Source organism: Chryseobacterium sp. Leaf201 (assembly GCF_001421435.1).
Lineage (GTDB): Bacteria > Bacteroidota > Bacteroidia > Flavobacteriales > Weeksellaceae > Chryseobacterium.
Genome location: NZ_LMKA01000090.1, coordinates 57,672 through 111,296 on the forward strand (window position 1 = coordinate 57,672; position 53,625 = coordinate 111,296).

The 53,625-nt window shown below is 39.8% G+C and carries 52 protein-coding genes and 1 tRNA gene (1 of these 53 cut by a window edge); 29 read left to right on the forward strand and 24 right to left on the reverse strand.

Going from position 1 to position 53,625, the window contains the following annotated elements; translation table 11 throughout:
• Positions 1-949: the 5' portion of a DUF4394 domain-containing protein gene (locus ASE55_RS13790; protein WP_056220684.1), read on the reverse strand. 551 nt of this gene lie to the left of the window's left edge; the window shows 949 of its 1,500 coding nt (coding positions 1-949); the start codon lies at positions 947-949; its stop codon lies beyond the left edge, outside the window.
• A 329-nt stretch (positions 950-1,278) separates the two neighbouring features.
• On the opposite strand from ASE55_RS13790, the gene tuf reads away from it, so the two are divergent.
• The 4 genes from tuf to nusG all read left to right on the forward strand — a co-directional run bounded on the left by tuf (position 1,279) and on the right by nusG (position 3,402).
• A complete protein-coding gene (tuf, locus tag ASE55_RS13795) occupies positions 1,279-2,490 on the forward strand; it encodes an elongation factor Tu (RefSeq protein WP_056220687.1) in 1,212 nt (403 codons plus the stop codon).
• Between the two features lie 59 nt (positions 2,491-2,549).
• Positions 2,550-2,620, forward strand: a tRNA-Trp gene (locus ASE55_RS13800).
• 12 nt (positions 2,621-2,632) lie between these two features.
• On the forward strand, positions 2,633-2,839 hold the full coding sequence (secE, locus tag ASE55_RS13805; RefSeq protein ID WP_056220690.1) for a preprotein translocase subunit SecE: 207 nt from the start codon (positions 2,633-2,635) through the stop codon (positions 2,837-2,839).
• Between the two features lie 20 nt (positions 2,840-2,859).
• Positions 2,860-3,402 (forward strand): transcription termination/antitermination protein NusG, encoded by a 543-nt coding sequence (gene nusG, locus ASE55_RS13810; protein WP_027388021.1) that lies wholly within the window; start codon positions 2,860-2,862, stop codon positions 3,400-3,402.
• A 55-nt stretch (positions 3,403-3,457) separates the two neighbouring features.
• On the opposite strand, the gene ASE55_RS13815 is transcribed toward nusG, so the two are convergent.
• Together ASE55_RS13815 and ASE55_RS13820 are read right to left on the reverse strand one after the other, a co-directional pair.
• Positions 3,458-4,540 (reverse strand): GNAT family N-acetyltransferase, encoded by a 1,083-nt coding sequence (locus ASE55_RS13815; RefSeq protein ID WP_056220693.1) that lies wholly within the window; start codon positions 4,538-4,540, stop codon positions 3,458-3,460.
• Positions 4,537-5,526 (reverse strand): polysaccharide deacetylase family protein, encoded by a 990-nt coding sequence (locus ASE55_RS13820; RefSeq protein WP_056220696.1) that lies wholly within the window; start codon positions 5,524-5,526, stop codon positions 4,537-4,539. The genes ASE55_RS13815 and ASE55_RS13820 overlap by 4 nt, the downstream gene beginning before the upstream one ends.
• Before the next feature lie 67 nt (positions 5,527-5,593).
• Here ASE55_RS13820 and ASE55_RS13825 point away from each other — a divergent pair, with 67 nt between their 5' ends.
• The 9 genes from ASE55_RS13825 (at position 5,594) to ASE55_RS13865 (ending at position 19,598) form a co-directional block, all read left to right on the forward strand.
• Entirely contained in the window at positions 5,594-6,343 is a 750-nt protein-coding gene (locus tag ASE55_RS13825) for a hypothetical protein (protein ID WP_056220699.1), read from the forward strand.
• Positions 6,343-7,962 (forward strand): zinc-dependent metalloprotease, encoded by a 1,620-nt coding sequence (locus tag ASE55_RS13830; protein ID WP_056220700.1) that lies wholly within the window; start codon positions 6,343-6,345, stop codon positions 7,960-7,962. Before ASE55_RS13825 ends, ASE55_RS13830 begins: the two co-directional genes overlap by 1 nt.
• Before the next feature lie 300 nt (positions 7,963-8,262).
• Positions 8,263-8,706, forward strand: coding sequence for a 50S ribosomal protein L11 (rplK, locus tag ASE55_RS13835; RefSeq protein WP_056220703.1), 444 nt, complete (start codon positions 8,263-8,265; stop codon positions 8,704-8,706).
• A gap of 11 nt (positions 8,707-8,717) precedes the next feature.
• Positions 8,718-9,410, forward strand: coding sequence for a 50S ribosomal protein L1 (rplA, locus tag ASE55_RS13840; RefSeq protein ID WP_056220710.1), 693 nt, complete (start codon positions 8,718-8,720; stop codon positions 9,408-9,410).
• 17 nt (positions 9,411-9,427) lie between these two features.
• On the forward strand, positions 9,428-10,018 hold the full coding sequence (rplJ, locus tag ASE55_RS13845) for a 50S ribosomal protein L10 (RefSeq protein ID WP_056220713.1): 591 nt from the start codon (positions 9,428-9,430) through the stop codon (positions 10,016-10,018).
• Positions 10,019-10,064: 46 nt separating this feature from the next.
• The gene (gene rplL / locus ASE55_RS13850) at positions 10,065-10,433 is read left to right on the forward strand and encodes a 50S ribosomal protein L7/L12 (RefSeq protein WP_056220716.1); all 369 of its coding nucleotides are present in this window, start codon (positions 10,065-10,067) and stop codon (positions 10,431-10,433) included.
• Positions 10,434-11,031: 598 nt separating this feature from the next.
• Positions 11,032-14,853 (forward strand): DNA-directed RNA polymerase subunit beta, encoded by a 3,822-nt coding sequence (gene rpoB / locus ASE55_RS13855; protein WP_056220719.1) that lies wholly within the window; start codon positions 11,032-11,034, stop codon positions 14,851-14,853.
• Positions 14,854-14,936: 83 nt separating this feature from the next.
• Positions 14,937-19,202 carry a DNA-directed RNA polymerase subunit beta' gene (gene rpoC / locus ASE55_RS13860; protein WP_056220721.1) on the forward strand — a complete coding sequence of 1,422 codons (4,266 nt, stop codon included), beginning with the start codon at positions 14,937-14,939 and terminating at the stop codon, positions 19,200-19,202.
• An 87-nt stretch (positions 19,203-19,289) separates the two neighbouring features.
• On the forward strand, positions 19,290-19,598 hold the full coding sequence (locus tag ASE55_RS13865; protein ID WP_056220723.1) for a DUF3467 domain-containing protein: 309 nt from the start codon (positions 19,290-19,292) through the stop codon (positions 19,596-19,598).
• Between the two features lie 82 nt (positions 19,599-19,680).
• Here the strand turns inward: ASE55_RS13865 and ASE55_RS20545 are convergent, their stop codons facing one another.
• Entirely contained in the window at positions 19,681-20,646 is a 966-nt protein-coding gene (locus ASE55_RS20545) for an EcsC family protein (RefSeq protein ID WP_317041559.1), read from the reverse strand.
• A 381-nt stretch (positions 20,647-21,027) separates the two neighbouring features.
• On the opposite strand from ASE55_RS20545, the gene ASE55_RS13875 reads away from it, so the two are divergent.
• The 7 genes from ASE55_RS13875 (at position 21,028) to ASE55_RS13905 (ending at position 26,235) form a co-directional block, all read left to right on the forward strand.
• Positions 21,028-21,678, forward strand: a complete 651-nt coding sequence (locus ASE55_RS13875; RefSeq protein ID WP_056220726.1) for a Crp/Fnr family transcriptional regulator — start codon at positions 21,028-21,030, stop codon at positions 21,676-21,678.
• Positions 21,679-21,799: 121 nt separating this feature from the next.
• Positions 21,800-22,645: a DUF5777 family beta-barrel protein gene (locus tag ASE55_RS13880; RefSeq protein WP_056220730.1), complete on the forward strand. Its 846-nt coding sequence runs from the start codon at positions 21,800-21,802 to the stop codon at positions 22,643-22,645.
• 2 nt (positions 22,646-22,647) lie between these two features.
• Positions 22,648-22,986, forward strand: a complete 339-nt coding sequence (locus ASE55_RS13885; protein ID WP_238585055.1) for a c-type cytochrome — start codon at positions 22,648-22,650, stop codon at positions 22,984-22,986.
• Between the two features lie 7 nt (positions 22,987-22,993).
• A complete protein-coding gene (locus tag ASE55_RS13890) occupies positions 22,994-23,539 on the forward strand; it encodes a YceI family protein (protein WP_056220830.1) in 546 nt (181 codons plus the stop codon).
• 32 nt (positions 23,540-23,571) lie between these two features.
• A complete protein-coding gene (locus ASE55_RS13895) occupies positions 23,572-24,063 on the forward strand; it encodes an ankyrin repeat domain-containing protein (RefSeq protein ID WP_238585056.1) in 492 nt (163 codons plus the stop codon).
• 3 nt (positions 24,064-24,066) lie between these two features.
• Complete coding sequence (locus tag ASE55_RS13900; RefSeq protein ID WP_056220737.1) at positions 24,067-24,810, forward strand: T9SS type A sorting domain-containing protein; 744 nt, start codon at positions 24,067-24,069, stop codon at positions 24,808-24,810.
• 141 nt (positions 24,811-24,951) lie between these two features.
• Positions 24,952-26,235: an ectonucleotide pyrophosphatase/phosphodiesterase gene (locus tag ASE55_RS13905; RefSeq protein WP_056220740.1), complete on the forward strand. Its 1,284-nt coding sequence runs from the start codon at positions 24,952-24,954 to the stop codon at positions 26,233-26,235.
• Positions 26,236-26,340: 105 nt separating this feature from the next.
• On the opposite strand, the gene ASE55_RS13910 is transcribed toward ASE55_RS13905, so the two are convergent.
• Complete coding sequence (locus ASE55_RS13910; protein WP_056220743.1) at positions 26,341-27,231, reverse strand: NAD(P)H-binding protein; 891 nt, start codon at positions 27,229-27,231, stop codon at positions 26,341-26,343.
• An 82-nt stretch (positions 27,232-27,313) separates the two neighbouring features.
• Between ASE55_RS13910 and ASE55_RS13915 the strand changes: the two genes are divergently transcribed.
• Positions 27,314-27,676 (forward strand): winged helix-turn-helix transcriptional regulator, encoded by a 363-nt coding sequence (locus ASE55_RS13915; protein ID WP_056220746.1) that lies wholly within the window; start codon positions 27,314-27,316, stop codon positions 27,674-27,676.
• 81 nt (positions 27,677-27,757) lie between these two features.
• Here ASE55_RS13915 and ASE55_RS13920 read toward each other — a convergent pair whose 3' ends face one another.
• A complete protein-coding gene (locus tag ASE55_RS13920) occupies positions 27,758-28,813 on the reverse strand; it encodes an NAD(P)-dependent alcohol dehydrogenase (RefSeq protein WP_082474558.1) in 1,056 nt (351 codons plus the stop codon).
• Positions 28,814-28,971: 158 nt separating this feature from the next.
• Here ASE55_RS13920 and ASE55_RS13925 point away from each other — a divergent pair, with 158 nt between their 5' ends.
• Entirely contained in the window at positions 28,972-29,877 is a 906-nt protein-coding gene (locus ASE55_RS13925; RefSeq protein WP_410493034.1) for a helix-turn-helix domain-containing protein, read from the forward strand.
• 88 nt (positions 29,878-29,965) lie between these two features.
• Entirely contained in the window at positions 29,966-31,294 is a 1,329-nt protein-coding gene (locus ASE55_RS13930) for a carboxylesterase family protein (protein WP_056220748.1), read from the forward strand.
• Positions 31,295-31,393: 99 nt separating this feature from the next.
• On the opposite strand, the gene ASE55_RS13935 is transcribed toward ASE55_RS13930, so the two are convergent.
• From ASE55_RS13935 to lpxK, 5 genes are all read right to left on the reverse strand, one after another.
• Positions 31,394-32,866 carry an alpha-amylase gene (locus tag ASE55_RS13935; protein WP_056220751.1) on the reverse strand — a complete coding sequence of 491 codons (1,473 nt, stop codon included), beginning with the start codon at positions 32,864-32,866 and terminating at the stop codon, positions 31,394-31,396.
• Positions 32,867-32,911: 45 nt separating this feature from the next.
• Positions 32,912-34,006 carry a DNA polymerase IV gene (gene dinB, locus ASE55_RS13940; RefSeq protein ID WP_056220754.1) on the reverse strand — a complete coding sequence of 365 codons (1,095 nt, stop codon included), beginning with the start codon at positions 34,004-34,006 and terminating at the stop codon, positions 32,912-32,914.
• Between the two features lie 217 nt (positions 34,007-34,223).
• Positions 34,224-34,739 carry a TlpA family protein disulfide reductase gene (locus ASE55_RS13945; RefSeq protein ID WP_056220756.1) on the reverse strand — a complete coding sequence of 172 codons (516 nt, stop codon included), beginning with the start codon at positions 34,737-34,739 and terminating at the stop codon, positions 34,224-34,226.
• 93 nt (positions 34,740-34,832) lie between these two features.
• Positions 34,833-35,657, reverse strand: a complete 825-nt coding sequence (locus ASE55_RS13950) for a purine-nucleoside phosphorylase (RefSeq protein ID WP_056220759.1) — start codon at positions 35,655-35,657, stop codon at positions 34,833-34,835.
• Positions 35,641-36,666 (reverse strand): tetraacyldisaccharide 4'-kinase, encoded by a 1,026-nt coding sequence (lpxK, locus tag ASE55_RS13955; protein WP_056220762.1) that lies wholly within the window; start codon positions 36,664-36,666, stop codon positions 35,641-35,643. The genes ASE55_RS13950 and lpxK overlap by 17 nt, the downstream gene beginning before the upstream one ends.
• Before the next feature lie 126 nt (positions 36,667-36,792).
• On the opposite strand from lpxK, the gene truA reads away from it, so the two are divergent.
• The 3 genes from truA to ASE55_RS13970 all read left to right on the forward strand — a co-directional run bounded on the left by truA (position 36,793) and on the right by ASE55_RS13970 (position 40,107).
• Complete coding sequence (truA, locus tag ASE55_RS13960) at positions 36,793-37,524, forward strand: tRNA pseudouridine(38-40) synthase TruA (RefSeq protein ID WP_056220839.1); 732 nt, start codon at positions 36,793-36,795, stop codon at positions 37,522-37,524.
• A 255-nt stretch (positions 37,525-37,779) separates the two neighbouring features.
• Complete coding sequence (locus ASE55_RS13965; protein WP_056220765.1) at positions 37,780-39,537, forward strand: ABC transporter ATP-binding protein; 1,758 nt, start codon at positions 37,780-37,782, stop codon at positions 39,535-39,537.
• A 357-nt stretch (positions 39,538-39,894) separates the two neighbouring features.
• A complete protein-coding gene (locus ASE55_RS13970; protein ID WP_056220768.1) occupies positions 39,895-40,107 on the forward strand; it encodes a hypothetical protein in 213 nt (70 codons plus the stop codon).
• Positions 40,108-40,170: 63 nt separating this feature from the next.
• Here the strand turns inward: ASE55_RS13970 and ASE55_RS13975 are convergent, their stop codons facing one another.
• A complete protein-coding gene (locus tag ASE55_RS13975; protein WP_056220771.1) occupies positions 40,171-40,920 on the reverse strand; it encodes a DUF3575 domain-containing protein in 750 nt (249 codons plus the stop codon).
• 195 nt (positions 40,921-41,115) lie between these two features.
• Between ASE55_RS13975 and ASE55_RS13980 the strand changes: the two genes are divergently transcribed.
• The gene (locus ASE55_RS13980) at positions 41,116-43,200 is read left to right on the forward strand and encodes an outer membrane beta-barrel protein (RefSeq protein ID WP_056220774.1); all 2,085 of its coding nucleotides are present in this window, start codon (positions 41,116-41,118) and stop codon (positions 43,198-43,200) included.
• 29 nt (positions 43,201-43,229) lie between these two features.
• On the opposite strand, the gene ASE55_RS20160 is transcribed toward ASE55_RS13980, so the two are convergent.
• From ASE55_RS20160 to ASE55_RS14000, 3 genes are all read right to left on the reverse strand, one after another.
• On the reverse strand, positions 43,230-43,622 hold the full coding sequence (locus ASE55_RS20160) for a hypothetical protein (protein ID WP_128414579.1): 393 nt from the start codon (positions 43,620-43,622) through the stop codon (positions 43,230-43,232).
• A gap of 357 nt (positions 43,623-43,979) precedes the next feature.
• Complete coding sequence (locus ASE55_RS13990) at positions 43,980-44,984, reverse strand: T9SS type A sorting domain-containing protein (RefSeq protein WP_056220778.1); 1,005 nt, start codon at positions 44,982-44,984, stop codon at positions 43,980-43,982.
• 328 nt (positions 44,985-45,312) lie between these two features.
• Positions 45,313-45,537 (reverse strand): SymE family type I addiction module toxin, encoded by a 225-nt coding sequence (locus ASE55_RS14000; protein ID WP_056220784.1) that lies wholly within the window; start codon positions 45,535-45,537, stop codon positions 45,313-45,315.
• Between the two features lie 142 nt (positions 45,538-45,679).
• Here ASE55_RS14000 and ASE55_RS14005 point away from each other — a divergent pair, with 142 nt between their 5' ends.
• Positions 45,680-45,889, forward strand: a complete 210-nt coding sequence (locus ASE55_RS14005) for a helix-turn-helix transcriptional regulator (RefSeq protein ID WP_056220787.1) — start codon at positions 45,680-45,682, stop codon at positions 45,887-45,889.
• 227 nt (positions 45,890-46,116) lie between these two features.
• Here ASE55_RS14005 and ASE55_RS14010 read toward each other — a convergent pair whose 3' ends face one another.
• The 9 genes from ASE55_RS14010 to ASE55_RS20785 all read right to left on the reverse strand — a co-directional run bounded on the left by ASE55_RS14010 (position 46,117) and on the right by ASE55_RS20785 (position 53,085).
• Positions 46,117-46,722, reverse strand: coding sequence for an SMI1/KNR4 family protein (locus tag ASE55_RS14010; RefSeq protein WP_056220790.1), 606 nt, complete (start codon positions 46,720-46,722; stop codon positions 46,117-46,119).
• A 41-nt stretch (positions 46,723-46,763) separates the two neighbouring features.
• Positions 46,764-47,354 (reverse strand): hypothetical protein, encoded by a 591-nt coding sequence (locus tag ASE55_RS14015; RefSeq protein WP_056220793.1) that lies wholly within the window; start codon positions 47,352-47,354, stop codon positions 46,764-46,766.
• Positions 47,355-47,462: 108 nt separating this feature from the next.
• The gene (locus tag ASE55_RS14020) at positions 47,463-47,963 is read right to left on the reverse strand and encodes a DUF2004 domain-containing protein (RefSeq protein WP_056220796.1); all 501 of its coding nucleotides are present in this window, start codon (positions 47,961-47,963) and stop codon (positions 47,463-47,465) included.
• Positions 47,964-47,969: 6 nt separating this feature from the next.
• A complete protein-coding gene (locus tag ASE55_RS14025; protein ID WP_056220799.1) occupies positions 47,970-48,620 on the reverse strand; it encodes a suppressor of fused domain protein in 651 nt (216 codons plus the stop codon).
• Between the two features lie 127 nt (positions 48,621-48,747).
• Positions 48,748-49,452 (reverse strand): hypothetical protein, encoded by a 705-nt coding sequence (locus tag ASE55_RS14030; protein WP_056220802.1) that lies wholly within the window; start codon positions 49,450-49,452, stop codon positions 48,748-48,750.
• A gap of 365 nt (positions 49,453-49,817) precedes the next feature.
• Positions 49,818-50,276, reverse strand: coding sequence for a hypothetical protein (locus ASE55_RS14035; protein WP_128414580.1), 459 nt, complete (start codon positions 50,274-50,276; stop codon positions 49,818-49,820).
• Positions 50,277-50,344: 68 nt separating this feature from the next.
• Complete coding sequence (locus ASE55_RS14040; RefSeq protein WP_128414581.1) at positions 50,345-50,806, reverse strand: hypothetical protein; 462 nt, start codon at positions 50,804-50,806, stop codon at positions 50,345-50,347.
• Between the two features lie 7 nt (positions 50,807-50,813).
• Positions 50,814-52,508, reverse strand: coding sequence for a hypothetical protein (locus tag ASE55_RS14045; RefSeq protein WP_056220811.1), 1,695 nt, complete (start codon positions 52,506-52,508; stop codon positions 50,814-50,816).
• 373 nt (positions 52,509-52,881) lie between these two features.
• Positions 52,882-53,085: a SymE family type I addiction module toxin gene (locus ASE55_RS20785; protein ID WP_317041558.1), complete on the reverse strand. Its 204-nt coding sequence runs from the start codon at positions 53,083-53,085 to the stop codon at positions 52,882-52,884.
• Positions 53,086-53,173: 88 nt separating this feature from the next.
• Here ASE55_RS20785 and ASE55_RS14055 point away from each other — a divergent pair, with 88 nt between their 5' ends.
• Entirely contained in the window at positions 53,174-53,392 is a 219-nt protein-coding gene (locus ASE55_RS14055) for a helix-turn-helix domain-containing protein (protein WP_056220815.1), read from the forward strand.
• Positions 53,393-53,625: the final 233 nt, after the last annotated feature.

Genomic DNA, 53,625 nt, shown 5'->3' on the forward strand with positions numbered 1-53,625 from the left:
CATACAGCTGTCCGTTGACAGGACGGAAGTCAATACCTAAAATATTTTCACCGGTCTGTAATCCGGCGATGGATTTTGAAACCGGCATCGGGTTATTGGGGTTAAAGATCTGAAGATTGTTGGAATTGTCTACAGCATATGCTACCGGTTCCGTAGGGATGGCAAGATCAATAACTGCCTGCTGAAGCATCCCGATATTGGTTGCTTTTCCGTTGCCAAGATCAATCATATGCAGTTTGTTATTTACCGCTATCAGTGCCGTGCTGTTATCAAATTTGATATCGAAAGCTGCCTGCCCTGTAAAAGTGGTGCCCAGGCTTCCTACCTCTACCAGTGTCCCGGCATTGGGCGGATCCTGTTTGAATAATTTGCCTGAAGCGGCATCAATATCATATAAAACGGTGGAAGAAGCTCCGGATTTGCTGTTGGTATACGCTACTCCGGTAATGGAAGGGGTTCCGCCTCCGTTGATGTTGGAATCCATAGCAGCTACGGCTCCCGTTTCAGGATTCAGTCTCAGGTTTTGTCCGGTATTGCTTACCAGTCGGATCCTGTCAACGGTAGGGTTAAAATCTATGGAAGCGATCGTCCCTGAAACCGCCGGCGCAAATGCAGTGGTGTTTACCGTTCTTGCAGATGCATTGGAAGTATTGATGACGTAAAGCTTGCTGGCACTGGATAGTGCGTAGAGTTCTCCGGTTGCAGGCCTGAAATCAATGCTCATTAACTTTTCTCCGGCAGCAACGCCTGAAACTGCTGTTTTAGAAATAAATGTCTTAGGGTTATTGGAATTGAAAGAGACCAGTTCATTGCCGGCTGTTATCCCGTATACCATCAGGTCCGGGCCTTTCACTTCATTTTCCATAGACATCATGTCATCAGAATCGTCACAGGAAAATAAAACGGCCGCGCTGAACAGTACCGAGCAAATGTGTAATAGTTTTCTCATAATATTATTTTAAATGGTTTGTAATATGTACGACAAAAGCGGGACGGCGGATTTTTTAAACGGAAATTATTTTAATTTCAGGCTGTAATCTGATTCTATATCGTTCATAATTAGAATGATAATTTATATTTTAAGGAAAAGGTCTGCCAATGATTTTTTCAATTGAGAAATTTGTGTAAATTTGCAATCTCAATACATGAGATACATAAGGTCTGTACTATATTGATTTGGATATTAAAACTTTTTTTATCAAAAAGTTTATAGTATTTAAAAAATCATTATATTTGCACACCGAAAATTTGAAAAACAATAAATAAATAATTTACATCATGGCAAAGGAAACGTTTAATCGTAACAAACCACACTTGAACATTGGTACTATTGGTCACGTTGACCATGGTAAAACTACACTTACTGCAGCGATCAGTGCTGTATTAGCGAGCAAAGGTCTTGCTGAGAAAAAAGATTTCTCTGCTATTGACTCTGCTCCAGAAGAAAAAGAAAGAGGGATTACTATCAATACTGCTCACATCGAGTACGAAACTGAAAAAAGACATTATGCTCACGTTGACTGTCCAGGTCACGCGGATTATGTTAAGAACATGGTAACGGGTGCTGCTCAGATGGACGGTGCTATCGTTGTGTGTGCTGCTACAGACGGACCAATGCCTCAGACAAGAGAGCACATTCTACTTTGCCGTCAGGTAAACGTACCTAGAATCGTTGTTTTCATGAACAAAGTTGACATGGTGGATGATGCTGAATTATTAGAGCTTGTTGAAATGGAATTAAGAGACTTATTGTCTACTTACGATTTCGACGGTGATAATTCTCCTGTAGTTCAAGGTTCTGCACTTGGTGCACTTACTGCTGCTACTGCTACTCCGGTAAACACTGATGATCAGTGGTTTAAGAGTGTTGAAGAATTAATGGATGCTGTTGATACCTGGATCGAAGAGCCGGTAAGAGATACTGAAAAGCCATTCTTGATGCCAATTGAAGATGTATTCTCTATTACAGGTAGAGGTACTGTAGCAACAGGTAGAATTGAAGCTGGTATCATCAACACAGGTGATCCTGTAGATATCGTTGGTATGGGTGATGAGAAATTAACTTCTACAATTACAGGAGTTGAGATGTTCAGAAAAATCCTAGACAGAGGTGAAGCTGGTGATAACGTAGGTCTATTGTTGAGAGGTATTGAAAAAACCGACATCAAGAGAGGTATGGTAATTGCTAAGAAAGACTCTGTGAAGCCACACAAAAAACTGAAAGCATCAGTTTATATCCTTTCTAAAGAAGAAGGTGGACGTCACACTCCATTCCACAACAAATACCGTCCTCAGTTCTACGTAAGAACTACTGACGTTACAGGTGAGATCTTCTTACCAGAAGGTGTAGAAATGGTAATGCCTGGTGATAACTTAGAGATCACTGTAGAATTGTTACAGCCAATCGCTCTTAACGTAGGTCTTAGATTTGCGATCAGAGAAGGAGGTAGAACAGTTGGTTCAGGTCAGGTTACTGAAATCTTAGACTAATCATCTTAAAAATAATAAAGCTTCCGTAAGGAAATTCTTTACGGAAGCTTTTTTTAACTACGGGCATCGTCCAATGGTAGGATACCGGTCTCCAAAACCGTTGATCAGGGTTCGAATCCTTGTGCCCGTGCAAATAATAATTATGAGTTCATTAATCGATTTTTTAAAAGGTTCTTATAACGAATTCAGACATAAAGTTGAATGGCCGAAATGGTCTGATCTGCAGTCTTCTACTATTGTAGTAACGATAGCGACAGTAATTCTGGCATTATTTACTTTTGGGGTTGATGAATTGTTTTCCAAAGCAATCAGCAACATCATAGGAATGCTTATCAACTTGTTCAATTAATAATAAAGTATTTTCCCACAATGAGCGAATTGAAATGGTATGTGCTGAAAGCAATCAGCGGACAGGAAAATAAAGTGAAAAACTACATTGAGACAGAAATCAAGCGTTTAGGGTTTGAGCAGTATGTTACTCAGGTGGTTATTCCTATGGAAAAGGTAATTCAGATCCGGAACGGTAAAAAAGTTCCTAAAGAAAGACCTTACTATCCTGGATACTTAATGATAGAAGCAGATTTGATGGGGGAAATTCCTCACGCAATCAAAAATATTCCCGGTGTTATTTCTTTCTTAAGCTTAACCAAAGGAGGAGATCCTGTACCGATGAGAAAATCTGAAGTTAACAGGATGTTGGGAAGAATGGATGAACTGTCAGAATTTGCAAGCGATGTTGAAATCCCGTATATCGTGGGTGAGAACGTTAAGGTAATTGACGGGCCGTTCAACGGATTCAACGGAACAGTGGAAAAAATCCTTGAGGACAAAAAGAAAATCGAGGTTTCGGTTCTTATCTTCGGAAGAAAGACGCCAATGGAACTCAGCTATATGCAGGTAGAAAAAGTGTAATGCTTTAAAAATAAAATAAAGAAAGCCAAGCCGTTCAGATTCTGAACGGCTTTTCTTATGTAAAAATTGCATCCCCGTCTCCGGCGGCAACATTAAAATCAAAATCATTCCCCAGAGCATTGTCAAGGTTTTTATGCATCAGAAAATGCCTTTGGCGGTCTTTTTTATATAAAGTACGGATCTGATCTAGATGCTTATTGATGTCTTCATCAAAACTGATCAGGATTGAAATCTTTTCCTGCCTGATGTATAGGTTTAAAACCTGTGCAGATACACCTGCATCTTTACTGCCAAATACAAAATGAAGCTTGGCTATATGGTTGCGTACGGAAAGCATCAATATGGTGTTAAGCACAGTTGCTGTATAAATTTTGATAAATACATATTCAAACTTTTTGTCAAATGCGGAAAACTGATAATTGGCAGGCTCAGACGACTGTTGATTGGTAACCCAGGGATAATTTGTAATCCATCTGATTTCTGCAGTATTTCTGTTGAAGTTGTTGTGTGTCTGGTTTGTACTGATAAATGTTGCAGACTCTTCGTCCAGGCTCTTTGCAATTTCAAACTTCTGAAGGTTATGATTATAGTTTCTGTGCATTATTTTCACGTATGCATTAATCCCACCATCCAGTATTTTCAGGGCCGGCAGTAAAGTTTCCCACTTTTTATTTTTTACAGGAAGTATTTTCTGAAGATCAGATAGAAAATAGTAGGCCCGGCCGTTTAATGATTCCCTAGGAACGAAAAGATTACTTTTCATATACATATTCCCGGCTTCAGGGGTAAATTCGGTGATGATAATATGGCCCTGATATTCATCACAGGCTTTGTGAAGGAGCTGTTGGGCAATCTTTTTTCCCCGGTAATCCGGATGTACAAAGATTGTGCTGAGCCAGCCGGTCTTGATCTTTTGCTTTTCCTTTTTAATCATATCCGGTAAAATACCGATATATCCTGCTAAATTCTGTTGGTCAAAAGCCAGGATCAGAAGGGTGTCTTCATCACCGGCAGCCGGATTGCTGATATGAGATTGTGCCCTGTGAACCGATATGGGACAGAAAGGGAATTGGCGGAACTCAACGGAAATAATCAGTTCCTGTAATTGAGATTTATTATAGGTTTGCAGTGAAATCATCTGGCGATTGTGTTTTTATTGAATATTTTTTTTAGCTGAAAATAGTTGGTTTCAAAGTGTATTTCCCGTTCAGCAGACAGACCGTTTTCCATGGGAATACGCTGCAGATTTTTTTCAAAACCGTCAAGCTTTACACCTGCTGTACCGAATGTCAGCCGTAAAGTTTCATTTTCATCGAACAACTTAATAAACAGTTCTTCTGTAAGCCCGAAGTCGGTAAACGGAAAAGCAAAGCACTCTTCTAAAAGTCCGTTTTCTTTGATGTAGCTTAATGATCTCCGGATATTATGCAGCTGTTCCTCCAATGGAAGGTGCGCGAAATAAGGATGGTCCCAGCTGTGTGAAGCAATACCGAATCCCTGTTGCTGAACAGATTTTAAATCACCAGTATCCATATAGATCTTTCTGCCTGCCCTGTATTCTTTAAAATCCAGATCCATCATCTGTCCCAACTGTTCCAGCTGATATCTGTTTTCGTAACGAATAGCATGGATACTGCCGATGGCTTTATTTTTATTATTTTCTTTTAGCCTGAGTTGACTTAAAACCGGTTCTGGAATACAGTAATTTTTATCCTTGATCTTTTCTATGATCAGGCTGGCCTTCAACCGGAACATCATATCCGGATTGTCTGTAAAAGCCGGATTGATAAAATTGATGGCGTAAATTCCTTTTCTTAAAAGAATCGGTATAACGACCTCTTTAAATTCATAAAACCCGTCATCAAACGTAAGGAGTGCGTAGGGCTTTTGGGCAGGCTTGTTATAATGATCCTTAAAAAAATCCCATGGTACAAATTCAAATTTCTTAAGCATGCCATCAAGATCCGCTTCAAAATCCTTCGTGTTTTTATAGTTGATAATGTGTCTGATGTGGGGCAAGTATTCGTCAGAAACACAGTGATAAACCGGAATTACATAAGGAAGAGGAAATTTTGCATAGGTACCGAGCGATGAATTTATTTTTTTTAAAAATAATTTTAACATTTTATTAAGAAATACAAATTATTTAGTAAATTTAGAGAATTAAACCATAACCATAATTCAAATTAATATGAAGAAAGTAATTTTTCTGGCACTTATCTCGTGCGCAACGCTTAATAAAGCACAAAGCTGGTCATTAACCGGGAACAGCGGAACAAATCCTCCGGCCAACTTCCTCGGAACGCTTGATGCCAAAGATCTAACCTTTAAAACGAACAATACCGAAAGATTTAAAATCGGGCAGGGAACCTTTTTATTCAATACCAGTACGGTAAGCGGTGATGGCGTAGACTTTATTGATAATTCGCCCAACAGAAACGCCGGTACAGATATTGTATGGATTTCAAGTTCACAAAGCCAGGCCAATGATGTCGGCCTTCTGACCCTGTCGTCATCAAATTGGCAGTATCCTGTATTCAGTGCCCGTGAAAACGGTAAAATACTGATGGGCGTAGCATGGAACAATACGGGAATGGTTTCCTGCTCAGACTGCAATACCTACAGACTGTTTGTAAAAGACGGAATAAAAACAGAAAAGATCAAAGTGGAAATTGCGTCTGCCAGCGGTTGGGCAGATTATGTTTTTGATAAAGATTATCAGTTGAAACCGTTGGAGGAAGTCAAATCCTACATCAATAAAAATAAGCATTTACCGGAAGTGCCCTCTGCAGAGGAAGCCGTGAAAAATGGCGTGGAACTGAAGGAAATGAATGTCATCCTGCTGAAAAAGGTTGAAGAACTGACGCTGCATTTAATTGAGATGAATGAAAAAGTAAAGGCACAGGAAGAAAGGATAAAGTTAATTGAAAAAACAAAGTGATGATGAAGAATATATTTTTCCTCATACTTTTGACAGTTGCTTTTACCGGTATAAAAGCACAGAAGGAAAATCCTTTTGATGTTGCGTGTGCAATGCAGAAAGACCCGAAGATAACGGGAATTGAAAATTCCGTGAAAAACAGCCTGCAGACTTTAAACATGAACTGTGGCAATACTTCGCCGTATTATTATGATAACAGTCTGTACATGCCCCAAGCCGCTGATGACGTTATTTATATAAAATTAAATTTTATATTCTTAACCAAGCCGGACGGTACAGGTAATTTTGAACAGAATAATCCTGATCACATCCAGGTTATTGATGATATCGTTGCTGCAATGAATAACAGATTAGCCAACCTGGGACAGCCCGTTGCAGGATGTAACGGTTACGGACAGGCTAATTTTACCAATACTAAAATTCAGACGGTTGTAAATAAAATATGGAAAGCTGATCCCGCCTGGGATTATCTGTATACAGGCTATGATCCTAATTTAGGGCCTTTAGGCGGTAACATGCCTCTGTATCCTCCTTCTTCAGATTATTATTATACTTATCTGGATAGTGATCCTTCGATTCCTTCAGGCATCAATGTAGTATTTGCCAATAACGGCAACATTTATAATAATTATATAGCAACAGGAGATTACAGCGCATCATCCGGTGAAGGATGGGCAGCCGCTGAATTCCCATACCAGGCCCCTATTGATAGGAAATTAAGGCAGTTCTGGCCCAATCTGTTCAATAAGTATTTGTATATGAAAAATTTTGTAGTCAATAATCCTACTTGGGGCAGCCAGCCCTGGTCTGTAGTAAGGCAGTGGCTTGTAGGGATGGGCTATACCAGTTTTCCACATGAGCTTGGACATAACCTGGGGCTGTATCATCATGACTGCGGTTCTAATATTATGAGCTATGATCCGGGTAACCATGATTATTTTAGCAGGGATAATATCGCAACTATGTATTTTAGTGCTTCAGTCACCAGTGCGAGACAGTATTTTACCGATAACTCCTTTAAAACAACCAATATCAATGTAACTTCAAACCAGCTTTGGGATATTGATTTCAGGAACTATTCCAATGTTAAGATTGATAACAATTCCAGCCTGAAAACAACGTGCAAGCTGATCATGGCACCTGAAAGCAGGGTGGTGGTAAAAAGCGGAAGCAACTTTATTATTGAAGGTGCGGATGTGAGTTCTGCCAACAATACAAGCTGGAAAGGGATAAAAGTGGAAGGAACCGGATACTGTCTCATCTTACCGGATACCAAGATTGATAACGGATATTTTTATGTGTATGCAGACAACACCGTCTTACCGAATCTGAAAAGTGCAGAAAAGGAACTTGCAAAGCCTGATTCCAAAATTGTAAAAAATAATCCGGCAGTTTCAGATGTATTCAGGATTTTCCCTAACCCGACCGGGGATTTTATTAATATACAGACAGATGATGAAATAATATCAGGTTCAGTATATAACATATCCGGACAGAAGATCATAACCGTTGAACAGAATAACAAGAGAATTGATGTTCAGTCCATCCCAAGCGGAATGTACCTGCTGGAAGTAAAAACCAAAACCAGAACAATAACAGAAAAGTTCATTAAAAAGTAATTACAGTTACCGAATATCATGCTGAATGACAGTATGAATGAACAGCAATATGCATCTGTTTCATAAACATAAAATTACCGTTTAGCAATAAACGGTAATTTTTATTAATACTCATACTGAAGGTGGATAATACAGATTATGTATTAATTTCTGAACTTTAATGAGTTAACAGTTTGCTATTCCAAAAATATTTTATACTTTTGCAATCCGAAAAGTAGGTTCATCTAATGTGAGAATGGGTAACCTGCTGAATAATAATGCTTCCAAACTCATTAATTATTCAAATTTAAAAAACAAAAAATGGCTAAAAAAGTCTTTAAAATGGTAAAACTTCAGGTGAAAGGTGGCGCAGCTAACCCTTCTCCACCGGTAGGTCCAGCATTGGGTTCTGCAGGTGTGAACATCATGGAGTTTTGTAAGCAATTTAACGGGAGAACCCAAGATAAGCCAGGGCAAGTTTTACCTGTAGTAATTACAGTGTACGAAGACAAATCTTTTGAATTCGTAATTAAAACTCCACCTGCAGCGATCCAATTAATGGATGCAGCTAAAATCAAGGGAGGTTCCGGTGAACCGAACAGAAACAAAGTAGGTTCTGTATCATGGGATCAGGTAAAGAAGATTGCTGAAGATAAAATGGGCGACCTTAACTGCTTCACAATGGATTCAGCTATTTCTATGGTAGCAGGTACTGCAAGATCTATGGGATTAAGAGTAACAGGAACTAAACCAGCTAACGCTTAAAACTTATTGAAATGGCAAAATTAACTAAAAAGCAAAAGGAAGCTTTAAGCAAAGTAGAAAAAGGAAGAATCTATAACCTTGAAGAAGGTTCAGCTCTTGTAAAAGAAGTGAACACAGCAAAGTTTGATGCTTCTGTAGATATCGCTGTACGTTTAGGTGTAGACCCTAGAAAAGCAAACCAGATGGTAAGAGGTGTTGTATCTCTTCCTCACGGTACCGGTAAAGATATCAAAGTTTTGGCTTTGGTAACTCCGGATAAAGAAGCAGAAGCTAAAGAAGCGGGTGCTGACTATGTAGGTCTTGACGAATATTTACAAAAAATAAAAGAAGGCTGGACAGATGTTGACGTTATCGTTACTATGCCGGCTGTTATGGGTAAATTAGGACCTTTGGGTAGAGTTTTAGGACCAAGAGGTTTGATGCCTAACCCGAAATCAGGTACGGTAACGATGGAAATCGGTAAAGCGGTAACTGAAGTAAAAGCAGGTAAAATTGACTTCAAAGTAGACAAATACGGTATTATCCACGCTGGTATCGGTAAAGTATCTTTCGATGCTGCCAAAATCAAGGAAAATGCGCAGGAATTGATTTCTACATTGATCAAAATGAAACCGACTGCTGCTAAAGGTACTTATGTGAAGAGCATTTATCTGTCTTCTACCATGAGCCCGGGTATTGCAATCGATACTAAAGCTGTTAACTAATTATAATCCTTAAGACAATGACAAAAGACCAAAAAGTTGTAGCAATACAAGAGATCAAAGATTTGCTTCAGGATGCTAAAGTAGTTTATGTAGCTGATCTAGACGGTTTGAACGCTGCTAAATCTTCAGATTTCAGAAGACAGGCTTTCAAGCAGAATATTAAAGTGAAAGTGGTAAAAAATACACTTTTACAAAAAGCAATGGAGCAGATTGAAGGAGTAGACTACTCTGAAATGTTTGAAACATTCAAAGGAAACTCTGCTTTGATGATTGCTGAAACGGCTAATGCCCCTGCAAAATTAATCAAAGACTTCAGAAAGAAAGAAGAAAAGCCGGCGTTGAAGTCTGCTTTTGTACAGGAAACTTTCTATGTTGGTGACAATAATCTTGATGCCTTAGTAAGTATTAAGTCAAGAGAAGAAATGATCGGTGAAATCATCGGCTTACTTCAGTCTCCAATCCAGAGAGTGGTTTCTGCTCTTCAAAATAAATCTGAATCAACAGAAGCAAACGCTGAAGAAGCGGCGGCTCCTGCTGAAGAAGAAAAAGCTGCTGACGCTCCTGAAGCATCTGCAGAAAGCACCGAAGAAACTCCGGCTGCTGAATAATTACACTCAAAAAATTAAATAAATAATCAACAAAAACATTACAACAATGTCAGATTTAAAAAATTTAGCTGAAACGCTAGTAAACTTAACCGTAAAAGACGTAAACGAATTAGCTGCTATCCTTAAGGACGAGTACGGAATTGAGCCGGCTGCTGCTGCAGTTGTTATGGCTGGTCCTGGTGCAGGAGAAGCTGCTGAAGAGAAAACTGAATTCGACGTAATTCTTAAAGCTGCAGGTGCATCTAAATTGGCAATCGTTAAATTGGTAAAAGATTTAACTGGTGCTGGTCTTAAAGAAGCTAAAGATATCGTAGACGGAGCTCCGGCTGCTATCAAAACAGGGATCTCTAAAGACGAAGCTGAAGCGCTTAAAAAGCAATTAGAAGAAGCTGGTGCTGAAGTAGAATTGAAATAATTCTGGTTTTTTACCTTAAAATATAAGCCCGGGCATTATGTCCGGGCTTTTTGTTGTTGAAAATTTCGTAATTACCTTAGGGAAATATAATCCGGCATATTTATTTGGAGCTTTATCCCGCTATCCGCTTTTACTCCTCGCCCCCTCCTGAAGCCCTGCTGCTGCGGGGTATCCGCTTCTATCGGGGCTAAGGATACAGACCGTTTGTATTTATTTAAGTCTTAACTGATTCATTATGAAACAGTTTATTTGTTATTTCAGATAAATTGTTGTATCTTTGCCTCTCTTTTGGCGCGAATAATTGTACATACATCTATAAAATATTGAATCCCAGCTCTTTCATACAAGTGAAAGGGATTTCGTGTTTATGGATAATATGGCAGGCCTTGCCCAAAAGTAATAAAAATATTTTGCATTACGCTGTGAAAAGATATACCAGCGTTGCAGTTAGAAAGAGCCAACTATAAAGTTTAAAGAAATAAAGGTCCTTTGTGAGCGCCAAAAACACTTTAACCTTTTGATTTTTAACTTGCTTTTTGCCTTTTTCTGATATTTTTTGTAAATCAAAATATTTTTTAACCCTTTCTTTAAAAGTTTTATGAGTAAAACAACAGCAACAACTAAGGGAACGCCGAGAATTAATTTCTCTTCAGCAAAAGGAAAAATCATCACTCCTGACTTCCTGGATATCCAGATCGAGTCTTTCAGAGAGTTTTTTCAGCTGGATACGCTTCCTGAAGACAGAACGGATGAAGGTCTTTACAAGACTTTTCAGGAAAATTTCCCGATTACAGACTCCAGAAACCAATTCGTATTGGAATTCCTGGATTATCTGGTAGATTCTCCACGTTATTCAATTGACGAGTGTGTGGAAAGAGGACTTACGTATTCCGTTCCTCTTAAAGCAAGACTTAAATTGTATTGTACAGACCCTGAGCACGAGGATTTCCAGACCGTGGTTCAGGATGTATACTTAGGCCCGGTTCCTTATATGACGCCTAGTGGATCTTTCATCATCAACGGTGCTGAGAGAGTTATTGTTACGCAGCTTCACCGTTCACCCGGTGTATTCTTCGGACAGACTTACCACGCAAACGGAACCAAACTTTATTATTCAAGAATCATCCCTTTCAAAGGGTCTTGGATGGAATTTACAACCGATATCAACAGCGTAATGTACGCGTATATCGACCGTAAGAAAAAATTACCGCTAACTACATTGTTAAGAGCAATCGGTTATGAGTCTGACAAGGATATCCTTCAGATCTTTGACCTTGCTGAAGAAGTGAAAGTTTCTAAAGCTGCCCTTAAAAAAGTAGAAGGAAGAACATTGGCTGCGAGAGTTTTGAACACATGGTTCGAAGATTTCGTAGATGAAGATACAGGTGAAGTGGTTTCTATCGAAAGAAACGAAATTATCCTGGACAGAGAAACGATTCTTGAAAAAGAACACCTGGATCTTATCCTGGACGCTGGTGTGAAATCAATCCTGATTCACAAAGAAAACAGCAACGAATTCTCTATTATCCAGAATACGTTACAGAAAGACCCTACCAACTCTGAAAAAGAAGCGGTAGAATATATTTACCGTCAGTTAAGAAATGCAGATCCGCCCGATGAGGAAACAGCAAGAGGAATTATTGAAAAATTATTCTTCTCTGAGCAGAGGTATTCATTAGGGGAAGTTGGACGTTACAGACTGAACAAAAAGTTAGGCCTTAACATCCCTACTACCACTGAGGTTCTTACGAAAGAAGATATCATCGCGATCGTAAGACACTTAATCGAGCTTGTTAATTCCAAAGCGGAGGTTGATGATATTGACCACTTATCCAACAGAAGAATTAAAACGGTTGGTGAGCAGTTGGCAGGACAGTTCGGTGTAGGTCTATCAAGAATTGCAAGAACCATCAAGGAGAGAATGAACGTTAGAGATAACGAAATCTTTACTCCGCTTGACCTTGTGAATGCAAAGACGTTAACATCCGTAATTAACTCGTTCTTCGGTACCAACCAGCTTTCTCAGTTCATGGACCAGACCAACCCGCTGTCAGAAATCACGCACAAGCGTAGACTTTCTGCCCTGGGACCTGGTGGTTTATCAAGAGAAAGAGCAGGTTTCGAGGTTCGTGACGTTCACCATACCCACTACGGAAGAATCTGCCCGATTGAAACTCCGGAAGGACCAAACATCGGTTTGATTTCATCTTTGGGTATTTATGCTAAAATCAACAGACTTGGTTTTATCGAAACACCATACAGAAAAGTAGCTGACAGCAAGATTGATCTTAATGCTGACCCGATCTACTTAAATGCGGAAGACGAAGAAGACAAAGTAATTGCCCAGGCAAACGTTGAGCTGAACGATAACGGTGAATTCTTAACAGACAGGATTATTGCAAGACTGGATGGTGATTACCCGGTAGTGGAGCCTTCTCAGGTCAACCTTATCGACGTGGCACCTAACCAGATTTCCGGTATTTCAGCTTCACTGATTCCATTCCTGGAACATGATGATGCGAACCGTGCATTGATGGGATCCAACATGATGCGTCAGGCAGTTCCTCTATTGAAGCCGCAGGCTCCGATTGTAGGTACAGGGCTTGAGCAGCAGGTGGCAAGAGATTCAAGAATTTTGATCAATGCTGAAGGTACCGGTACGGTAGAATACGTAGATGCAGATAAGATCATTATTAAATATGAAAGAAGCGAAGACGAGGATTTAGTACAGTTTGAGTCTGCTACAAAAACATATAAACTGACCAAGTTCAGAAAAACCAACCAGAGTACAACCATTACCCTGAGACCAAACGTAAGAGTAGGGGATACAGTGGAAAAAGGACAGGTGCTTTGTGACGGTTATGCTACTGAAAAAGGAGAACTGGCTTTAGGTAGAAACCTGGTGGTGGCCTTTATGCCTTGGAAAGGGTACAACTTTGAGGATGCAATCGTAATTAACGAAAAAGTTGTTCGTGAAGACTGGTTTACTTCGATCCACGTAGATGAATATTCTCTTGAAGTTCGTGATACCAAATTAGGTATGGAAGAACTGACAGCAGATATCCCTAACGTTTCTGAAGAAGCTACCAAAGATCTTGACGAAAACGGAATGATCAGAATCGGTGCTGAAGTGAAGCCTGGTGATATCATGATCGGTAAGATTACACCGAAAGGAGAATCTGACCCGACTCCGGAAGAAAAGCTTTTGAGAGCAATCTTCGGAGACAAGGCAGGTGATGTAAAAGATGCTTCATTGAAAGCTGACTCTTCATTAAGAGGGGTGGTGATCAATAAAAAATTATTCTCAAGAAATATTAAGGATAAAAAGAAAAGAAGCGAAGAAAAACTTAAGCTTGAAGAGATTGAAAATACCTACAAAGCTAAGTTTGACGAACTGAGAAATACTTTAATCGAGAAACTGAATACGCTGGTTAGCGGTAAAACTTCTCAGGGGGTGAAAAATGACCTTGATGAAGAAATTATCGGTAAAGGAATTAAATTCACGCATAAATTATTAACATCCGTTGAAGATTACGTTAACGTAAGCGGTGCAGACTGGACGGTTGATAATGATAAGAATGAATTGATCAAGCAGTTGATTCACAACTATAAAATCAAATTCAATGATATCCAGGGGGTTAAAAACCGTGAGAAATTCGCAATTTCTATCGGGGATGAACTGCCTGCAGGTATTATGAAGCTGGCTAAAGTATACATCGCTAAAAAACGTAAGCTGAATGTAGGGGATAAGATGGCAGGACGTCACGGTAACAAAGGGATCGTATCAAGAATCGTTCGTGAAGAAGATATGCCGTTCCTTGAAGACGGGACACCGGTAGACATCGTATTGAACCCGCTTGGGGTACCTTCCCGTATGAACATCGGACAGATCTATGAAACCGTTCTTGGATGGGCCGGTCAGAAATTAGGAATGAAGTTCGCTACGCCGATCTTTGATGGGGCTACGCTTGATCAGATTACGGAGTATACAGAGAAAGCAGGTCTTCCTAAATTCGGTCACACGTATCTTTATGACGGAGGTACAGGAGAAAGATTTACACAGGCAGCAACCGTAGGTATTATCTACATGCTGAAATTAGGACACATGGTTGATGATAAAATGCACGCACGTTCTATCGGACCTTACTCATTGATTACCCAGCAGCCGTTAGGAGGTAAAGCTCAGTTCGGTGGACAGAGATTCGGAGAGATGGAGGTTTGGGCTCTTGAAGCATTTGGAGCATCCAATATCCTGAGAGAAATCCTGACTGTAAAATCTGATGACGTAATTGGTAGAGCGAAAACTTATGAAGCCATTGCGAAAGGTGAATCGATGCCGGAACCTGGTATTCCTGAATCTTTCAACGTATTACTTCACGAGTTACAAGGACTTGGACTTGATGTAAGACTTGAGGAATAATTTTAAATTTTGAATGTTGAATTTTGAATCGGTTCAGAATTCTATAATCCGGAATTTATAATCCAAAATCTAAAATCTAAAAAATGTCAAATAAAAATAAATCAAGTAGATTTAATAAAATAACCATCGGTTTAGCTTCTCCGGAGTCCATTTTACAGGACTCAAGAGGAGAGGTTTTAAAGCCGGAAACCATTAACTACAGAACGCACAAGCCTGAAAGGGACGGTCTGTTCTGTGAAAAGATCTTCGGTCCTATCAAAGATTACGAATGTGCTTGTGGTAAATACAAGAGAATCCGTTATAAAGGGATCGTTTGTGACCGTTGTGGAGTGGAAGTTACCGAGAAGAAAGTACGAAGAGAAAGAATCGGGCACATTAACCTGGTTGTTCCTATCGCACACATCTGGTATTTCCGTTCACTGCCGAATAAAATCGGATATCTTTTAGGGATCCCTTCCAAGAAATTGGATATGATCATCTATTACGAAAGATATGTGGTGATTCAGCAGGGGATTGCTAAGAAATTAGACGGTTCCGACTTCGATAACATGGAATTCCTGACAGAAGAGGAATACCTTGATATCATGGAGACACTTCCGGTTGAGAACCAGTATCTGGATGATTCCGATCCGAATAAATTCATCGCCAAAATGGGTGCTGAAGCGGTAGAGGAATTATTGAAGAGAATTGACCTTGATGCCCTGTCTTTCGATTTAAGACACAAAGCACACAACGAAGGTTCAAAACAGAGAAGAACCGAGGCTTTAAAAAGACTGAACGTTGTAGAAGCATTGAGAGGTGCCAATACAAGAATGATCAATAAGCCGGAGTGGATGATTATGCGTGTGCTTCCTGTTATACCGCCGGAATTGAGACCATTGGTTCCGTTGGATGGAGGACGTTTCGCAACTTCCGATTTAAATGACCTTTACAGAAGGGTAATTATCAGAAATAACCGTTTGAAGAGACTCTTGGAGATCAAAGCTCCTGAAGTAATCTTAAGAAACGAGAAGCGTATGCTTCAGGAATCAGTAGATTCATTATTCGATAATACAAGAAAATCTTCTGCTGTAAAATCTGAATCCAACAGACCGTTGAAATCACTTTCAGATTCATTGAAAGGTAAGCAGGGTCGTTTCCGTCAGAACTTACTGGGGAAAAGGGTAGATTACTCGGCGCGTTCGGTAATTGTTGTAGGACCAAACTTACAGCTTCACGAATGCGGTATCCCTAAAGATATGGCTGCTGAGCTTTACAAACCGTTTATCATCAGAAAACTGATTGAAAGAGGAATTGTAAAAACAGTAAAATCTGCAAAGAGAATTATCGACAGGAAAGAACCTGTAGTATATGATATCCTTGAAAACGTGATGAAAGGCCACCCTGTTCTTCTGAACAGAGCACCTACGCTTCACAGATTGGGGATCCAGGCATTCCAGCCTAAAATGATCGAAGGTAAGGCAATCCAGCTTCACCCGTTGGTAACAACGGCCTTCAATGCCGATTTTGATGGTGACCAGATGGCGGTACATTTACCGTTAGGCCCTGAAGCAATCCTTGAAGCGCAGTTACTGATGTTGGGTTCTCAGAACATCCTGAACCCGGCAAACGGTTCTCCTATTACCGTACCTTCTCAGGACATGGTTCTTGGTCTTTATTTCATGACCAAAGAATTGAGCTCTACGGAAGATATGAAAGTAAAAGGCGAAGGTCTTGTATTCTATTCTCCTGAAGAGGCGGAAATCGCTTATGCTGAAGGCAGAGTTTCTTTAAATGCTAAAGTAAGATGCAGGCTTCCGGTAAAAGAAGAAGGAGAAATTGTTACCAGACTGATCGAAACTTCTGTAGGAAGAATCCTGTTTAACCAGATTGTTCCTAAACAGTCAGGATATATCAATGAGCTTCTAACGAAGAAATCATTAAGAAACATTATCGGTAGAGTACTGGATGATACAGACTTCCCTACAACAGTGAAGTTCCTGGATGCCATGAAAGATTTAGGGTATTCAAACGCATTCAAAGGAGGTCTTTCCTTCTCATTAGGAGACATTGTGGTTCCTGTTGAGAAAAAGAAAATGATCGCAACATCTATCGAAACGGTTGACGAGATCAGAGCCAACTATAACATGGGTCTTATTACCGATACCGAGCGTTATAACCAGGTAATCGACGTTTGGACAAACACCAACGCAGGATTAACTGAAATGATCATGAGCAGAATGAAAGTTGACCAGGGTGGATTCAATTCTGTATACATGATGCTTGATTCCGGAGCAAGGGGTTCTAAGGAACAGATCCGTCAGTTATCAGGGATGAGAGGTTTGATGGCAAAACCGCAGAAAGCCGGGTCTACCGGTGCGGAGATCATTGAAAACCCGATTCTTGCAAACTTTAAAGAAGGTCTTTCCATCTTAGAATACTTTATCTCTACCCACGGTGCCCGTAAAGGTCTTGCGGATACCGCTCTTAAGACGGCCGATGCCGGTTACTTAACGAGAAGACTGGTAGACGTTGCACAGGATGTTATCGTTACAGAAGCAGACTGCGGAACATTAAGAGGTACAGAAGTAACGGCCCTTAAGAAAAATGACGAGATTGTTGAAAGAATCTCCGAAAGAATCTTGGGTAGGGTTTCTCTTCATAATATCTATGATCCTGAAAGTGATGAATTAATCACTGAAGCCGATCAGGTAATTAACGAAGTATTAGCCAAGAGAATTGAAGAAGCGGCACTGGAATCGGTTGAAGTTCGTTCACCGTTGACCTGTGAAGCTAAGAAAGGAATCTGTGCAAAATGCTACGGTAGAAACTTAGCCACCGGTAAAGTAATCCACATGGGTGAAGCCGTAGGGGTTATTGCAGCACAGTCCATCGGGGAACCGGGAACTCAGCTTACGTTGAGAACCTTCCACCAGGGGGGTACTGCAGGTAACGTATCAGAAAACCCATCCATCGTTGCAAGAAGAGACGGTATTGTTGAAATGGACGAAGTAAGAACCATTACTTCTGAAGACGAAAGTGGAAATACGGCTGAAGTAGTGGTTTCCCGTTCTACGGAATTCAGATTGGTGGCGGATAACGAATCCAGAACACCGTTGATGATTGCCAACGTACCTTACGGATCCATCCTGGCTGTAAAACCGGGTGATAAAGTAAGCAAAGGAGATGTAATCTGTAGATGGGATCCGTATAACGCGGTTATCATTGCAGAAACTGCCGGTAAGGTAGAATATGAAGACATCATCCAGGGTATTTCATTCCAGCTGGAGATTGACGAACAGACCGGATTTGAAGAGAAAGTAATCTCTGAATCCAGAAACAAGAAAGCCGTACCTACTTTAAAAGTGGTAGATTCTAAAGGAGTTGAGCAGAAAGCATACAACTTACCGGTAGGAGCCCACTTAATGGTAAACGATGGTGAGAAAATTAAGGCTGGTAAAGTCTTGATCAAAATCCCGAGAAAATCTGCAAAAGCAGGGGATATCACCGGAGGTCTTCCGAGAGTTACCGAATTGTTCGAAGCAAGAAACCCTTCAAACCCTGCAGTGGTTACAGAAATCGACGGGGTGGTTTCTTACGGAAAAATCAAGAGAGGTAACCGTGAATTGATCGTGGAAGCTAAAACCGGAGAAAGAAAAATTTACCTGGTTAAATTATCCAACCAGATCCTGGTTCAGGAGAATGACTTCGTAAGAGCCGGTTCACCGCTTTCAGACGGATCCATCACGCCGGATGATATCTTAAGAATCAAAGGTCCAACTGCGGTTCAGGAATATCTGGTAAATGAAATTCAGGAAGTTTACCGTCTTCAGGGGGTAAAAATTGATGATAAGCACTTCGAAATCATCGTAAGACAGATGATGACCAAAGTATCTATCGTTGACGGAGGTGATACTCAGTTCCTTGAAGGAGCCCTTGAACATAAATATGACTTCCTGGAGGAAAACAACAGGGTGTTCGGACTTAAAGTGGTAATGGAAGCCGGAGATTCTAAAGTCTTCAAACCGGGACAGATGATTACGGCAAGAGAATTAAGAGACGAAAACTCTAAGCTGAAGCGTGAAGATCAGGCTTTGGTGGAAGTAAGAGAAGCGCTTCCGGCTACTGCAACACCTGTTCTTCAGGGGATTACAAGAGCCGCTCTTCAGACGAAATCATTCATGTCTGCAGCATCGTTCCAGGAAACTACCAAGGTTCTTAACGAAGCTGCCGTGGCAGGTAAGGTTGATGAACTGAATGGTCTTAAAGAAAACGTAATTGTAGGACACAGAATTCCTGCAGGTACAGGTCTTAAAGAATATCAGAATGTGATCGTAGGTTCTAAAAAAGAATTCGAAGATCTTAACTAAAATTAATAATTTGAAATTTGGGGTTTGAATTTATTTTTATATTTTCACAATCTCAAATTTCATTTTCAAAAAAATATAATTTATACAATGGACAACCAGAATCAAAACAACGATCCAAACAACATCAACATCCAACTGAACGAGATGGTAGCATCAGGAGTTTACTGTAACCTTGCGTTAGTAAACCACTCTCCGTCTGAGTTTGTAGTAGATTTCATCCAGTTAATGCCGGGTGTACAGCAGGCTAACGTGCGTTCAAGAGTAATTCTTGCTCCGCTTCATGCTAAAAGAGTACTTACTGCTCTTCAACAGAACATTGCTAACTACGAGCAGCAGTTCGGAGAAATCAAGGAAGTTGAGCCTTTCGTTTTAGGAGGGAACAATGTAAATGCTTAAGATTTTTCTTACATAAATAAGAATGCCTCAGTGAAAACTGAGGCATTTTTTTGTTGATATTAATAAAGAGTATAATATGGTACTATACTTTTTCTTCATTAGTTTCTTTAGAATTAATCAGCTCTTCAAGATCTTCTGTCGAAAAACCAATCTGCTTGCCAACGTTTTTTATAAACATTTTTTCAAGGATATGAAACTCGTTATCAATTTTAGCAAATTTCAGTAAGTTCCTGAGCAGTTCCAGTGAATCCTCCGTCTTATCTTGAAAATGCGAATAGTCTACCTCAGTTTTTTCCTTTTCATACACTTTAGAGATCAGGTCAAGCTTTATTTTATCAGGCAGAAAAGAATGGTTAATTTCACTTTCAAACATTTCAATTTCTTCTTCTTTCACAATGCCGTCTACTTTTATAATATTGATGTAAGAATAAAACTTCAATAAATCCAGATTAACAACTTCAGAAAATTCAGCATCTTCGAATTCATTTAAATCGGCTCCGTTTTTCTGATCATTATCTGTTGAAATAAATACTTTTTTAGCAACATTACCGATAAGGTTAGTCCCTATGGCATTTACTGTAGCCCCGACTATTCCTCCGGCTAACGGTACAAATTTTACCAGGTTCAAAATGCCTTTCTGCCCGAACTTTGTTGCCAGCCTGAAGCCTACCATTCTGTTGATCTTAGTCAGTGTTTTTCCGGGTATTGATTTTAAGTAACTGAAAGCCAGTTTACTGCCAATGGCTATTCCACCATCCTTTAAAATATCTTTAACAGGCTCGCCAACGAGGCAGAGATAGACCAATGATTTCACTCTGTCATCATTAATATCATAACCACCGATATGAGCAATGGCTGCAATCATTCTCATATGAATATAAATACCTGTAGAAATATCTGCAGGAATTGAGATAGGCAAAGTGATAAGTCCTCCTAATCCGGTTAAAAACCCCGATGTTGATGTTTTGCTGATTTGCCATCTGATTAATGAATTTATTTTTTCCTCCGGTGTACCGTTTCCTTTTGTATAGGTCTCTGCAAATTTTATAAGAGGATCTGAAAATCAGGGTATTCCGTCTAAAGATTTGTCATAAGCCCAGTCAAGTACTTGTAGCATCTTGTTGGTATTCTCACTTTCAATATTATTTTCCATGTTAAATTTATAATGATTATTAATTAATATTTTTCCTGTATGTTCAATCCTGACCCATATTTATCTCTTCAACTCCTGAAGAAATTTTTTACTACACATGAGTTGCATTTAAACTCAAAAGTAATCACTTTCAGGAACTAATGCTTACGGTAAACCGTAAATGGAAAAATTAATTATAGCTGCGGGCTTATGGTCTGAATAAGTTTAATAGATAAAAAATATACCATATAAATTATTCAATTGTATATCTTTGTTGTTGGAAAGAATACAAAGAATATGGTAAATAATCAATTTATTCTTAATAAATTCGGCTTTTTGGGAGCTGATTTTTTAAATGAGTTTGATCAGCATGCGATGGTTACTGAAATCAAAGCGAAAACTGAAATCGTAAGGGACGGACAGAAAAATAAATTTATTCCTTTTCTGATAAAAGGTTCTGTCAGAGTATTTACTCTGAATGACGGCCGTGAGCTTGTCTACTATTACATAAAAGCCAATGACAGCTGTATGATGACTTTCTCATCCATTTTTACAGACTGTATAAGCCGTGTATACGCTGTTGCCGAGGAAGATTCCGAAGTGATCCTGATCCCTGTTTCCATCGTCCATGCATGGCTCATCCGGTTTCCTGAAATCAACAGGTTATTTTACAGTGAATATGACAGAAGGTTCTCAGATATCATGAATATGGTAAATGATGCCGTTTTTCATAAACTGGACAAAAGGGTTTTAAACTACATCAAACAGCAGATTTCTGCTACCGGAAACCATCCGGTTAAGCTTACGCACAGGGAAATTGCCGGCAATCTCGGAACTTCAAGGGAAGTAGTGAGCCGGGTTCTGAAAAAAATGGAAAATGAAGGAGAGATCGTTCAGACCAAAGAAGGGATTAAAATTCCTGTAAATGAAAATATTAAGCAATATTAATATCCTGTACCGCTTGATTTTAAAGGCCTGACTGGTAAAAATAAGCCGGTCGGTGACTTTTATCACACAATTCTGAGGCGATAAGTGTATAAGTTTGCCATACAATTCTAATGTAAAGTGTATGACAAAAATTCTCTTATTTCTGTCAGTATTTGCTTCAGGCCTGGCGTTCGCGCAGGACGACCTGTTGAAAGATATTGATACGGTTCAGACCGAAAACACCGAAATTTCCCAGCCTGCATTCAAGGCACTCCAGATCGTAACGGGACAATCTACGAAGCTTACGGCAAAAAAAGAATGGTACATCGTAGTGGCGCACCGTTTCGGGGATGTAAGCAGAGGATTCAAGGATTTCTTCGGGTTAGATGATGCCTCTACCAAACTGGGTGTGATCTACGGTGCTACAGACTGGTTTTCCCTAAGCCTTTCCCGGGAAACCAATCTTAAAACTTTTGAAGGCGGTGCCAAATACAGGCTGGTACAGCAAAACGAAAATTTTCCGGTAGATGTAGTCGGCTACAATGTCATGGCCGTCAATACGGAACTCAGCAAAGACAATTATCCGCATCTTCAGTTCGGCGACAGGCTTTCCTATCTTACCCAGGCGCTGATTTCAAGAAGGTTCAGCGATAAGTTTTCCCTGCAGTTTACGCCGTCATATGTTCACAAAAACCTTTACGAACCTGCCGTTGAAGACAAAGACCAGTTTTTTACAGGATTGGGCGGACGGTATAAAATCTCTAAAAGGATTTCCATCAACGCAGAATATTTCGTGAATTTCGACAATCACAGTTTCTATAAAAACCCTCTGTCTTTAGGGATGGATTTAGAAACCGGGGGGCACGTGTTCCAACTTTTGTTTTCCAATTCCCAGCTCAATTCCGATATCGGCTACCTGACGAATGCTACCGGAAAATGGGAGAAAGGACAGATTTTCTTTGGGTTTAACCTTTACAGAGTTTTTTAATTATGAAAAAGTGTATGTATATCATTTCATCAGCTGTTGCATTAATCGCTTGTGAAAGCAGGACCTATGAAGAAATTTCAGACAATACCCCTATCACGGAGCAGGTAACCTATAATAAAGACGTTAAGCCGATTATGGATGCCAACTGTACGATGTGCCATTCTCCGGGACCTCAGGCACTGACGAATTATAATCAGGTAAAAAGCAATATCGACAATATCATAGACAGGATCAACAGGCCGAACGGGGATCCTGCAAAAATGCCTCAAGGCGGAAGCCTGTCTCCGGCACAGATCAACATCATCACCAAATGGAAAGCCGATGGGCTTACCGAAAACTAAAAATAATATGAAAAAGTTAATATTACTCGCCGTTCCGTTGCTGTTCACCCATTTTATTTCTGCACAGAAATATATGACCAAAACAGGAAAAGTATCATTCGAGGCCTCTGTGCCTTTATTTGAAGATGTTTTTGCACAGGATGACAACAACGTTGCTGTGATTAACACAGACAACGGGGACTTCGCTTCAGTATCCGTGGTTAAAAACTTTCATTTCAAAACAAAGCTGATGGAAGAGCATTTCAATGAAAGCTATGCCGAAACAGGGAAATACCCGAAAACTACGTTTAAAGGTAAAATTGTAAATTTTGATAAGTCCAGGCTTTCCGCCAACCCGCAGAAATATACCGTTCAGGGAACCCTGAATTTCCACGGTGTTGAAAAAGCATATACTTCAACAGCTACGATCTCTGCAAAAGACGGAAAGATTTATATGGCCGGAGGATTTGTTGCAAAGGCTGCAGACCATAAAGTGACAATCCCTAAAATGGTGACTAAAAAAGTTGCTGAAAGCGTGAATGTACAATACAATTACGTCCTGGTAAAACAATGAAAAAGCTGATTTTAATAATACCCCTTTTTTTGATGTGCACATTCACAATGGCTCAGGAAAAGGCAAAATCTATTTTTGATCTTGCCCGTACCGGAACTGTGGCTGAAGTGAAGGATCTGATGAAACAGAATCCGGATATCATCAATCAGACGAATGAAAACGGCTTTTCACCGCTTATCCTGGCATGTTACAAAGGCAATGTGGAAGTAGCTGAATTTTTAATGGATCATGTAAAAGATGTCAATTACAAGAGCCAGGAAGGAACTGCGCTGGCCGGGCTCTCTGTAAAATACAATAAAACCCTGACCGAACACCTGTTAAGAAAGAATGCCGACCCCAATATTGCTGATGCCACAGGAACAACCCCTTTATTCTGGGCTGTGAAATTCGGGAATAAAGAACTGACGGAATTATTGCTGAAGCATAAAGCCGATAAATCCATAAAAGATTCCCAGGGCATGACGCCTTTTGAGTACGCGCTTCAGACTAAAAATACGGAAATTATCAACCTCTTAAAAAATTAAAATATGAAAAAACTTTTACTTACATTGTCAACGGCTGCGGCTTCTTTAGTCGGAGCCCAGTTTTCATCAGGAACAGTGAACCTGTCCTCCGCTACCATGACGGTAAAATTGGATACCAACGCAACTACGGCAACGATTACCTTAACCGGCGACAGTAATTCCATGCTGGGGATAGGTTTCGGAAATGTAGGCATGGCCTCAGGATCAGACGGATTTATTTATAACTCTTCTGCCAACAGGGATTATACATTTAACGGATTTGGTAATCCAACCGCTGATGCAGTCCAGAACTGGACACAGACATCAAATACTGTTTCAGGAAGCACAAGAACTGTAGTGGCCACACGGACGCTTGCAGGAGGAGCCGGAGATTTCGCATTGTCCAATGCAGCAGGAAACATCAGTATTTTCTATGCAAGAACTCCGGGGAGCCAGGCATTAGGATATCATTCCGGAAACAGGGGATATGCAACGCTTACTTTGGGGGCTGTTCTGGCAACCGGTGAAGTTGCTGCACAGAAGAACAGAATAGTTGTTTACCCAAATCCTGCTAAAGAAACCATTACTTTCCAGAACGCAGATAAAGTAAAATCTGTTGATATTTATGAATCTACAGGAAGAAAAGTAAAAACAGTAAGCATGGATGGAAAAGAGATCAATGTCTCTGACCTGAAATCCGGAAACTATTACCTGGAAATTACGTTGAAAGACGGGTCTGCTTCTTTTGAGCAGCTGATTAAGGAATAAAAAAGACATAAAAACAAATGGAAGCCGCTGAAAAGCGGCTTTTTTATTAATGATATTCTTAAGCCTACTTTTAATGATTTTTTAACCCGTGAAATTTTTCCTTCCCGGATTCAGCCGGTACCTTTGCAAAAATTTTAAATAATGAAGCAGGGATTGCAATTCTTACTCTTGATTTTTTCGTTGACAGCTTTAGCCCAGAAAGGAAACATGGACACCGCTCAGGTGGTTGTCCCCAACAGATATAACAGCACCGAAGCACAGAAAAAGCCGTATGTCATTATGATTTCTGCGGACGGATTCCGTTATGATTATGCCGAAAAATACCATGCTGAAAACCTTCTGAAGTTCTCTGGTGAAGGCGTCCGTGCAGAAGCCATGCTTCCAGGCTATCCGAGCATTACATTCCCGAACCACTGGACACTGATCACCGGGCTTTATCCCTCGCACCACGGATTGATTGATAATTTCTTTTATGATTACAAGAGGAAGGAAGGGTATGCCATGAGCAACAGGGAAAATGCAGAAGACGGCAGCTGGTACGGCGGAATTCCGCTTTGGGGACTTGCTGAAAAACAGGGGATGGTTGCTGCATCTTTAATGTGGGTAGGTTCTGCAAGCAATGCAGGAGGTTCGAGACCTGCTTATTATTATCCTTATCATGAAAAATTTACACCGTCTGAAAAAGTGGATAAAGTGATCAGTTGGCTGAAGCTGCCAGAAGACAAAAGGCCGCATTTCATTTCACTGTATTTTCCTGAAGTTGACGGAAGCGGGCACCATTTCGGCCCGGATACAAAAGAAACCGAAGAAGCCGTTCATCTGGTGGATGAAGCAATTGGGAATCTGGTTCAGAAGGTAAATGCTTTAGGACTGGAAAATGTAAACTTCATTTTTGTTTCAGATCACGGCATGGTAAAAGTTGACGGCGGGAGCCCGCTGGAAATTCCTGCTTTGCTGTTTGATAAAAACAGGTTTGATTTTTATAATTCACAGACATTATTAAGGGTGCATGTTAAAAATCCTGATAAGGTTAAGCGCGTTTATAAAGAATTGAAAGCAGGTAAAACAGATGATTATGAAGTACATTTAGATAAAAAACTGCCCGGATACCTTCATTTCAGTACAAAAGATGACCGGTATAGCAGGATCGGGCAGATTTTATTGATACCTAAGGCTCCAAAAATATTTTTAGAGAAGGGCAGGAAAACCTCTGTCGGGAAACACGGTTATAATCCAAGGCTCGTTCCTGAAATGAAAGCAACTTTTATGGCCTGGGGTCCTGAATTTAAGAACAATCTGGTTGTTGATGAATTTTCCAATATCCACGTGTATCCTTTAGTCGCTAAAATTTTAGGATTACCCATTAATCATCCCGTTGACGGAAAATTAAAAGTGTTGAAAAAAACACTGAAAGCGAAAAAATAAATTGAAATCAGCTTTGATTAAAACAGTTTCGGCGCACCTTTAGTGCGCCGAAACTTTACCGTAACCATACGGTATACGGTCAGGGCTGAAACTCAAATCTTCATTTTATGAAAGAGAGCTGAATTTCTCCTTAAACTCATCCGCAAAATCTTCCAGCTTTGTCCCTTCAGAAACCGGCGAACCGGCTTGTGTAAAAGCTTGCTGTATAACACCGGTTCGGATTCCCCTTCCCATTTCCTCATACAGCTTAGCCATTTCCTCAGGAAGGCCTGCCTGTACCATGCCTTCATAAGCCTGCGGGTCTGTAAATTCGACCCACGGTAAATCAGGCTTTCCGATCGCTGAGCCTAATACTTTGGCAAAATCTCCGGCTTTACGGTAATCAGTAACCACATAACGGATCTTTTGCTCAGAAGATGGTTTTACCAGTTCTTCCGCGGCAGCTTTTGCAATATCTCCCGGGTGTACCAGAGGGACTTCAACTTCCGGAGAATAGTTTCCGCCGATAATTCCTGCAGTTTTAATCAGGGGAATATCGTTAAAGAAATTAATATAGAAATTCCCGGCTCTTAAAAAGGTGACCGACACATTCTCCAATTCGCTATATAGGTTTTCAATGTGGTGAATTGCCTTTATCGGGCCGTTTTCCACAGGAGATTCAGCGCCGACACTGCTTAACATAACCACTCTTTTCACCGCTGTTTTCCTGACAGCTTCAGCATAGTTATTTCCTGCGCTCACTGTATTTTCAATAATATTTTTTTCACTTATAATCGGCGGGGTCATCAGAAAAACCGAATCGGCACCTTCAAAAGTTTCTGTCAGGAAATGTAAATCCGTAATAGATCCGATTGCCGCTTTAGCTCCCAGCGATTCAATTTCATTTTTTTTATTTTTATTGCTGCTGATCACAGTAATGTCATGGCCTTCCGAAATTAATTGCTGGGCCAGCGGTTTGGCAACGTTCCCTAAAGAACCTGTAATGATGATTTTCATACTAATTATTGTTTATTTACAGGAACAAAGTTATATTTGTACTTACTTTTATACAAGTACTTACCCTAAAGTATGTATTCATATGACGGCAATTAAAGAAAATTCGACCATTCAGGAGAATAAGAAACAGTTATTGGACCAGTGTCCTGTAATGTATGTTATGGAAAGGATTTCCGGTTTCTGGAAACCGATTATCCTGTTTAATCTTTCTACAGGAGAGAAAAGATACAGCGAACTCAAAAGAGCCATTCCTAAAGTGACGGAAAAGATGCTCATTCAGCATTTAAAACAGCTGGAAAATGACGGGCTGATCGTCAGGACTGCAAAACCTGTTGTGCCTCCGTATGTAACCTACAAACTAAGTGATGCAGGCATGAGGCTTTCCCCGGTAATTGATGCAATGGCAGACTGGGCCTATGATGATATGGGACAGAACCGTCAGTAATACAATGATCCTGATATTTCCGGTACCATTAAATAAAAAAATACTCTTCAGGACGAAGAGTATTTTTCTACAAGCAACTTTTTATAAAGACTTCATGTCAACCACGAAGCGGTATTTCACATCGCTTTTCAGCATTCTTTCATAGGCATGGTTAATTTCATCCATTTTGATCACCTCAATATCAGAAACAATATTATGCTGTCCGCAGAAATCAAGCATTTCCTGAGTTTCAGCAATCCCTCCGATCAGGGAACCTGCCACAGAACGGCGCTGGAAAATCATCGGTACAGTACTTGGCTTAACTTCTTCGAACTGGCCTACAAATCCTACCAGAACCAAGGTTCCGTCTAAAGCAACAGTCTGCATGTAAGGATTGATATCATGCTCATAAGGAACCGTATCAATAATAACATCAAATTTACCGGTCACCGATTTCATCTGGGATTCATCGGTAGAGATTATCACATGGTCGGCTCCCAGTTTTTTGGCATCTTCAGTTTTTCCCGGTGTCCTGGAGAATAAAGTCACTTCAGCACCTAAGCCTTTGGCGAGTTTGATTGCCATGTGCCCCAGGCCGCCTAAACCTACTACGGCAACTTTGGAATCCGGGCCAACGTTCCAGTGTCTTAACGGAGACCAGGTGGTAATCCCTGCACACAGAAGAGGCGCAACGGCAGCAAGGTCAAGGTTTTCAGGAACGCTCAGCACAAAATGCTCATCAACCACTACCTTCTGGGAATAGCCTCCGAATGTCTGTCCGCCAAGATGCTTATCCTTCCCGTTGTAGGTTCCTGTAAATCCGTTCTGGCAGTACTGCTCCAGATCCTGTTTGCAACTGTCACACTGTCCGCAGGAATCTACCATACAGCCCACCGCAGCCAGGTCCCCGATTTTAAATTTGGAAACTTTGCTTCCTACATTGGTAATCCGGCCTACGATTTCATGTCCCGGAACCACAGGATACATAGATCCGCCCCAGTCGTTTCTCGCTGTGTGAAGATCCGAATGGCAGACTCCGCAATATAGGATCTCAATCTCTATGTCTTTAGGGGTCACTTCTCTTCTTTCAATGGTCATTGCCTCCAAATCTGCTGTTTTGGATTCTGTTCCGTAAGCTTTTACTGTAAATGCGCTCATTTTTTTATTTAATTTAGTTGATATTTTCTTTGATTACAAAAATCGATAGTTTACTATTAGCAATACTTATACAAATTACGGAAAGATGTACCAATTTTACCGACATTTATAAATCTCCGGCCGGAAAACGGTAATTTTGAACAGCAGCAAAAGTATAGATGATGGTACAGAACAATATTGAAATCATAAACAGTATTTCCGAATACAATAAAATGGTGAATCATGAAACGCTCCACCCGCTGGTGAGTATTGTTGATTTTTCAAAATCAGATCCTATCTGCCAGTTCAGCAGGGTCTTCGGGTTTTATTGTGTCTTTTTAAAAGATGTCATGTGCGGTGATATGTATTACGGCAAAAACAGCTATGATTACCAGGAAGGGACATTGGTTTTTGTTGCGCCTGATCAGGTGTATGGGATTAACAATGAAGGTACTTATATCCAGCCTGCAGGATTTGCCCTGCTGTTTCATCCGGATCTGATCAAAGGAACGGACTTCGGTAAAAAAATCAGGGAATACAGTTTTTTTTCCTATGAAGTGCATGAGGCGCTGCATCTTTCCGAAAGAGAAAGAGAAATTATTTTAGACAGCTTTAACAATATAAAATTCGAACTGGAACAGACGATTGACAAGCACAGCAAATCCCTCATCATCAATAATATTGAGCTGTTCCTGAACTACTGTATGCGTTTTTATGACCGTCAGTTTATTACAAGGGACCATGTGAACCGGGGATATATCGGAAAATTCAATCAATTACTGGATGAATACCTGAAATCTGATAAGCCGAAGAGTATAGGCCTCCCGATGGTCAATTATTTTGCAGAACAGCTCAATTTTTCAGCTAATTATTTCGGGGATTTAATAAAAAAGGAACTTGGGATTTCGGCACAGGAATTTATTCATAATAAACTGATTGATGTAGCGAAAGACCGTATTTTCAACCATACAAAATCAATCAGCGAGATTTCCTATGATCTGGGATTTAAATATCCGCAGCATTTTGCCAGGCTGTTCAAAAGCAAGACCGGCGTGTCTCCCAGTGAATATAAATTGTTAAACTAAAACTTTACCGTTAAAATATCCGTGTATTCATTGTGTTGAAAATCAAAAAACATTAAATTTAATTGATAAATGAATTTGATTTCCCTGCATGGCCACAATACAAAACAATACAGCACATATCTTTCACACATCTTTCGGAGAAATTCCGGCATTAAAAGAAAACGGTGTCATCAGAGCTAAAAGCATCCGCTATGCACGTTCTGAAAGATTCGGGAAGCCCGTTCCTTTACAGTCGGTCGAGTCAGGAGGAATTACAGATAAGACGCCTGTGTGCCCACAGCATATCAGCCCGCTTCTGGACAGGCTGATCCAGAAAACTGAAGTGGAGCAGTTTGTGCCCGATGAATCTACACAGTTCCTGACCATAACCCGCCCTGACCATGTTAATGAACATGAAGAACTGCCTGTCATCGTCTGGATCCACGGCGGCTCATATGAAATCGGATGCGGCGATCTTCCGACTTCCGATCCTTCGGTCTGGGTGAAAGAACAGAACATTATCGTAGTCTCGGTGTCTTACCGGCTGGGGCTGTTCGGGTTTCTGGGCGGTGATGAAACCAGGCCGGCCAACCTCGGACTGTTTGATATCATGGAAGCTTTACGGTGGATCCGGAAAAATATCCGGAGTTTTGCAGGAAATCCTGGGAACATTACACTTTTCGGGCAGTCTTCCGGAGGTGATGCCATTGCCCATCTGATGATTTCCGAAGGTATTGACAACCTGTTCCAGCGTGCGATTATTCACAGTGCGCCATTGGGATTCAGGATTAAAAGACAGAAAATGTCCCACGAATTTTTCCTGAAAACACAGAGTCTGAAAGATGAACCAGATCCTCTGAAAATGGTGGAAGACTATGGTGACTTTTTACCTTCTTTCAGGAAATACGGCTTGAAAACATCAATGCCGTTCTGTACCCAGTACGGCTATCCTCCGTTATGCAGGGAAGAAGAAAGTCTGGAAAAATGGAGAGAAAATGCCCGGAAATACGATGTTTTAATGGGCTCCAACCATGACGAAACCGCATTTTATGTGAAAACGGCGCAGCAGGGAATTTATACCTATTTAAATAAGAAAATCCTCAACAGCATTGTACGCTCCACCACAAAATCCATCTATGAAAAACCGGCTCGGATTTTCTCGGAAAATTATGAAAAAGGGGGAGGGAATATTTATCTTTTTAAAATTCATTCAAAGGTAAAGAATAATAATATCGGAGCTTCACACTGTGTAGACCTGCCACTGATCTTTGCCAATGAATCTGCATGGAAAGACTCAGAACTTTTAAAAGGTGTTCCGTGGGAATATATTTTTGAAAACGGTAAAAAGCTCCGCGCACTGTGGGCCGAATTTGCAAGGACCGGAAAGATTTCAGATCAGTCTGAAAGGCCGGAAATTCTTGAGCTCCGAAAAGTTTAGTTTAAATTATTAAAAAATTAGTTTGTCACGCCGGGAATCGAATCTGTTTATTGATTTCGGAGTGACAAACTAACTATAAGGTGTTATTCTGTAATGGGCTTACTCAGCAATCCATACGCTGACATTTCCTGCCGGAACAGGGAAGGTTCCCCATCCGTTTTCGTCAATGGTAACTTTATTTTCAGTTCTTCCCAACAGATCATAGAATACTTTTCCGATGTATCTTTCACCCATTTCCATAGGTTTTTCATACGCATCTTTGTTACTCAGTACCACAGCACAACCGGAATGTTCTTCGTCTCCTTCACGAACCCATCCCAGGCAGTTGGCGTCTTCAAAAAAGTCTCTCTGCTCACCGTATGCATGATATTTACGGGCTTTCAGCAGTTCTTCAATTCCATCCACTTTATCCAGGAATATTTCCTGGTCATTGCCTTCTCTGTCTTTATCTACATAATGGGCGCCGTACAGGTCAGGATAAAACACGCACGGGTAACCGTCCTGTCGCAATAAAATCATAGCATAGGCCAATGGTTTGAACCATGTTTCTACAGGGGCTTCAAGATCCTGAAGAGGCTGCGTATCATGATTGTCTACCAGTGTTACCGAGTGCAGCGGATCTTCTTTTGTCAGAGTTTCATCAAAAATCCTTCTCAGATCATAGGTGTTTCCTTCAACGGATGCATTATGGAAATTATGATGCAGAGAGCTGTCAAAAAGGCTCATGCACCCTTCGGTAAACGCAATGTATTTCTGAAGCAGAGGCAGGCGTCCCGGAGCCCAGTATTCCCCTACGGCAAAAATATTCTTACCGGTATTGGAGCGAAGCATGGTCAGCCACTCTTTGTAAAACTCATAAGAAATATGTTTTACCGCATCAAGCCTTACCCCGTCAAAATCCGTCTGGTCAAAATACCATTTCGCCCAATGGTTGAGTTCTTCGCGGACGTGGGGATTCCTGTGTTCGATATCATTGAACATCAGGTAATCATAATTCCCTTTTTCGTCATCAATCATTTCTTCCCAGCCATCGCCGTATTCAGATTTGATTTTATAAATATGTGAATCCATGCCTTCCGCATAGTCTACACCGCTGAAACAGGTAAAATTCCACTCAAAATCAGAATATTTTTTATTCCTTCCCGGAAAGTTAAACTTTGTATACGATTGGATATCAAATTCATCAGAGATAATTTTGTCCCTGTCTTCCTCATCTACTTTTACGACTTTGAATGTTTCCAGCTCATCGCCGCCGCCCTTATGGTTGAGGACAATATCTACAATTATTTTGATATTACGTTCTTTAAGCGCTTTAATAGCGTTGAGGTAATCTTCCTTTGTTCCGTATTTTGTGGCTACAGTATCTTTCTGGTCAAATTCCCCGAGGTCAAAAAGGTCATAAGTGTCATATCCTACAGAATGTTTGCCTCCGGCCGCTTTGTAAGCGGGTGGAAACCATACGGATGTAATTCCAAGCTCTTCTAAATAATCGGCTTCTTTTTCTGCCTGCTTCCACAGTATTCCACCTTCTTCTATGTACCAGTGGAAGTACTGAATCATCGTTTCATTCATAAATTGTAAAATTGGTTTCCACAGTATAAAGAAAAAATCAGACCATCAATCTTCAAATTCGGTAAACGGGATTTTTAACTGTACGGAAACCAGCTTTTTTTCTTCCGTATTAAGATGGGAGAGGGACAGGCCCAGCAGGCGGACAGGCTTATCAAAAGGACGGAGTTCCCAGAGTTTTTTTCCGGTATTGAAATAGTGCTCAGGAGAAGAAAAATAAGTTTCCCGGGTAATGCTCCGGGTAAAAAGCGAAAAGTCTTTGTATTTGATTTTTAATGTCAACGACCTTCCCTGGATGTTGTTTTTCTGCAGGCGCGTATGAAGCTCCTCACTTAAGCTCTGCAGTTTTTCATTGATCTGCTGTTCATCAAAAAGATCTTCCAGAAAGGTACGTTCTACGGCCACGCTCTTCTGGATGCGGTGAGGTTTCACTTCGGACGTATGGATGCCGCGGACCACATTGTAATAATACGCTCCCGATTTCCCGAATATCCTTGTAAGGTCTTCCACCGATCTTTTCTTCAGGTCCTTACCTTTATAAATGCCTAGGCTGAACATTTTATTGGCCGTTACTTTTCCCACACCGTAAAATTTTTCAACAGGCAGCTCTTCAAGGAAGCCTTCCAGTTTATCGGGATGGATGGTTTTCTGCCCGTTGGGTTTATTGATATCGGAGGCTACTTTGGCTAAAAACTTATTGACGGAGATCCCTGCCGAAGCCGTCAGACCGGTCTGCTCAAAAATTTTCTGGCGGATTTCCCTCGCGATCTGGTTGGCAGATTCTATTCCTTTTTTATTTTCTGTAACATCAAGATATGCTTCATCTAAAGACAGGGGTTCCACCAGATCTGTGTATTCATAAAATATTTCACGGATCTGCCTGGAGATTTCTTTGTACCGAGGAAAGCGGGGAGATACGAAAATCAGGTCCGGGCATTTTTGTTTTGCGGTTTTACTGGGCATCGCAGAACGGACCCCGAATTTCCGGGCTTCATAGCTGGCTGCGGCTACCACACCACGGTGCTGCCCGCCTACAGCAATCGCTTTTCCCTTTAACGAAGGATCATCATGCTGCTCTACGGAAGCATAAAATGCATCCATATCCACATGAATAATTTTGCGTACCGGAAAAGGAGAATCCATACCGCAAAGATATGGATTCCTATATTTTAAATTTTCTTTTGCCTTCAAACAAAAGAAACAAAAATTCAAGACCTGGAAACTCCGGCTAAAAATAAATTCTCTTCTCTAATAATTCTAAAAACCCACGCAAATCAAAAGTTGTTCTTTATTCAACATGCAGGCTATGCTCAGACAGTAGAATCTTTTTAACGTCTCTATTTCCTATGTCGTGGTTATGCTATTTTAAAAGCTGATCAATCGCAGCCTGGATTTCCGGGTCTTCCGGAGAAATGGCGTAGTATTTTGCAATGGCGGATTTCTGATCGATCACCATGTATCTTGGAATCCAGTTCAGGTCAACATAGTTATTGAAATCATTTTTCCAGCCTGTGGCAAACCAGTAATTTTCTTTATCCTTCATTTCAAACCGTTCCAGGTTTTTGTCGAAACCTTCTTTTGAGCGGTCCAGGGAAAGGAATACAAAATCAATATTCTTATTGTGTTCTTCCAGTTCTTTAGCTTTCGGGAGGGCTTTAAGGCAGTCTCTGCACCAGCCGGCCCAGAAATCAATCACCACCACTTTTCCTTTATGCTGATCCAGAATCTGTTGGATGGATATGCTTTTCCCTTCTTCATCTTCCAGTTTCTGGTTCAGGGCTTCTTCAGAAAAGCCTGTTTTCAGGACTTTTGGTGCCTGCTGCGAACAGCCCAACCCAAAAATTCCCATCATTAAAAGTAACAGTAACTTTTTCATTTTTTCAGTTTCATTTTATGCAAATCTAAACAATGAAATGCAATTGAAGACTGAATTCAGGTGAATTAGTAAAATTGATCATATCGAAGATTTCTATGAAAGAGGCTGATACGTTTTTAACAGACCTTTCACCACCGTAATCACATTCGGCATCGCTTTGTTGGCGGCATTCAGCACTTCTTCATGGGAGACGGAAAACGCAATGTCCGGCCCGCCCAGATCGGTAATCACTGAAATGCAGAAAACATCCATTGCCATATGCCTGGCTACGATTACTTCAGGAACCGTACTCATCCCGACCATATCGCCGCCGATGGCTTTGATCATTCCGTATTCTGCAGGGGTTTCAAAAGTCGGGCCCTGTAAAGCCACGTAAATTCCCTGATGGATTTTAATATTATTTTCAGCAGCTACCTGTTCGGCTGCCGAAATCATCTTTCTGTTGTAAGGTTCACTCATATCGACAAATCGTGGGCCGAAATCATCAATATTCCTGCCCCTTAGCGGATGTTCCGGCATCATGTTGATGTGGTCTTTTACAATTGCAATATCGGCAATACGGTAATCAGGATTTACGCCGCCTGAAGCGTTGGAAAGAATAAGGTTCTTAATGCCCAGCAAATGAAAGACCCTGATCGGAAAAACAACGGTTTCCATCGAATGGCCTTCATAATAGTGAAAGCGGCCGCTCATCATCAGTACCTTTTTACCTTCCAGCATTCCGTAAATCAGTTTTCCGCTGTGGCCGGTAACAGTGGTCTGCGGGAAATTGGGAATATCGCTGTATTCCAGGGTATGGATAGCTTCCACCTCATCCTGCAGCTTGCCGAGCCCGGAACCCAGAACAACGGCAAAATCAGGAGTATCCTTAATAATGCTTTCAATAAATCCGGCGGTCTCTTTAATTTTTTCTAACATAATCCAGGATAATTTGGTTGAACTCTTCCTTTTTGTCGATGATTACATTGATCGGCCAGTAATAAACCAGATCCCTGAGGTAATCGAAGCTTTTCAGCCGGACGTAGTCTTTTTCGGTGGTTAGGATTAATTTATATTCTCCCAACTTTTTATATTCCGCAATAATCTCCTTGATATCGGCATCAGAAAAATTATGATGGTCCCTGAACTTCAAATGCTTCACCCTTTGTGAAAACTTGGCAAGATGGGCCAGCAGGGGTTTTGGATTGGCAATTCCCGTAATCAGAAGAATATCATAATAATTGAGGTTGTTGTCAGGAAGCATCTTCTCTTTTCCGTATACATTTTCGTCATAACCGATGGAAGAGAAGAACACCTTTTGGCTGCGTCCCGGCCGGATTCTCGAAATATAATATTGCTTGGTTTCTTCTGTAAGTTCATCAGGGCATTTGCTTACCATGATGATATCTGCGCGCTTTACGCCCGTCCGGGATTCCCTGAGGTCGCCGGCCGGCAGAAGATGGTCTTTAAAATAAGGATCATTGAAATCCGTCATCATAATATTGAATCCGGGACTGATGGCCCTGTGCTGCATGGCATCATCAAGCACCAGTACATCCAGATCCATATCTTCAATTACTTTTTTAGCTCCCGGAACCCTTTCTTCTGAAACGGCAATCACAAAACGGTTTTTAAAACGCTCAAAAAGCTGCATGGCTTCATCGCCCACAGTTTTGTAGTTGCTTTCATAGTTAGTAACCGCATAGCCTTTTGTCAGCCTCCCGTATCCTCTGGAAAGCACCCCCGTTTTGTAATGTTTGGCTAAAAACTGGGCCAGGTACATCACCATCGGGGATTTTCCGCTGCCGCCCACAGAAAGATTCCCGACGCAGATGATCGGGGTCCTGAATGATGTTGATTTAAAAATTCTCAGGTCATACAGGGTATTCCGGATACCCGTTACCATGTGATAACCCAAAGAAAAAGGATAGAGATACCATCTTTTCATACCTTACAAAAATAAGAATTTTCACAGGGATTTGGGGCGTTATGGTAGCTGATTTTGTATAATTATTTAAAAAATTATGTGCATGATGAGGATTAATTGGATATTTTTGTGCCTTATTATACGGCATTGAGATATTGTATTGAATTTTCCTACAACGGTAAAAATTATTTCGGCTACCAGGTACAGCCGGATGCAGTTTCCGTGCAGGAAGAACTGGAGAAAGCACTTTCCACGATTCTGAGGGAAGAAATCAAAACCACAGGCGCAGGAAGAACCGACACCGGTGTACATGCAAAAAAGATGTTTGCCCATTTTGATAGTGTAACAGCACCGGATGAAGCCCTTTCCCGGAAGCTGAACAGCTTTCTTCCTCCTGATATTTCAGTGAAGAGAATCTTTAAGGTAAAAGATGATTTCCATGCCCGTTTTGATGCGACGTACAGGACCTATGAATATTATATTTCACTGGACAAAAACCCTTTTACCCAGGAATCTGCATGGCAGCACTGGAAAAGAGGTCTTGACCTGGATAAAATGAACGAAGCCTGTAAGATTTTATTTGAATATAAAGATTTTACAAGTTTCGCCAAGCTGAAAACCGATAACAAGACCAATATCTGTAAAATTTACAAAGCAGAATGGGAACAGCAGGGAAGCGAACTTAAATTCACGGTATCAGCCAACCGTTTCTTACGCAATATGGTAAGGGCCATTGTGGGGACTATGGTTGAAATCGGTCTTGAAAAAATAAAACCGGAAGATTTACGTAAAGTCATTGAAGACAAGCACCGGAATTCCGCAGGGACTTCTGCACCGGCGCACGGCCTGTTCCTGGTGGATGTAGGCTATGAGTTCTGATTATTCATCAGGTTTGGTAGAATCTAATTAAGAACCGTTAAACAATTTAACATTAACTGCGAAGGATACAAAGCTATCCGGACAGCATAACTTTTTGGAAAAAGAAATTTATGTTATGCCTAAAAACCATCTATACTGTAAATAACGGCAATCTGTATTTTTCTATGAGGAATTAACCCCGTTGTAAAGGCTGGCAATTTATAAAGTCTTATTTTTGCAAAGCATTTTATTTTAATTCTTTCTTCAATTCATACAATGAAACAACAAGATACCTGGGGAATTGTAAAAAGGCTGTTCTTTATCGGGATGAAATTCCGGTCCTGGTTCATCCTTACACTGATTATCTCCATTATACTGGCCATGGTTTCTACCTACAGGCCGTACCTTACCATGGAAGTGGTGGATAATGATATCACCAAGCTTCAGGATAAGGCCCTCATGATGAAGCACATCTACATCTTAGTAGGGCTGGTGTTTGCCGAAACCGTTTTAAACTTCTTTCTGGTATATTTTTCCAATTATATTTCACAGAATGTAATCCGGGATATCAGGCAGCGCCTCTACAACAAGCTGATCTATTTTAAAACTTCATTCTTCGATAAAACGCCGATCGGGCAGCTGGTTACGCGGGCTGTCGGGGATGTGGAAACCATTGCCACAGTATATACAGACGGTTTCCTGATGGTATTCGGGGATGTGCTGAGGATTGCTTTTGTACTGGTGATGATGTTCAATACGAATGTTCACTTAAGTTATATCACACTGGCTATTTTGCCTTTGATGGTCCTGATTACAAGGTTCTTCCAGAAAAGGCTTAAAAAAGCTTTCGGGGATGAAAGGAACTGGACGTCCAACCAGAACTCATTTGTTCAGGAACGGCTTGCGGGAATGCCGATTATCCAGGTGTTCAACAGGCAGGAATCTGAATTCAAAAAGTTTGATGATATCAATATTACGCTAAAAGACGCATTGCTGAGAACGGTTTTCATCTTTTCCCTGTTCTTTCCGGTTGTGGAACTGATTTCTTCTCTGTTTATCGGGTTTATTCTTTTCTACGGCGGCTATATTACCATCAGTGCAGGGGTAGTGATTGCATTCATCCAGTACATTTCAATGCTGATCCGTCCTTTGAGGCAGATTGCAGACCGTTTCAATAATATCCAGAGAGGAATTGTAGGAGCGGAGCGGGTATTGGGCCTGATGGATGAAGAAAATTCAATGCCGAATACCGGTACTGTTCAGAAGGACCATTTTGACGGGAAAATAGAATTTAAGAAGGTGCATTTTGCTTATGATGAAAAACAGGAAGTCCTGAAAGGGATTGATTTTAAAGTAAATCCGGGAGAAACAGTTGCCATCGTGGGCGCTACAGGAGCCGGAAAATCAACGATTATAAGCCTGATCACCAGATTGTATGATATCAATTCCGGAAATATCCTGATTGATGATGTAGACCTGAAAGACTATGAATTATATTGTCTGAGAAGCCATATCGGAGTAGTGCTGCAGGATGTATTCCTTTTCCACGGAAGTATTTTTGAAAATCTGGCATTCGGGGATGAAAGCATTACCCTGGAACACATAAAAGCCGGGGCAAAGGAAATTGAAGTGGATGAGTTTATTGAAAGCCTTCCCGGAGGATATGATTATGTGGTAAGTGAACGGGGATCTTCCATTTCTCTCGGGCAGAGACAACTGCTGTCTTTCCTGAGGGCATATTTATCTGATCCTAAAATTTTAATCCTGGATGAAGCTACATCTTCTATCGACCACGAAAGCGAGAAGCTGATCCAGCGGGCCACGGAAAAAATTACCCAGAACCGGACATCGATTATCATTGCCCACCGTCTTTCAACCATTGAAAAAGCAGATAAAATTATTGTAATGGAGCATGGTAAGATTGTGGAAGAAGGAAAGCATCTTGAACTTCTGGATAAAAACGGCTATTATGCAACGCTTTATAAAGCCCAGCTGAGGCATGAAGTGGAATTGGACGCTGAAGAAAGAAAATAATTTCTGATACCCTAAATATAAAAAGCAGTCTGAAAATTTTCAGGCTGCTTTTTTTTATTAAAGCGTCAATTTAAAAGAAATTACAATGTCATGGAAAACGTCTGTATAAAGGCGTTTTTCTTTTTAAACAGCCTGTTATTCCTTATCCGGTGAGTATTTTAACAATTTTAAATAGTAAAAAACATTAATATGAATGAATAATTTGCATGGAATTTGTAGTCAATATTAATTAAATGTTAACAAACTGTTATATTTGTATGAATAAATTCATTACCTTTATGGTAAAATCATACAATACAGACAGAATTTGGTAAGATGTTTGATGTTGATTATATTAATTAAAATCCAAAAATATAGATGAAGAATATACAAGATGAATTTCAGGTTTTTAAAGACGAACTCAGAAAGTTGAATATTGAAGTACAGGATGTGGTAAAAGTAGGAAATGGAAGCATGGATTTCCATGAAGTATTCTACAAGTCGCCAAGGTACGAAGATGTGAAGAGCGTATATGTTCAGAGGCATAATCTGGACAACATTATTGCAAAATTTAAGCAAGCCTATCATTAAAAATAGAAAGCGCGGCTCAGATTTCTGAGCCGCGCGTTTTTTATAGATGTTCAGGTAAATTTTTTAAAATCGATACCCTAAAGACAGTCCGCTTCTGAAGCCGATCCACGGGCCGTCAATCATCACCCGGGCTCCGCTGGCATTGGTTTCCACTGTATAATTAACATACGGAACATCCAGGTTTTCTATCTCGCGTTTCAGCTGCGCCTGCATATCGGGAGTCAGCACTACATCACTGGTCATGGTGAAATCACCTTTTCCGGCTCCGTAATGGGCTCCGGCAATCCACAGGTCAAGCACTAAATTCCGGCTGCTGGTTAAGAAAAACTGTACGCCGACCATCACCCCGCCACTGTTTCCGTTTGTTGTTCCGTTGCCTTTCAGCGGGATTTGGAAAGTTGTTCCGCTGAACGTATAATCGTAATAGAAATCAAAGGTATTGGATGTTATTTTGGAATACCGGTAATAAGGCGCAATATAGAAACCTCTTCCGTAACCTGCACCTAGGTAAAAACGCGGTTCAATAGTAAAGTTAAAGGATTTTATTTCAAGGTTCTGAAACCTACGCTCATCTTCATCCTTTAAAAAAGAATTGATAAACGGGACTTTTCCTTCCGGCATGGCACCGAATCCCATATTCAGGGAAAACCACTCAGTGAAAGCCCTTTCGTAGGAAAGATTGATATTCCTGAAGGCATAAGCCGTAACATTCGTTTTGATGATGTTCATTTTTTCCGATGGGGGATCTGCTGATTCCTGCGCATTAACGGCAGAAAAAATAAAACACGGAATGAGAATAAAGTATTTTTTCATAAGGTCATATTTTTGTCTTGTGTATTTTGGTAGCAGCAAAAAACGGGCAAAAGAAACGACAAATACACACCAAGGTGAAAAAATAAATTTCTGTTAACAGACTGTTTATCATTAAACAGAAATTTTTAAATTCAAAACTGATGTAATAAACAGAGTGTATCACCTGTCATTATTGGTAGGATTCAATTTGTAAAAATGAAAAAAACGATATGTTCTGTCCTTTTCCTTTGTGGAATATTGGTGTTCTCACAGGAAAATGTAAAGAATGATACCATTGAAAAAACCGGGACGGCAGAGATTCAGGAAGTTATTTTAAAAGCACAGCGGAAAAAACAATTTGCAGACAGAGCGGTCTATACTTTCGATAAGGAAGCATTGGAAAAAGCCCGTTTTGCAAGGGATTTGCTGCAGACCTTGCCGGAACTGCAGATTGATCCGGTCGGCAACACATTGAAAAGCACAAAAGGCGGAACAACACTGTTTTTAATCAACGGGATTGAAGCCACGGATATGCAGATGCGCAGCGTTGCGCCTTCTGAAGTGATAAAAGTGGAATATTACGATATTCCTCCGGCGAGATGGGCCACAAGAGCGGATGTTGTGGTAAACCTGATTACGCGTTCTTCAGAGACGGGTTATGTTTTTGGTTCCGATGTAAGTGCTGCCCTGAACACAGGCTTTGTAAACGGAACAGCATATGCCAGTTTTACCAAAGGGAAAAATAACCTCGGACTGGAATATTCGATTAATTTAAGAGATTATAATAACAGGAAAGTACACAGTATCTATAATTATCAGCTGGAAGGCAGCCATTACCGGACAGATGAAAACAAGACAGACCATTTCGGGTACACTTCCCAGAATATTGCATTGCGGTACACCAGGATGGTTCCGGACCATTACGCTTTTCAGGCGAAAATGGATATGGATATCTTTACGAGTTTTATCAAAGGAAACGGACGGAGTATTTTTACAAAAGATAACCTGACCGAAGAACATGCCATGCTGAAAAACGGATCTTCCGGTTACACGACACCGACTTTAGATTTATATTTTTCTAAAAATATGGGTACAAAGGATGAATTCAGCATCAATATCGTCGGCTCAAGCTTTAAAACCAATACAGCAGAACTGGCCAAAGAATGGGTAATTTCTTCAGGAGCTCCTGTTTTTGATAATGACATGAACCTTGAAACCATGCAGACCGGAATTGTGGGGGAGCTTGCGCATACGCATACTTTTGAAGCCGGGAAACTGGCTTCGGGATACAGGGTTTCCAATACCAATATCTCGAATGACCTTCAGAATCTGGCCGGTTTTTCAGCGTACAGCGTCAATTATCTGGAGCAGTATTTTTACAGTGAATTTTCAGGAAAGATCAGGAAATTCAGCTACAGAATCGGAGCAGGTCTCACGAACATCCATAATAAAAGTGCCGAAAATACTTTTGACCAATGGTCTTTTACGCCAAAATTAATCCTGGGTTATCAGCTGAAGGACAATCAGAGTCTCCGTTTAACGAGCAGCTACCGTCCGGTAAGTCCGTGGAGTGCAGCATTAAGCAGTAATATTGTACAGATGGCTCCGAATGTCGTGCAGAAAGGAAACCCGTTTTTAAAATCCCAGCAGATATTTGCCAATAATTTCATTTATTCATTCAACAATAAATATTTTGATTTTAATGCCAATGTATTTTACAGATACACGGACCGGACCATCAATCAGTATTATGTTTCGGATGAAAACTTCGGGTACGCCCTGACGTATGAAAATGCTAAAAATTCACAGCAGCTCGGGGTGCAGCTGTCAGGTTCCTACAAGCCTTTCGGGAACAGCCTTCTGGTCGCTAAACTTAATCTGACACCAGCCACCGAAACCATCAGAACAAGCAGCGGCGCTTTGATTAAGAATAATTACCTGGCGAATAATCTTGTCCTGTCATCGGAATATAAATCGTTCAGCCTGCAGTATCAGCTGAATATTCCGGTGTACACCCTGAACGGCGCTTTTTTAACCACCAATGAAAACCAGAACCATGTTTTTGCCAGTTATAAAAAGAAAGAATGGACTTTAACGGCCGGGATGTACTGGATCGGGATGCCTTCAGAATACAAGACCAAAAGCTTACCGGAAAGCCTGGTAGATTACAGCCGTGTGAACCGGATCATGAATAACAGATCTATGTTTGTCTTAGGTTTCAGCTATGATTTCTCAAAAGGCAAAAAAACGGATCTCCAGAAGAAACTGAATAATTCGACGGCGCCGGCTGCAACATTTTAAAATTCAATGCCGTTAAATAAAAAATCCGCTCAGAAAAATTTCCGGGCGGATTTACCTTTTAATCTGATATTTACTTTTACGACTAAAAGAATTATCACTAAAAGAAAAATACTTCCGAGTAGTAAAATAATTATTTTCAAATTTTTATTTTCAGATTCTAAGATATTTATTTTTAAATTTAAATCATTAATAATATGATCCGGAGAATTTTCAATCAGACTCTTCACTTTTACATATTCACTTTCATTGTTTTTTATTTCTGATTCTCGTTTGAAATTTTCGCTTAATTTATCAAGCTGCTTTAACTCATCTGAACTAAATATGTCCAGTTCTGCTGTTGAAAAACAGATGTCAGAATAAATAAAACCTGTATCAGAATCAATATATCCGAAAATCAGAAATTTGCCTTTTCTGTTAAACATGTAATCACATGACTGGATCTGAGATGATAATAAAGTGGCTTCGTCCTGATAAAAACCGCTAAATTCACCAGATTTAAAAACTTTTTCAATCTTTATACTGCTTATAAAATTCTGCAGCGTTTTAAATCCCGAAGGTGTTTGCTTTATAGAATAAATATTGCCGGTAAAAACAATATCTGCATTTTCAAATGACTTTTCAAGGCTTAAAGTTTCACATTTACATGCAAAAATAGAAACAGACAAAAACAAATAAAATAAAAGTGAAAGTTTTGACATGTGGCTTTTAAACAAAAGTCGTAAAAAAATCCGCTCAGAAGAAATTCCGGGCAGATTTATGATTAAGATTAAATATAAATTTTATTTTTTGATAAATTTGGAAGCTTCCGGCTTCTGGTCTTTCCCTGAAACTTCAATGAAATAAGAGGAAGGCGGAAGGTCAGACACCTGCACTTTTCCGGATTTCAGATCAGAAGTTTTGATCAGTTTTCCGTCCAGGCTGTAAATTTTTGCCGTTGAATAATTTCCTGTCTCGCCTTTAAATTCGATAAAATCCTGAGCCGGATTCGGGTAAATTTTCAGGCCCTGCTTTTTAACTGCAAGATCCCCGGTTGATAATAACGCTGCACTGAGTGCCTGTGCTCCATCGGTTGTCTGGTTATTGATGCCTGCAAAAGGAACATTAACTACCGTCTGGATCGTTGTGAGTAAAGGAAATTTCCTGGTGCTGCTGTAATAAGAGTAAGATGTATTGATAATGGTGCCTATCGGAAATACAAAATTTGTATCATTCGGTAAGTGAAGGTTGAAATTCTGAACGGATTTTACCCGCAACACATTGGTAAAAGTGGATGATCCCAGAATAAGGGTTCCTGAAGCATTAGGATTGATCGTGATGGATCCCTTGCAAAGCCCGCTTGCTGCAGTTGACGAAAATGTTCCCTGTGCCTGGTCTGTTTCTGTAACAGTGGTGTATTGGGTAGGGTAGCTGATAAAAGTGCCGTTGTTTACAGATAAATTCAGCGTAGCATCAGATGTTACCAGGCCGGTGATTTCCAGCTTGGAGGCTGTCTGTTTGTAAAATACGGTATTCCCGCTGCCGGTCATCTTCAGGGTAGAATTCGGGAAAGTGGAGATTTCGCTTGCCGTAGGCGTGGAATATACGGTTGAGGATGCTCCTCCGAATATCAGAGAACCGTTCTGAAAAGTAGTGTTCTGTCCGGTAGCAGAGTTATCCGGGGTTCCTGTTACGCCCAAGTAGCTTACGCTTTCTCCGGTCACAGGGTCATTAAAAGCTTTGGTAATGGTGGTTTGTGCTGATACCATACCGGATGCAGCGATTAAAAACAGTAAAGTTTTTCTCATAAAAATTTTTGTTTAAAGATAGAGAAAAGCTGCTGTGGTACCGAATTATATTTTCAGTTTGTCAATAATTGCTGTGGTTGCCGTAAAATATTGGAATTCAGATATGAACATGATCCTGAAATAAGGTATAATATTACCTTGCAGAGTGGAGTTAAGCAAGTTTATATGATCCGGCTTGCGGCTTATAGAATGCAACCCGAGGTTTTCATTTACTGTTTTCTCCATCTTCTTGTGGATTAAACTAAATTTTAAATACATAAAATGAATCGTTTAATAGAGCTCCGGAACTTACAAACATAATTAATCAATAAATCCAGATACTGATAATTCAGTTACCCTTTTTTTGTTGATCAAGAGTAATGGTTATTTTATTTTTTCTCTGTTGCACTTTAATGGTCTGTCCGTGCTCAAAGCCGATATCCTTCAGCCATTTACCGCATAGCCGTATTTCAGGAAGTATGTTAGGGCGCCAGGAATTAACACAATCAGCATATTTTCCATATACTTTTAGATGCCGGTCTTTCTTATGCTGAAATTTTTTTTCTTGTTCCATAATTATAATTAATTGATTCAAAAATATAATTAATTATATTTAAATGCAATATATAACGCATGAAATTATAATTATTGTTGTTTGTGCATGATTTTCAAGTCTTTAGAATTTTACGATATTTGCAGGAGAAGTTAATAATTACGTGTCGAAAGTAAATTTAAATAGAATAAAATCTGTCTTAGCTGAAAAAAACAAAACCAGTAAGGATCTAGCCAGCCATTTAGGGAAAACCGAATCAACCATTTCGCGTTGGTGTACCAATGAAGTCCAACCTTCTGTTGAAACGCTTTATGAAATATCTAAATTTCTGAAAGTGGATATCCGGGAGTTGTTGGTGTCAACAGGTAATTGATAAATATTATCAACTGACAATCAAAAGTTATTTTGTTAATGATCAGAAATAAGTAAAGATAGAATTGAGTAAGCGTATTGTCTTGCTGCGTGAGGAAAAGGGCTGGAGCCAATCCTATATTGTCCATGCCTGCAATAAAGAGGGTCAAGCCATTGAAAAATGGAAATGGAAAAATGAATCCTATGCTTTTTCATGAAGGAAAGTAAAGAGGGGAGTAGCCATTGTTTCTATTCAAGCACATCTTCATTGATAAAGTCATACTCTTTATCCATCAGCATCTGTAAATAATCTTCAAAGCTGTCTGCAATAACGCTGAACTCATCCGGGTCATGCAGAAACCTTACAATCTGGCCCTTTGTTCCTTTTTCAGACGGACTGAAATCGATGAACAGCTGTGAGGTTCCGCCATTGTTCGCACAGTCTGAAAAGTGAAGCCACTTCAGGTCTTTTGCGGTATCGGTAATTTTTTCGTCAATCTCCACTTCTTCATATTCCCGCTCAATATAATCCGAATAATATTTAACGGCTATATCATGGTTTTCAATCATTTGTGCGGATGACAGAAGGTAATAAGGATATTCTTCCATATCGGAGCCGAGCATATAAAAAGCAATTTCTTCACCTTCATATTCCCGCCAGTAGGTTCCGTCCACATCGTTCAGCAGGCTTACCAGCGCATCCGGAATATCCGGAAATATCCCGGTGAGTTTTTCAATATTCTCTTTTGCTGCTCCGTGTTTGATCTTTTCAAAGTGATCCCAGGATTCCTGTGCCTGGTTTTCGTAATAGGCTTTTTTTAGTCCTGTTTTATATTGCTGTGCTGTTGGATTCATATTTTTATTTTTAAAATTAAAGATTTCCCGTTATAATAATTCTACATTTCTTTTTGAAAACTGAAACCGTGAGACTGCAGGTATTCATCCAGCTCAATCTCAAAAGGAATGTTAAATCCGTTATCCAGATCATACAGCCCGCCTCCGGCATCCGAAGATTCTAAAAATCCGAGTGTTTTGGAGCGGGTCTGTTCTTTTGCTTTTTTCCAGCATTTCGTCAGGAAATCAATTTCCAGTCCGGACTGGTTTTCCCAGTAATTGGAGAGGTCCGGCAGGTCATTTTCATCAGCATGCGCCGCATAATTGATGTTGTTGTCATCCAGAACTTTTTTGCACATTTCCTGAACATCAATAGAGGTATAATCTTCAAACCCATGTTCTTTTAGATGCAGTTCTGCCATCATAACTGTTTTGTCCGGGGAATAATACTCATAATTCGGGAGGGCAAATAAAAAGCTTAACGGACTGGCAGCATAATAATACAGGCTGATCACCTCAATTTTCCGGTCATCTTCCCGAAACTGGTATTTGGAACTTAACACATCGGTCAGGAAATTGGTAACTGTAGTTTCCCTCGGAAGGAGGAATGTCTCTCTGAATGCTTCATCAATTTTTGCTTCTAGGTTCTTCATGCCTTATTCACTTTTTTACAGTTATAAAAATAAAAAAACCATTCTGGAAAACAGAATGATTCTTAAGTTATCTTTCAAATTAATAAAGCCTGCTATTGGAGTTTTATTCTAACTTTCCATTGTCATATAATCCAGTTGCCCGTTTTCATCTGTATTTATGACAACCAAGTAATTGGTTAAATCTTCTCCAATTGAATAATCTAAAATGGCAAAATTATCTTCACTGTCGGGATAAAGTCCTATTCTTACCAATTCTATTTTTTTCAAAAGCTGTTGTTCCGGGCCAAGTGTCGGGTCATCAAAGTTGATCAGTGCTGAAAGTTCATCTTTCTCAACTTCTTCAAGATGATGTTCTATATAAAATTTTACAGTATCTCCCTCTTCATCATTATAGTCGTCTGATAGGTATGTTTTATTCAGTTCATTAAACTTGTCAATATTTTCCAGATAGCTTTTTACTTTATCCAACTGAAAGGTTTCGGTATTTTTGTTTTCAAAATTAAGATCGATCTGAATTTCATGGCCATTAAAGTCTATACTAACACTATAATATTCTTCCAGATTCTTTGTTGATAATTTACCGAAATAAGGTAATGTGTATTCTTTCATATAATCTTATTTACATACATTTTTCCTTCCTACTTTTATTATTTCTTCAATACCAAATTTGTCAAATAATTCAAGCAGATCCATGGCACCGTTCTTTTTCTTGAATTCGAGTTCTTCTTTATAGAGCGGAATCATGGTATAGATATCAATTGTATTCTCATCCGCCAGTTCAATACAAGTAAATTCTTCCGATAATTCCATAGAATGAGCCAGCATAATTGAGTTAAACCCGATCTCTTCTGCAAATTCCTTATCATCTTCAAATCCGTAAGTATGGCCAAAACCAAACCAGGTTTTATTTATATGCGGAGACATCATGATCTCCTTCATCAGCCTGATCGGCCAGTAATTTTTCTCATCACTGAAGGATTCATATTCCAAATTCCATTCTTTAGGCAGTAAAATTACGAGTTCAGCGAACTGAGAGGAGTCTGTATCCTCAGGAACCGACATCGGCAAAGCACTCATCCCACAGCTTAAAAGAATATGATAAGGCCTGTTATCATTTGCTTTGATAAAAAAAATATCCCTGTGGATGATTTCAGATTTAATTTCGTCAAATACAACAATGTCCTCGTTCTCGTCAAAGAACTGATCAAGATGATCATCAATAATCTCAACGCTGTTGGGAACATTGTTTTTTGCTGATGGATCCATTTGTTTTCAATATTTATGTTATTAATAAAAGTTGGGAATAATCTTCTGAAATTACATTTGTGAGATGATTTTCCCTGTATTGACGAGGCATGAGTACAACCCCCGCACCGGCGGGCCAGCATTATAATTATTTAAAGTCACTTTCGTTGATCTTTTTGTTATAATATACATCAACAATTTTAATGGCCTGATTGCCATCTTCAGATACAAATGTATCTTTAGTCTCATAAATTAAGTCCCCGAATTTTTTATAATCATCATAGAGCGTAACTGAGAAAGAATCTTTTTCAGGATTTTTAACGACTTCGGATTTTACCAAAAGATTTGATGTCTTATCATAATATAAATAGGTCACTTTTCCATTGCTTAGGGTAGCTTGAATTTTATCGCAGTTTTTGTTATTGGCTTTTTCTTCTCCAATATATTCTAATGTATAAAGCGTAGGATCAATATAGTCCAAGGAATTTATAATGTGACGGCGGTAATTTTTGTCTTTGAACTCTTCCTGATCAGCAACTTTTTTTTGCCCGTTAACCACATTATATCCCGTTTTTCCATCATAAAAAGATTTATAAACAATTCTTCCCTGGTATTCAATTTCAAAACTTCCCTTATTGGGAGCCATTTCTTTGGTAATCCAGAAAACATTTCTGCCATCCATTACGGTTTCTGATTTAGTGTATAATGTTTTGATATTTTCTAACACCTGTTTTCCGCCCTGAGCCTGAATTGATTTTTCGATAATTTCTACAGATTTGCTTGTTTGAGCATTTTGTGCAGTTAGAGATGCTGTTGAAAGAAAAATGGCAGCGATCGTAGTGGTAAATTTCATTTTTGTTATTAATTTTTATTGAGTTATATCACAGAAGAGTATGGACTAATGCAGGCTTTCAAAAATTTGAGTCAAAGAAAGATGGAGCAAAACCGATATTTTCTATAGCGCAAACTTAACCAAAAATTTGAAGTGGAAGAATGGCAAAAGCAAAAAATAGGAGCAAACTTTTCAGTTTTGTCTATAATTCTTTCAGGTTCTCGTCCACGCGCGCTCCTGAAGTCACAGTTGTGGGGTTTTGAGATCGGTCCTTCTTGTAGTGATGAGGCACGAGCGTGACGCTCGTGCCGGCGGGGAATAATCATTTGAAAGTTATAAATTTTCCTGTAAACCCATATGCGTTTTTATAATTTTTTCCCACTGACTTAATAACAGTTTCCTCCACAATCTGTAGCATTCTGGCTGTCTTCAGAAGTGACGGTATAGGTTTCCACCTCCTTATCATTATATACAGGATTAAAAATGTTCCTTGGCTGATTGAAGCACTGATTGGTTTCCGTGCATTCCTGATAGATCACTCTTTTTGTATTGTCAAAAACTACTTCTATGTGGGTAATACTTCCAACCGCCGTTTTATTAAATAACCCGGTCATGGTAAATCCGGCAGCCCCGGAAGGTGTGTATGTGTACTTTTTGGTAAAAGTCTGGCTGTTGGGTAAAGTTATTGAGTTTTCCAGTTCCTTATTACCGTTTACATAAGGGATCAGCCTCACATTTTTACCTGATGTGTTTAAAATATTGTAGGTATATTCAATACTTTCCCCTTGGTCTGTCCCGCATTGGATCATTAAGAACCCGAGACTTAATAATAATAGTGATTTCATAATAATTTAACCAGGAATTATAATCCAAAAAAAAGAAACCACCTTATTAAAAGGCGGTTTCAATGTACTTAATAACAGTTTCCTCCACAGTCTGTAGCATTCTGGCTGTCTTCAGAAGTGATGGTATAGGTTTCTACTTCCTTATCATTATATACAGGATTAAAAATGTTCCTCGGCTGGTTAAAGCACTGATTGGTTTCTGTGCATTCCTGATAGATTACTCTTTTTGTATTGTTAAAAACTACTTCTACCTGGGTTAAATGACCGGAAGAAGGCGTTACAAAAAAGCTTGACATCAGTAAACCGTCATTGTAAGGAGGCTTAACTTCTTTTTTCAGATTTATGATACCGTCTTTGGCAAGGGAAACCTTTAAGCTGTAATTAGCCTGCCCGTTAAAATAAGGAACTAAATCAATCTTAGAGCCTGAGTTATTTTTAATGCTGTAATCAAAATATTTTGTTTCTTCCTGATCTGTTCCGCATTGGATCATTAACAATCCGGCAGTTATTAGTATGGATAGTAATTTCATAATAAATTTAATCTTGCCAGTTAGCAAATAAATCGTCAACAAAAGGTCTTGTAGGTTTGTTAGGATACATTGCCTTAACCCTGTCCCTGTAATCGTTCCAGTATCTTGAACCGGATAAAGCATTTTCCAGCTCCTTAATGGTATATCCGTTTACCTGATCAACAGGATAGGCAGATCCGTATGTCCTTCTTTGGTCAACCATGTCCGTCATATCATAAATTCCGGATGTATAATGATTGGATGCAGCAATTGTTCTGTTTTGATAATTAACTATTTGGAATGTGGAATATACTGAATAATTAGAAATGTTATATCTTACCCTGTATCTTTCCAGTGTCATTAAAATTTCAACAGCTACCGGCCAGCTTTCCAGCAATCTGCGGTTCCTGTTTTTAACCTGTGAATCACCGGAAAGGAAAGAGTCTCTTACAATATTATCATAGGAAAAACGATCTTTAACAGAATGCAGGGCGTGGCTTAGCTCATGTATTGTAGTTCCGTAAACCTGATCCGAAGTGCTGCCATAATTTTTTATATGTATCTGGGCAGATAAGCCAAATGAAATTTCGCTGCGTATATGGGAATATGATGACGGAGGTCCGGAATTGCTCAGTCTGCCTGCTATTTTAATCTGTGACTGCCTTCCGAAATTGTAGAAATGATTATTCATCGGAGGGGAAATAAGACCAAAACGGTATCCGTAATAAAAATCATGGGCCGCCTGGTGTATGAGTGCATGGTATTCATCCTTGCCGCCATTTAAATTTATGCTCCAGGACTGCTTCTTTACATTCGGGCCATGGGTTTCTGCCTGGAAAAAAGAACCGTCTCTTACGCTGTAATGGTATCTTTCCCACTGGATTACGTATCTTGCTTTTCCACGTACGGAAGAAGTTGAAAAGTTTCCGTTGCCATCTGTAATTCCCTGAGCAACAGTAAACCACTGTCTCATCAGTACCTGTGCCCCGGTTACCGGCCTGCTTCCCGCGATATCGTCCTGAACCCTTATATTCCCGCTCGGATACCATTTGCTCCCGAAAATCCATCTTGCTTCCGGCGTTGCATTGTCTGTTAACAGATCCTGCTCATTCCCGGTCTGCTCATAGGCGGAAAATAAAAGATTGTTGAAAAGGTCTGTCTTGTTTTCAACCCTGTCTGTTACCTGATATTCTTCATTATCTTTAATATCAGAAAAATAAGGATCCTGCTCCGGAATGTAGAGCTCGCTTAAAACTTCATGTTTTACTGCAGGGAGTGTTTTTCCTACGGGCACTGCCGTGTAATATACGGGGATAGAATCTTTATCCGGGCTTCTGTTTGCCAGGTATTCCTCTTTATATTCGGCATCCATCCTGTAATCGAAATAATGCATGGTAGAATCACTTTTCAGTAAGCTTACCTGTTCTTCATTTTCAGGGCTGAATTTAAGGTAAAGGTGCGTGGTCTGGACATTGAATTTCCCAAAGCTGTATTTCGGGTTATTGTATTTTACTCTCTGAAGGGCCTTGGCCATATTTTCAGTAGAATACGGGTTTTCCAGGATCAGAGAATCCCCGGAAAATTCACGAGCGGATAAAGAACTGTTCTTTTCCGCTTTAAAAGCTTCTTCGTTCTGAATCTCTGATAATTCGTCTTTACACGATAATTGGAAGAGAAAAAGTCCTGCATAAAGGACACATAGAAATAACTGTTTCAGTTTCATCTTAGTTTTTTTGGTTTTCTTGTTATTAATTTTGATGCGCTAAAGATACCACAAAAACTGAATGATGAAAGTTAAATGTAAATTAATTTCCTTATGCATTCACAAAGCCTTCTATCAGGCTGTTTCGTATCATCGTAGACCTCCGGAAATTACCAACACCCCTGTTTGTAATCAAATGACGCCTCCGGAAGTTCCCTGCAGGTTGTTTGAGACCACGGGAGAACTCCGGAAGTTACAAAAACCCTTGTTTGTAATCAAATGATTCCTCCGGAAGTTCCCTGCAAGTTGTTTCAGACCACCGGAGGGCTCCGGAAGTTAAAAACACCCCCGTTTTGAATAAATGATTAACAAATTAGATATTGATTAATATCAACTAATCTTTTTTATGCTGATCTTTATCAATAGTTATTGTAAGCTTATTTTTCTTTTGCTCTATGTTCACCATCTGTCCCTTTTTGAAACCCAGTTTATCAAGCCATTTTCCTGTGAGCCGTATCTCAGGAACTGTTATCATTTTGTAAGTACTCGTTTGATATCTCGTATGGATTTTAAGTCTTCTTGAATTTATCATTGTCATATAATTATATGACAATGATAGAATAAATTTTTAAGCTGTCAATCTTTTATATGACAAAATTGTCAACAAATTAGCTGACATTTGACTCATGACCAGAGATAAGTTAAAGATAGAATTAGGTAAGCATATTGTCATGCTGCGTGAGCAAAAGGGCTGGAGCCAGTCTGATCTTGCCCGTGCGTGTAATAAAGACCGTCAGGCCATTGAAAAACTAGAGAACGGGAAAGTGAATCCTACGCTTTATACTCTGCTTGAACTGGCCAATGCTTTGGAAATTTCTTTGCCGAAACTGGTGGATTTGTCTTGATATGTTATTTCTCACGGATTACAAATCCGCGAGATCAGATATCTTCTTAATTAAGACACAAGCTTGACGGTCGCGCTATCAGATTAATATTATTTTCTTCTGAGTTTCCTATAAAATGTATCCCATGACTCTAGTTTTATTGGTAAATTAAAATTTGTTTCAAAGTTGTGTCTTTTATAACTTTCCTCTAAATCATTTTGTGTTCTGCCGCCAATAATTATATTATGAATATT

Bases quoted from the DNA above. Each gene is read 5' to 3' on its own strand.
- tuf (WP_056220687.1), top strand. From the start codon at position 1,279: ATGGCAAAGGAAACGTTTAATCGTAACAAACCACACTTGAACATTGGT.
- secE (WP_056220690.1), top strand. From the start codon at position 2,633: ATGAGTTCATTAATCGATTTTTTAAAAGGTTCTTATAACGAATTCAGA.
- nusG (WP_027388021.1), top strand. From the start codon at position 2,860: ATGAGCGAATTGAAATGGTATGTGCTGAAAGCAATCAGCGGACAGGAA.
- ASE55_RS13815 (WP_056220693.1), bottom strand. From the start codon at position 4,540: ATGATTTCACTGCAAACCTATAATAAATCTCAATTACAGGAACTGATT.
- ASE55_RS13820 (WP_056220696.1), bottom strand. From the start codon at position 5,526: ATGTTAAAATTATTTTTAAAAAAAATAAATTCATCGCTCGGTACCTAT.
- ASE55_RS13825 (WP_056220699.1), top strand. From the start codon at position 5,594: ATGAAGAAAGTAATTTTTCTGGCACTTATCTCGTGCGCAACGCTTAAT.
- ASE55_RS13830 (WP_056220700.1), top strand. From the start codon at position 6,343: ATGATGAAGAATATATTTTTCCTCATACTTTTGACAGTTGCTTTTACC.
- rplK (WP_056220703.1), top strand. From the start codon at position 8,263: ATGGCTAAAAAAGTCTTTAAAATGGTAAAACTTCAGGTGAAAGGTGGC.
- rplA (WP_056220710.1), top strand. From the start codon at position 8,718: ATGGCAAAATTAACTAAAAAGCAAAAGGAAGCTTTAAGCAAAGTAGAA.
- rplJ (WP_056220713.1), top strand. From the start codon at position 9,428: ATGACAAAAGACCAAAAAGTTGTAGCAATACAAGAGATCAAAGATTTG.
- rplL (WP_056220716.1), top strand. From the start codon at position 10,065: ATGTCAGATTTAAAAAATTTAGCTGAAACGCTAGTAAACTTAACCGTA.
- rpoB (WP_056220719.1), top strand. From the start codon at position 11,032: ATGAGTAAAACAACAGCAACAACTAAGGGAACGCCGAGAATTAATTTC.
- rpoC (WP_056220721.1), top strand. From the start codon at position 14,937: ATGTCAAATAAAAATAAATCAAGTAGATTTAATAAAATAACCATCGGT.
- ASE55_RS13865 (WP_056220723.1), top strand. From the start codon at position 19,290: ATGGACAACCAGAATCAAAACAACGATCCAAACAACATCAACATCCAA.
- ASE55_RS13875 (WP_056220726.1), top strand. From the start codon at position 21,028: ATGGTAAATAATCAATTTATTCTTAATAAATTCGGCTTTTTGGGAGCT.
- ASE55_RS13880 (WP_056220730.1), top strand. From the start codon at position 21,800: ATGACAAAAATTCTCTTATTTCTGTCAGTATTTGCTTCAGGCCTGGCG.
- ASE55_RS13885 (WP_238585055.1), top strand. From the start codon at position 22,648: ATGAAAAAGTGTATGTATATCATTTCATCAGCTGTTGCATTAATCGCT.
- ASE55_RS13890 (WP_056220830.1), top strand. From the start codon at position 22,994: ATGAAAAAGTTAATATTACTCGCCGTTCCGTTGCTGTTCACCCATTTT.
- ASE55_RS13895 (WP_238585056.1), top strand. From the start codon at position 23,572: ATGTGCACATTCACAATGGCTCAGGAAAAGGCAAAATCTATTTTTGAT.
- ASE55_RS13900 (WP_056220737.1), top strand. From the start codon at position 24,067: ATGAAAAAACTTTTACTTACATTGTCAACGGCTGCGGCTTCTTTAGTC.
- ASE55_RS13905 (WP_056220740.1), top strand. From the start codon at position 24,952: ATGAAGCAGGGATTGCAATTCTTACTCTTGATTTTTTCGTTGACAGCT.
- ASE55_RS13910 (WP_056220743.1), bottom strand. From the start codon at position 27,231: ATGAAAATCATCATTACAGGTTCTTTAGGGAACGTTGCCAAACCGCTG.
- ASE55_RS13915 (WP_056220746.1), top strand. From the start codon at position 27,314: ATGACGGCAATTAAAGAAAATTCGACCATTCAGGAGAATAAGAAACAG.
- ASE55_RS13920 (WP_082474558.1), bottom strand. From the start codon at position 28,813: ATGAGCGCATTTACAGTAAAAGCTTACGGAACAGAATCCAAAACAGCA.
- ASE55_RS13925 (WP_410493034.1), top strand. From the start codon at position 28,972: ATGATGGTACAGAACAATATTGAAATCATAAACAGTATTTCCGAATAC.
- ASE55_RS13930 (WP_056220748.1), top strand. From the start codon at position 29,966: ATGGCCACAATACAAAACAATACAGCACATATCTTTCACACATCTTTC.
- ASE55_RS13935 (WP_056220751.1), bottom strand. From the start codon at position 32,866: ATGAATGAAACGATGATTCAGTACTTCCACTGGTACATAGAAGAAGGT.
- dinB (WP_056220754.1), bottom strand. From the start codon at position 34,006: ATGGATTCTCCTTTTCCGGTACGCAAAATTATTCATGTGGATATGGAT.
- ASE55_RS13945 (WP_056220756.1), bottom strand. From the start codon at position 34,739: ATGAAAAAGTTACTGTTACTTTTAATGATGGGAATTTTTGGGTTGGGC.
- ASE55_RS13950 (WP_056220759.1), bottom strand. From the start codon at position 35,657: ATGTTAGAAAAAATTAAAGAGACCGCCGGATTTATTGAAAGCATTATT.
- lpxK (WP_056220762.1), bottom strand. From the start codon at position 36,666: ATGAAAAGATGGTATCTCTATCCTTTTTCTTTGGGTTATCACATGGTA.
- ASE55_RS13965 (WP_056220765.1), top strand. From the start codon at position 37,780: ATGAAACAACAAGATACCTGGGGAATTGTAAAAAGGCTGTTCTTTATC.
- ASE55_RS13970 (WP_056220768.1), top strand. From the start codon at position 39,895: ATGAAGAATATACAAGATGAATTTCAGGTTTTTAAAGACGAACTCAGA.
- ASE55_RS13975 (WP_056220771.1), bottom strand. From the start codon at position 40,920: ATGAAAAAATACTTTATTCTCATTCCGTGTTTTATTTTTTCTGCCGTT.
- ASE55_RS13980 (WP_056220774.1), top strand. From the start codon at position 41,116: ATGAAAAAAACGATATGTTCTGTCCTTTTCCTTTGTGGAATATTGGTG.
- ASE55_RS20160 (WP_128414579.1), bottom strand. From the start codon at position 43,622: ATGTTTAACAGAAAAGGCAAATTTCTGATTTTCGGATATATTGATTCT.
- ASE55_RS13990 (WP_056220778.1), bottom strand. From the start codon at position 44,984: ATGAGAAAAACTTTACTGTTTTTAATCGCTGCATCCGGTATGGTATCA.
- ASE55_RS14000 (WP_056220784.1), bottom strand. From the start codon at position 45,537: ATGGAACAAGAAAAAAAATTTCAGCATAAGAAAGACCGGCATCTAAAA.
- ASE55_RS14010 (WP_056220790.1), bottom strand. From the start codon at position 46,722: ATGAATCCAACAGCACAGCAATATAAAACAGGACTAAAAAAAGCCTAT.
- ASE55_RS14015 (WP_056220793.1), bottom strand. From the start codon at position 47,354: ATGAAGAACCTAGAAGCAAAAATTGATGAAGCATTCAGAGAGACATTC.
- ASE55_RS14020 (WP_056220796.1), bottom strand. From the start codon at position 47,963: ATGAAAGAATACACATTACCTTATTTCGGTAAATTATCAACAAAGAAT.
- ASE55_RS14025 (WP_056220799.1), bottom strand. From the start codon at position 48,620: ATGGATCCATCAGCAAAAAACAATGTTCCCAACAGCGTTGAGATTATT.
- ASE55_RS14030 (WP_056220802.1), bottom strand. From the start codon at position 49,452: ATGAAATTTACCACTACGATCGCTGCCATTTTTCTTTCAACAGCATCT.
- ASE55_RS14035 (WP_128414580.1), bottom strand. From the start codon at position 50,276: ATGAAATCACTATTATTATTAAGTCTCGGGTTCTTAATGATCCAATGC.
- ASE55_RS14040 (WP_128414581.1), bottom strand. From the start codon at position 50,806: ATGAAATTACTATCCATACTAATAACTGCCGGATTGTTAATGATCCAA.
- ASE55_RS14045 (WP_056220811.1), bottom strand. From the start codon at position 52,508: ATGAAACTGAAACAGTTATTTCTATGTGTCCTTTATGCAGGACTTTTT.
- ASE55_RS20785 (WP_317041558.1), bottom strand. From the start codon at position 53,085: ATGACAATGATAAATTCAAGAAGACTTAAAATCCATACGAGATATCAA.
- ASE55_RS14055 (WP_056220815.1), top strand. From the start codon at position 53,174: ATGACCAGAGATAAGTTAAAGATAGAATTAGGTAAGCATATTGTCATG.